The sequence below is a fragment of the Clostridium saudiense genome, from assembly GCF_000577815.1.
GTDB lineage: Bacteria > Bacillota > Clostridia > Clostridiales > Clostridiaceae > Clostridium > Clostridium saudiense.
The window spans coordinates 1-57671 of the sequence record NZ_CBYM010000002.1 but is presented as its reverse complement, the minus strand read 5'-3'; the positions used below and the strand labels follow the sequence as shown (position 1 = coordinate 57671).

Here is a 57671-nt window from a genome sequence, read left to right as displayed (position 1 = left end):
GAAACTAAGGCTGTATTAAAAGATTGGTTAGATAATAAAGATGAAAGCGCTGGAACTAGAGAAAGAGCAAATGCTTTAGTTACTGCACTTGAAAATTGTGATTCTGAAATAGCTAAGACTATTTTAAATGATAAAGAATTCTTCGTTAAGAGATCTCAATGGATCTTTGGTGGAGATGGTTGGGCATATGACATCGGATACGGTGGACTTGACCATGTTCTTGCATCAGGAGATAACGTAAATGTATTAGTATTTGATACTGAAGTTTATTCAAATACAGGTGGTCAATCTTCTAAAGCTACACCAACAGCTGCAATTGCTAAATTTGCAGCTTCAGGTAAGAGAACTAAGAAGAAAGATTTAGGAATGATGGCTATGAGCTATGGTTATGTATATGTTGCTCAAGTATGTATGGGGGCAGATAAGAATCAAGTTCTTAAAGCTATAGCAGAAGCAGAAGCTTATGATGGACCATCATTAATTATAGCTTATGCTCCATGTATAAATCATGGTATTAAAGCAGGAATGACAAATTCACAAGCTGAAGCTAAGAAAGCTGTAGATTGTGGATACTGGGCATTATACAGATATAACCCAGCATTAAAAGGAACTAAGAATCCATTTACTTTAGATTCAAAAGAACCTAAGGGAGACTTCAAAGAATTCTTAATGGGTGAAGTAAGATATGCTTCATTAGCTAAAGCATTCCCAGAAGCTGCAGAAGCTCTATTCGAAAAGACTCAAGCAGATGCTATGGAAAGATTAGAAAACTACAAAAGACTTGCTAATCAAGAATAAAATTTAAATTTAAAAGGCGATACATTTATGTATTGCCTTTTTGTAATTTTAAAACAAAAATTCTAGTATTATGAATATATAAATAAATAATATGAATTATTAATAAAATTTTTATTAAAATGAAGATTTTTCTTTTATTTTACTAAAAATAAGAGTACAATTAGAAGGACTACTTAAGTTAAGCAAAATTTAAAATACAGTTTTTTACTGGTTTATTTTAATTAGAAATTGTTTAACTTATTATTAAGGAGGAATGTAAAATGGAAAAAGAATTAAATAAATGCGGTGAAGGCTGCGGATGCGGACACGACCACGATCATGATAGCCACGGATGTGGAGAAAACTGCGGGTGTGGAGAACACGAACATGAACACTTCGTTGTTGATTTAGAAGACGATAACGGAAATGTTTTATCTTGCCCAATAGTTGATGCATTTGAATTTGAAGAAAATGAATATGTATTAGCTCAAAACCCAGAAGATGAATCAGTTTACTTATTCAGATCAACTGAAGAAGGAGAACTTATAGTTCCAGAAGAAGCTGAATTTGATAAAGTAACAGAATATTACACTAATGTTTTAGCTGAAGACTAATATTTCGTAAAGATTATGCAATTTTAATTGCATAATCTTTTTTTATTATATAAATTAAATGATAATTAAATTCATTGTTTTCAATTTACAATTTAATGAGGAGATGATATATTTTTATTATGGAAAAAATTACTTGGAGTTATAAATGAATTAGTAAAGAGTCGAAAATGGTTGATTGAAAAGTTTTCCTGGGTTATTTATTGAATAAGTATAGGTTATGAAATTAATTGATTAAATTAAAAATTAGAATTTTGATTATAATGGAATAACAATGTGCTTAGTAACTTAAACTAAGTAAAAGTGGTTTTATGTTATATAATAAAATTTCACTTACAGAGAAAAGGTGAATAAAATGAAGTATGCAGATTTACATATTCATTCAAGTTATTCTGATGGTTCGAAAAGACCAGAGGAGATAATTGATTCGGCAATAAAAAATAATATAAAATGTATTTCAATAACGGATCATGATTCTATAGCATCGCAATATGTGACAAAAAATAATTATGATGATTTATTAATAATTCCAGGAATTGAACTTAGTACAGAGTATAATAATATGGAGCTTCATATACTTGGATACTTTATAGATGTTGAAAATAATGATTTAAAATCACTTGTTAATGAATTAAATATACAAAGGATTAAAAGAGTTGAAAGTATATTATATAATTTAAGAAAATATAATATAAATTTAGAGTTAAAAGATTTAGAAGTAGACAATGATTCAACTGTGGGCAGAAGTCATATAGCAAATGCCATGGTTAAGAAGGGGTATTTTGACAATTATAAAAGTGCATTTAGAAGTTTTTTAGTACAAGGAAAGCCTGGATATGTAAAAGGATTTAGATTAAATTATAGAGATTGCATAGATGTGATTAATAATTCTGGTGGAGTGCCTATTTTAGCACATCCTGGACAAATATATAGAAAACTTGAAGTTGAAAATATATTAAAAGAATTGAAATGTTTTGGGTTAAAAGGTGTTGAGGTATATCATCCTAGTCATACACAAGGAGATGTTAATAAATTTTATAACTTATCTAAAAAATATAAACTATGTGTAACTGGAGGAAGCGATTATCATGGAAGACCTGTAGGTAATGAGTGTATATCTATTGGCAGTTGTGGATTAAATGAAGAGTGTTTAGAGAAATTTATTAAATTTAATAATAAGAGATAGTGGGGGCAAACAAATGGAATTATCAAAAAAAGCACAAAGAATTGAACCATCAGTAACTTTAGAAATTACAGCGAAAGCTAAAGAGATGAAAGAAAATGGAGTAGATGTTATTAGTTTTGGAGCTGGGGAGCCAGATTTTAATACACCTAAAAATATAATTGACGCAGCTATCAAAGCAATGAATGATGGAAATACTAAGTATACTAGTGTAAATGGGATATTACCATTAAGAGAAGCAATTTGTAAAAAATTCAAAGAGGATAATGGATTATTTTATAAACCATCACAAATAGTTGTTTCAACAGGAGCAAAACAAAGCCTAGCTAATACTTTTTTAGCTATATTAAATCCTGGTGATGAAGTAATTGTACCAACTCCTTATTGGGTTAGTTATCCAGAGCTTATTAAATTAGCAGATGGAAAGCCTGTATTTGTAAAAAGTGATGAAAAATCAGATTATAAATTTACTAAGGAAAACTTAGAAAATGTAGTTAGTGATAAAACAAAGGCTATTGTATTAAACACACCTAATAATCCTACTGGAACTATATATAGTGCAGATGAATTAAAAGTGATTGCAAATTTTGCTAAAGAACATGACCTTATAATTGTATCTGATGAAATGTATGAAAAACTTATTTATGATGGAGAAAAGCATATAAGTATTGCAAGTATTTCACAAGATGCATATGAAAGAACTATTGTTATTAATGGTTTATCTAAATCATATGCAATGACAGGATGGAGAATAGGATATTGTGGTGCAAGTGAAAAGATAGCAAAATTAATGACAAGTATTCAAAGTCATGTAACTTCAAATGTTTGTTCAATAACTCAGTATGCAGCAGTTGAGGCTTTGAATGGCCCGCAAGATAAAGTAAATGAGATGATTGGCGAATTTGAAAAAAGAAGAAATTATATGGTAGATACAATTGAAGGTATCAATAATTTAAGTATAATTAAACCTAAAGGTGCCTTTTATATTATGATTAATATAGAAAAGTGTTTAGGAAAAGAAATTAATGGACAAATATTAAATGATTCTATGGATTTTTCAGCTATGCTATTAGAATGTGAAAAGGTAGCAGTTATTCCAGGTAAGGCCTTTGGATTAGATCACTATGTAAGGGTGTCTTATGCAACTTCTTTAGATGCAATCAAAGAAGGTCTTATGAGAATTAAAAAATTTGTAGATAAGCTGAATTCTTAGCTTTAGGTGGAGTTTTAACTTCAAAGGAAGATTAAAATTCATTATCTAAGAGTGGGTTAGTTGTTAGCACTGCTTTAAAAAATGGCATGAGTGTAACAATTTATAATTGTCAAAAAAGTTGAATTAGATAATTGGGGCTGTAGCAGGTTTAAATGCTCAGCCCTTCATATATGATGGAGGATAAACGTGGAAAAGTTAGCGATATTTGATATAGATTATACAATAACAAGAAAAGAAACACTAATGGAGTTTTTTAAATATCTTGTTTCTAAGGATATTAAAAACATAAAATTTTTACCAAGGGCTTTATATTCAGGGCTTATGTATAGTATAAAAGTATATGATGAAAGAAGAGTTAAGGAATGTTTCTTAAAGTTTATAGATAATATAGATGAAAAGGACTTAGCAAAACTTACAAAATCATTTTATGATGAAAGATTAAGTAGTATACTTTATAAAGATGCTGTTGATATGATAAAGAAATTAAAAAATGAAGGGTACATGGTAATTCTTATATCAGCATCGCCAGAATTTTATATTAAAGAATTTTATGCTATTAAGGAAGTAGATTTAATAATAGGTACTAAATTTGCTTTTGAAGGTGGAAAATTTGTAAGAAAAATGGATGGAAACAACTGCAAAGGAGAAGAAAAGGTTAAGAGACTAAATGAAGTTTTAAAAGAAAAAAATATTAAAGCAGACTTTAAAAACTCATATATGTTTTCAGATTCTCTTTCAGATAAGCCATTATTAGATTTAGTTGGAAATCCATATTTAATAAACTATAAGAAGCATCATGAAATTGAAATATTAAAATGGAAGTAATATAAATCTTCAAAGGAAGTGTAATTTTTATGGAAGCTATAAATAAGTTTTATTTAAATAATGAAAAAATAGAAGACGTAAATGAATTTAATGAAGATAGTGAAAAAGGTAGTATAATATATGAAGTTCTTAGAGTGATTAATGGAAAAGCTGTGTTTTTAAAAGATCATATTGAAAGAATGAAAAGATCTTTTGCACTTATAAATATGGAATTTCCATTTAACACTGAAGATGTAGAAAAAAAGGTTAATGAGGTTATTAAAAAGAATGATAATGTATTAGGAAATATTAAAATCACTTATAATACTGCTTCAAAGAATTTAAAAATATATTATATAAAGCATTCTTATCCAAGTAATGAATTATATACTGAAGGTGTAAAAACTATTCTTTATTATGGAGAAAGAGAAAATCCAAATGCAAAAATAGTAAATGACAATTTTAGAGCAAAAGTAACAGAGGAAATAAAAAAATCAAATGCTTTTGAAGCAATATTAGTTGATAGGAATGGATTAATAACAGAAGGTAGTAAATCTAATATATTTGCTATTAAAGATGGAAAACTTATTACTGCAAAAGCAGAAGCTGTTTTAAAGGGAATAACAAGAGATAAAATAATAGATATTGCTAAAGAAATAGGAATAGAATTTGAAGAAGTTGATATAAAGTCAGAAGATATTGATAAGTTAGATGCAATGTTTATTTCGGGCACTTCTCCTAAGATATTACCAATAGCATTTGTTAATAATATAAAACTTGATGTGAATAATATCACCTTGAGAAAGCTTATGAAAGCATATAATGAGCTTTTAGAAGGAAAGAGATAAGGCATTTTTATTAAAAGAGGGATGGGGCTATGGAATTAAATTTAAAAAAAGAAGTTAATACGTATTTGTTTGTTTTATTTAAGCTTATGGGTGGATTTTTTCTAGCATCATTAGGAATAGTATTTATGATAAATGCTAACTTAGGTCTATCACCATGGGATGTATTACATAAAGGGATAACCAATGTAATTCCTATTACAATGGGACAAGCAAATATTGTAGTGGGAGTAGTTGTTGTTATTGCTAGTGTATTTTTAGGGGTAAAAATAGGTATAGGAACTATATTAAATACAATTTTTATTGGAGTATTTATAGATTTAATAACGATGAGTAAATTAATACCAGTTGTACATAATTTATTTATAGGAATAATAATGCTTATAATTGGAATGCTTTTATTAGGTCTTGGAACTTGTATTTATTTAAGTTGTGAATCAGGATGTGGACCAAGAGATGGATTGATGACAGCATTAACTAAAATTACTAAAAAACCAGTTAAGGTAGTAAGGGGAAGTATTGAAATAGGAGCTTTAATTTTAGGATGGATCTTAGGAGGAAGTGTTGGATTAGGAACTATAATTACAGCATTAGGATTAGGGTATTTTGTACAAATGTGGTGTAAGGTACTTAAAATAAATATAGCAGATTTAAAACATAAAAGTATAATAGAGACTTTAAACTTTAAATAGGAGCTTCGATTATTGAAACTCCTATTTTAGCATTTATAAATATTGAAAAAATATTATATGATAAATGAAAAAATACTTCATATCACGGAGAATAGTTTTACTTTTTATAAAATATAATAAAGCTTTTCAAAAAAATAATAGTTTCAGGATATATATTAAGTGTAATCAAATTTTAGGGGGAGAGTTTATGGAGATAAGTGAACTTATTAATTTAATTGCAAATGTTGGGTTTCCAGTAGCTATTAGTGCATATTTACTAATAAGGCTAGAAAAGCAAATACTTACATTAACATTTTCAATAAATAAACTTAATACTATAATTTCAACTAAATTAGGTGTTGTAATTGATAATGAGTAAAAAATAAGGTGTATCTTTTAAGATACACCTTATTTCTTATTTAAACTATATAAAATTATGTTAATTAAGATGTTATAGCATTAGTTATTGGTGGTACAACTTGTTTCTTTCTTGAAAGAACTCCTGGAAGGAATGCACCCTTATCTTTTAATGTAACATTGAAAGCTTTTTCTACTATTTCAGGTTTATTACCAGTAACTAGTATTTCAGAACCTTCGTTTAATATGTCTGTTAATAATAACATAACCATATCTAATCCAGCTTCTTTAGCTTTTTGATCCATGTAGTTTAACATTTCTTCTTTTAAAGGCATGAATCCTTCAATATCCATTGTATTAACTTGAGCTATACCTACTTTAGTATCTTCGATAGTAAATGGCTTGAAGTCAGAGTTGAAGATTTGTTCAACTGTTTTACCTTTTAATGAAGTACCAGCTTTAAACATTTCTTTTGCAAATTCTTCAATGTTTATATCAGCAATTTCAGCAAGCTTCTTACAGATATATTGATCTTGTGGAGTACAAGTTGGACTTCTGAATAATAATGTATCAGAAATTATTGCACCACATAAAAGTCCTGCAGCTTTTCTTGAAGGTCTTATTCCACTTTCAAAGAAGCATTTAGCAACTATAGTTGATGTACTTCCAACTGGTTCATTTCTAAAGTAAATTGGATTGTTTGTTTGAATATCAGCAACTCTGTGGTGGTCGATGATTTCTAAAACTTCTGCATCTTCTAATCCATCAACAGATTGACCTCTTTCGTTGTGGTCAACTTGAATAACCTTTTTCTTGTGGTTAGAAATTAAGTGGTATCTAGAAACAGTACCAACAACTCTTCCGTTTTGATCTAAAACAGGATAGCTTCTAAATCTAGTTTCAGTCATAATTCCTTTTATATCATCAACTAAATCATCAGTTGTGAAAGAAACTATGTTTTCTTTAACCATAACATATCCAACAGGGATACTTTGAACTATAAGTCTTGAAGCAGTAAATGAATCATGTTGAGTTACTATTATAGTTACTCCATGTTCTTTAGCTAAGCTTACTATTTTTTCAGATGGAGCATATCCACCAGTTACAATCATTAATGAAATATTAAGTTTTATTAATGCTGCTTGAGCTTCTTCTCTATCACCAACTATAGCAATGTCACCTTCGTCTATATGACCAGACATTGTATCAGGTTGCATAGCTGTAACAACTATTTTACCAGGGAAGTGAGTTACTTTTTCATTAACGTAAGAAACTTTAGCAGATAAAGTATCGATAATATTATCTAATGTTGTATTACTTTTAGCTAAGATTCTGTTATCCCAGATATCCATATAACAAGATGTAAGATTAGATACTGCTAGTACTCCTAAAAGATGATCATTTTCATCTGCTACAGGTAAAGTTTTAATATTTTTATCTCTCATTATACTCCAAGCTGTTTTTAATGAGATTTCAGGAGATACAGGACTTATGTTATCAAATTGTAAGTCTTCCACCTTTAATTTAACAGTTTTTAAAAGTCTTGGAGCTTCAGCATTGAAGTAATCTAATATATATTGAGTTTCTTGATTAGGATTACCTAGTCTGCAAGCAACAGTTTCAACGTCACCAATTTTGTTTTTGAATTCAGCATATGCGTAAGCTGCACATATTGAGTCTGAGTCTGGATTCTTATGACCAGTTACATAAATTATATCTTTCATGCAATACGCCTCCTAAGTATATTTAAGTATAAAAGATTTTATCTGATGGCTAGCCGTTGTAACACTCCTACCTTTTCAGGTGGAATATAATAACGTACATACCCCTAGATAACGAACTCTAACCTTAAGATGAAGTTAAAATTCCATCTTAAGCTAAGAATTCAGTTTATTACATATTTTCGCATACTACTATTCTATATTTCCAAGGGGAATTTGTAAATAAAAATGTTATGTATAGAAAGTATAAATTTTACTTAATTATTCATAGTATTACATAAACATTAATATATATATACAAGAGTTCTTAAAGAGGAGGAAAAAGGGTGATACAGGAAAAAGAATTTACTAGGGGATTAAGTACTAGAGAAGCAGAAAAAAGAATTAAAACTTACGGGTTAAATGAACTTAAACATAATAAGAAAAAGTCACCGATTTTAATTTTTTTATCTCAATTTAATGATTTCTTAGTATGGGTATTAATAGGTGCAACTATTATATCAGGATTTATAGGGGACAAGGCCGATGCAGTAACAATACTTATTATTGTAATTGTAAATGCAATATTAGGATTTGTTCAGGAGTTTAGGACAGAAAAGTCATTAGAAGCGCTTCAAGAGTTGGCGGCGCCAACCTGTAAGGTAATTAGAGATGGGAATATTAAAGTTATTAATTCAAAAGAGTTAACAATAGGTGATTTAGTTGTATTGGAAGCCGGTGATAGGATTCCAGCAGATGGAACATTTATTGATGCAGCCAATATGGTAGTTGATGAATCATTATTAACTGGCGAATCAGTTGGTATTTCAAAGGATACAGTTAAAGGGAAAAATGCAGGATTTATGGGGACGATAGTTCTAAAAGGTAGAGGGTTAATAATAGTAGATGCTATTGGAATGAAGACAGAAATGGGGAAAATAGCTAACCTTTTAGATAATATAGAAGAAGAAAAATCACCTCTAAGAGAAAGATTAGATTCTTTAGGTAAAATTCTAGTTGTAATGTGTATTGCAGTATGCGTAATAGTTACTGTTTTAGGAATAATAAGGGGAAATGATATAACAGAAATGTTCCTTTTAGGAGTTTCATTAGCAGTTGCAGCTATACCAGAAGGATTAGCGGCAATAGTTACTGTTGCCTTAGCATTAGGTGTTAGCAGGATGTTAAAGAGAAATGCATTAGTTAGAAAATTACCAGCAGTTGAAACGTTAGGATGTACATCTGTAATTTGTTCAGATAAAACAGGAACATTGACTCAAAATAAAATGACTGTTAAGGAAATATTAGCTAATGGTAAAATATATGAATTAGATAAAGAAAAACTTAATGATTGTGAAAAATTAAAAGAGGCATTTATTTATTGTAATGATGCAAATTATAATTACGAAATAAAAGATATTGAAAAGGCTGTTATGGGAGATCCTACAGAAACAGCTTTGGTAAAGGCATTTTATAAAGACCCTAAAGAGTTAGAAAAATTTGTAACAAAAAGTAAGAGAGTTTATGAGATTTCTTTTGATTCTACAAGAAAGATGATGACCGTTATAATGAATGAGCACGGAAAAGAAACTTGTTACATGAAGGGAGCTCCAGAAAGGGTATTAGAAAGATGTAATTTTGTATTAGAAAACGGTAAAATAAAGCCATTAACAGCTCAAAAGAAAAAGCAAATATATAACTATATAGAAGCTATGTCTAATAGAGCATTAAGATGTATAGCAGCTGCATATAAGGAAGAACATATAGTTAAAAGTGAATCTGTAGAAAGTAATTTAGTGTTTTTAGGTGTTGCAGGTAGCATGGATCCACCAAGAGTAGAAGTTAAAGATGCAGTTTTAAAATGTAAGATGGCAGGAATTCAACCTATAATGATTACAGGGGATCATAAAAATACAGCTTTAGCTATAGCGAAAAGTATTAATATTTGTAATTCTGATGATCAAGCAATAACTGGAGATGAATTAGAAAAAATGTCTGATGAGGAATTGGTTAAGAGAGTAAATAAAATAAGGGTATTTGCTAGAGTATCTCCTAATCATAAGTTAAGAATTGTTAGAGCATTTAAAAAGAATAATAATATTGTTGCTATGACTGGTGATGGTGTAAATGATGCTCCAGCCATAAAGGAAGCTGATATTGGTGTTGCTATGGGTATATCAGGTACTGATGTAACTAAGGAAGCTGCAGCAATGGTATTAATAGATGATAACTTTGCTACTATTGTTGCAGCAGTTGAAGAAGGAAGAGTAATTTATGATAATATAAGAAAGTTTATAAGATATTTATTATCATGTAATTTAGGTGAAGTTTTAACAATGTTCTTGGCATCATTATTTTATTTACCAAATCCACTTACTCCAATTCAAATTTTATTTGTTAATTTAGCTACAGATGGATTACCAGCTATTGCGTTAGGAGTTGACCCTCCTGATAAAGATATAATGAGACAAAGACCTAGAGATAAAAATGAAGGTATTTTTGCTAGAGGACTTTGGGAAAAAATAATAGTAAGAGGATGTCTAATTGGTATTTGTACTTTATTATCATTTATGTCAGGAAGATATTACGGGATGGATTTAGCAACTTGTAGAACTATTACATTATGTACATTAGTTATGTCACAACTTTTACATGTATTTGAATGTAGATCAGAAAGGCATTCAATATTTGAAATAAATATATTTAGTAATATATATTTATTAGGAGCTGTATTAGTTTCTATATCAATGATATGTTGTATATTATATATTCCTTTATTGAGTAGTATTTTTAATACTGTAGCATTAAATTTAGGACAATGGTTATTGGTATTATTCTTCTCAGGAGTAATTTTCTTAATTAATAGTGTATATTTATTAATTAAGTCTAAAAAATAATAATAGCAAAAAATTTCCTGATTATATGTTTTTATAATCAGGAAATTTTTGTTCAAAAGTAGAAGCTTAAAATTAAAAGAAAAAAATATTAAAATTAAAATGTTTACAAGAAAAAAACAGTTGTGCATCATAGGAATACATGGTAAAATTTTCTTATGGTAATTCTTGCTTTAAAATGGAAATAAAGGGTGAGTACATAAATAAAAAAGTAGGGGGTGCAAAAATGAATTTTATAAGTACAAGAGGAGAGGAGGGAGCAATTTCATCCTCGGAAGCAATTATAAAGGGTATTGCGAATGATGGTGGATTATATGTTCCAAATGAATTTCCAGAGGTATATGACAGGCTAAAAAAGAAAATGGGGCTTTCTTATATTGAGCTAGCATATGAAGTTATAAAAGAATTTTTTGGAGACATAGGAGAAGAAAATTTAAAAGGGGCTATAGACAGAGCTTATAATGGTAAATTCTCAGTAAGAGAAGAAAATGATTTTTTAGAGTTGTATCATGGACCAACATCTGCCTTTAAGGATGCAGCACTTCTTTTTTTACCACAAATAATGAAGGAAGCAAAGAAATTAAATAATATTAAAGAAGAAATAGTAATATTAACTGCAACTTCAGGTGATACAGGAAAAGCAGCATTACAGGGATTTAGTAATGTTGATGGTTTTAAAGTTGTGGTTTACTATCCAGAAAATGGCGTAAGTGCAATTCAAGAAAAACAAATGGTAACTCAAGAAGGTAATAACGTTAAGGTAATCGGAATTAGGGGCAATTTTGATAACGCGCAAAGTGGAGTTAAGAAAATATTTGGGGATGTTGAATTTAGAGAAGAATTAAAAAATAGGGGCTTTTTATTATCTTCAGCTAATTCAATTAATATTGGAAGGCTAGTACCACAAATAGTGTATTACTTTTATGGTTACTTTGATTTAGTCAATAAGCAAAAAATAAAAGAGGGCGATGAAATAAATATAGTAGTTCCAACAGGAAACTTCGGAAACATATTAGCAGCTTATTATGGTAAAAAAATGGGGCTACCTATAGGTAAGTTAATATGTTCATCTAATGAAAATAATGTATTAACAGATTTCTTAAATACAGGGCTATATGATAGAAGAAGAGAGTTAATATTAACAGAATCTCCATCAATGGATATTTTAGTATCTTCAAATTTGGAAAGATTAATATTTGAAGCAAATAATAGAGATGCTAAAAAAACTAAAAAGCTTATGGATGAATTGAATGAAAAAGGAGTTTATTCAATTTCAAGTGAAAGTAAAGCATTTTTAAGTGATTTTTATGGAAATTATGCAAATACAGATGAAGTGTATGAAGCAATTAAGAATGTTTATAATAATAAAAAATACCTTATGGATACACATACTGCAGTTGGATATGTAGTTTTTAATAAGTATAGAAAAGAAACTGGGGATAATAGACAAGCATTGATAGCATCTACTGCAAGTCCTTATAAATTCCCAAGAAGTATTTGTAATGCCTTAGAATTAGATGTTAGTAACAAAGATGATTTTGAAATATTAAAGTTATTAAATGAGTATACTAATATTGAAATTCCTAAGAATCTAGTAGGATTAAATAATAAAAAAATTCTTCATAATAATGTATGTGATAAGGAAAAAATGAAAGATATTTTACTTGAATTTTTAAAGGAGAGTAAAAATGATTAGGGTAATAGTACCAGCGACATCAGCCAATTTGGGGCCAGGTTTTGATTCGCTGGGAATCTCCTTAAGCATATATAATGAATATGAATTTTCACTAAAAGATGAAAATGGATTGTTTTTTGAAGGTGTTGAAGAAGAATTCCAAAATGAAGATAACATAATTTATATGGCTATTAAAAAAGTTTTTGATAAATATAACTTTAAATTTAAAGGATTAGGGATTAAAATAATAAGACAGGATATCCCAATATCTAGGGGGTTAGGTTCTAGTTCAAGTTGTATAGTAGCAGGATTAATAGGGGCTTTTGCATTAATGGGAAAAGAGATAAATAAAGACGAAATATTAAGTTTAGCAGTTGATATTGAGGGTCATCCAGATAATGTGTGTCCAGCTATCTTTGGAGGACTAGTTTCTACAGTAATGACAGAGAGTAATAAGCCATTATATAATTGTATAGAAATTAAAGAAGGTATTAAGTTTATTGCATTAGTTCCAAGGGTTAAACTTTTAACAGAGAAAGCAAGGGCAATATTGCCTAAAGAAATTCCATTTAAAGATTGTGTTTATAATATAGGAAGGGCTGCCTTATTAATATCTGCATTTTCAAATGGGAAATATTCTTTATTAAGAGAAGCAACTAAGGACAGGATTCATGAACAATATAGAAGCAGACTTATCGAGAATTTTGATGAGATTTATAATAAGGTCATAGAGTTAGGAGCTTTTGCATGCTTTTTAAGTGGTGCAGGTCCAACTTTAATGTCAATAGTAGATAAAAATGATTTAAGTTTTGTAAATGAAATTTCAAAGTTTATTAAAGAAAATAATTTTAATTGGGATATCAAAGAATTAATGATTGATAAAAATGGGGCAAAAATTTTGAAGGGTGAATAAGCATGAACGGAGACTATTTAGTTATTGATAAAAAGGTTTTGCCAGAAGTATATGAAAAAGTGATTACAACAAAAAAAATCTTACAAGAAGGTAAGGTAAAAGAAGTAACTGAAGCTACTAAGTTAGCTGGAATAAGCAGAAGTGTTTATTATAAGTATAAGGATTATGTGTTTGAGTTTTCTCAAATGTCTAATGGGAGAAAGGCAACTTTTAATATGATAATTGGGCATCAAAAGGGAGTTCTTTCAAATATACTTAACTTTATTTCAGAGCATGATGGAAATATACTAACAATTGATCAAGGTATTCCAATTAATAATTTAGCTAATTTAAGTTTAACTATTGATATATCATCAATGAAAATTGAATTAAGTGAAATGCTAGAAGATTTAAAAAGTCTAGAATATGTAGATAGAGTAGAATTTATAGCTATGGAATAAAATATAATATAATAGCCTCTTAGGTCATTCTGAATATTAGATTGACCTAAGAGGTTTATTTTGATAGAATGTAAAATTAATATGAAACAACTTTTTCTAATGTGAAAGTTGTAACTTCAATTTATAAACTGTTAAACTTAACTTATGATGTAAATACTAAAAGAAAGGAGTGATTGTCAATGAATGTATATTTTGATAATAGTGCTACTACTATGCCTTATGATGAAGTTATAGATGAAGTAAGCAAAGGTATGAAAGAGTACTTTGGCAATCCATCATCATTACATAAAATTGGAATGAAATGTGAAAAGCGATTAAATGAAGCTAGAGAGTATTTTGCATCTACCATTAAATGCAATAAAGATGAAATTTACTTTACCTCTGGTGGAAGTGAAGGTAATAACCTTATATTAAAAGGTTTATTAAAACCAGGTCATCATCTAATAACGACTGCTTTTGAGCATCATTCAATAATTAGTACGTGTAAATATCTAGAAGAGAAAGGTGTTAAAATTACATATTTAGATGTTGATAGTGAAGGAAGAATTTCATTAGAAGATTTAGAAGAAGCTATTAATAAAGATACAGTTTTAGTATCAATTATGCATGTTAATAATGAGATAGGTGTTGTTCAAGATCTTGAAGCAATAGGAAATTTAATTAAAGAAAGAAGTTCAAGAGCTAAATTTCATGTAGATGCAGTTCAAGCTTATGGAAAATTACCTATTGATGTTAATAAAGCTAAAATTGATTTTTTAACAACAGCAGCGCATAAAATTCATGGACCAAAGGGTGCAGGATTTGTTTATATAAAAAAAGGCATTGTATTAAATTCTTTAATTTCTGGTGGTGGACAGGAAAAAGGTTATAGAGCAGGAACAGAAAACTTACCAGCAATAATAGGATTTGAAAAGGCTTCTAAAATTACTTTTGAGAATATGGATGAAAGATACGATAAAACTTTAGAGTTAAAAAAATATTTTATTGAAAGATTAGAAGAAATTAAGGATATTAGAATAAATAGCAAGATTGATGGCTATAGCCCTTATATTTTAAATGTTTCATTTTTAGGAGTTAGAGCTGAAGTGTTATTGCATTTATTAGAAGAGGAAAATATTTTTGTAGCAACCGGATCAGCATGCACGTCTAAAACTAGTGCGGCTCATGGAAGTTACGTAATAAAGGCTCTAGGGTTAACTAACAAAGAAGTGGAATCAGCTATTAGGTTTTCTTTCTCATATGAAAATACAAAAGAAGAAGTAGATTATACAATTAATGTTTTGAAAAAGTCATTAATGTTTTTAAGGAGAGTAAAAAGATGAATAATAAGTTAATTTTAGTGAAGTATGCTTCAGAAATATTTTTAAAAGGATTAAATAGAGGGAAATTTGAAAGAAAGTTAAAGGAAAATATAGAAAAAAAGCTTTCAGGATTACAATTTGAATTTGTAACAGATCAAGGTAGAGGCTTTATAAAAGCTGATGATATAGAAGCAGCAGTAGAAAGAGTAAGAAAAGTATTTGGTGTTGCAGAAGTTTGTATAGTTACTCAAGTAGAAAGAGATTTAACTGCCATTAAAGAAGAAGCATTAAAAAAAGTTAAGGAAGCTAATCCTAAAACATTTAAAATTGAAACTAATAGAGCAAATAAAAAGTTCCAATTAAACTCTATTGAAACATCAAGAGATGTTGGTGGCTATGTACTTCATCACTTTGGTGAAGGTTTAGATGTAGATGTTAAAAACCCTGAATGTTTAGTAAATATAGAAATAAGAGAAAAGGCATATGTATTTACAAGCAAAGATAAAATAAAAGGTGTTGGGGGATTACCATATGGAATGAATGGTAGCACTATGTTAATGCTATCAGGTGGGATTGATTCTCCAGTAGCTGGATATTTAATGGCTAGAAGAGGAGTAGAGTTAAATTGTGTATATTATCACAGTCATCCATATACTTCAGAGAGAGCCAAGGATAAGGTTAAGGAATTAGCTAAAATACTTTCAAATTATACAGAAAGAGTTAATTTATACATAGTTCCATTTACAGAAATCCAATTAGATATAATGGAAAAATGCAGACAAGATGAATTAACTATATTAATGAGAAGATTCATGATGAGATGTGCATGTACTTTAGCTGAAAAGTATGGAGTACAATCAATTTCAAGTGGAGAAAGTATTGGGCAAGTAGCAAGTCAAACTATGGAAGGTTTAATAGTTAGTACTGATTGCGCTGATAGACCTGTATTTAGACCATTAATTGCCATGGATAAAGGAGATATAATGGATATTGCCAAGGAAATAGGTACATATGATACTTCAATATTACCATATGAAGATTGTTGTACAATATTTGTTCCAAAACATCCTAAAACTAAGCCACAGTTAGAAGCTATGAGAAAAGCTGAATCTGTTCTTGATGTAGAAGAAATGGTTAATAAGGCAATTGAAGGAACTGAATTAGTGGTATTTTAGTTTGGCATATGTGCATATAAACCTTTAATTATAATGAAAAATATAGTCATTTATAAAATCGTGAGAAGAATACATTAATAAAATTAAAAGAACTACTGTAGGGTAGTTCTTTTAATTTTTAGTAGATATTAAAAGATTTATATATAAAAGAAAGAAAAAACTATTTAAAAGTATTATATATTTTATATAATAATAAGAGAGAATAATTTTATTTAATGTCGAAGTAGAGTTTATAAGATAATTATGTTAGGAGAAAAGTATATGGCTGTATTTATAATATTTTTAGTAATAGTACTAATTGTTATAGTTATGTATGGAAATGAAATTTTAAGAGGAAGTTTTAAAGTACAGGTAGTAAAGTTTTTACCTTTAGGAATTTTTAAAGAAGATAAAAATAAAGATAAAGATAGTAAGATAGATAATAGAGAAGAAAGTATTAAAGAAAGACATATTAATAAAGAGAAAGATAATTTACATAATAGTATATTAATAGAAAATGAGAATGATTTAAAAGAAAGTCAAATAGAAGCACAAGAAAATGAAATAAAAGTAAAAGAAATTGAGCATGATGAAATAAATGTAGAAATTAACGAAAAAGGTGAAGAGAAAACTTGCGTAGAAAGTGAAGAAAGCAACATACTTGATTTAATAGATGAAAATAATGATAATTTATTAAATCAAGAAGAGATTGTATATTGGACACCTAATGGAAAAACATATCATTCTAAGAGTACATGTAGAACTTTAGCTAGAAGTAAAATAATTAATAGTGGAACAGTAAACGAAAGTGGAAAAGATTTCAAATGTGAAAATTGTAAATAAATAGTTATAAATTAGTAACTTCCTTGAAATTATTGTGCTGTAAAGTTAAAATTAACTTAATATGCCAATAATAGGAGGGTAATAATGCTTTCAAAATTTAGTGTTAAAAAACCATTTACAGTTTTCGTTTCAGTAATATTAGTTGTATTACTAGGCGTAATATCATTTACAAAAATGACTACCGATTTATTGCCGAGTATGGACTTACCATATGTTGTTGTTATGACAACATATCCAGGGGCAAGCCCTGAAAAGGTAGAACTTGCAGTTACTAAGCCACTAGAACAATCACTTGCAACAACAAGTGGAGTTAAGAATATAAATAGTATTTCTAGTGAAAATTCAAGTATTATAATTTTAGAGTTTGAACAAAGTGTTAATATGGATAGTATCTTAATTGAAATGAATAGTTACATTGACTTAGCTCAAGCTCAGTTTGATGATGATGTTCAATCACCTATGGTAATGAAGATGAATCCAGATATGTTACCTATAATGGTTGCAAGCATAGATGTTAATGGATTAGATACAAAGGAAGTAACTAAGATTGTAAATGAAACAGTTATTCCGGCCTTTGAAAAAATTGATGGGGTAGCGTCAGTAAATTCAACAGGGTTAGTGGAAGAAAAAATAAAGATCCAATTAAATCAAGAAAAAATTGATTCAATTAATAATAAGGTGCTTGCTAGTGTTGATGAAAAGTTAGCAGAAGGAAAAGCACAATTAGATGATGCAAAGAATCAATTAGAATCAGGAAAGAATCAGTTAGAAACTCAGGGAAAAGAGCAAACAGCACAGCTTGCAGAAGCAAGTGCAGCTTTAGAAAGTGGTAAAACACAATTAATTGAAGCAATTAATAGCTTATTATTAGCTCAAAATGATTTAGAAAATCAAAAGGCTGATATAGAACAGAAAAAGAACTTGTTGGACAAGTTCTTAGAATCACAACAAGGAGTAGGAATTGAAATATCTGAAAAGGAGCAAGAATTACTAAATGAATTAACTAGTGGGTTAGAGGCAATTAATTCAGGAATTTCAGAGATTACTACTAAAAAGGGTGAATTAGAAACACAACTTACAGGATTAGCTGATAAGGAAAAAGAACTAGAATTAGGTAAGTTAACTTTAAATCAAGAATTAAGTAAAGCTTCTGCACAACTTACAAATAGTGAAGCAGAACTAAACAAAAGCATAAAAGAATTCGAAGCTTCAAGGGATGAAGTATATAAGAATGCAGGTATAGGAGAAGCACTTTCGGCATCAACTATATCAAATATTCTAAAGGCAGAAAATTTTTCAATGCCAGCAGGATACATTCAAGAAGATGAAGAAAAATATTTGGTTAAAGTAGGAGATGAATTAACTTCATTAGAGGAGTTAGAAAATCTTTTATTATTTAATATTGATGTTGAAGGAGTAGGAGATATATATTTAAAGGATATTGCTGAAGTTTCATATACAGATAACTCGGATGAAATGTATGCTAAGATAAATGGCAATGATGGAATAATATTATCTTTTCAAAAGCAAAGCACCTACTCTACATCAGAAGTATCCAATAAAATTAATGATACAATAGAGGAATTACAAAAAAATAATCAGGATATGCATATTACAGCACTAGAAGACCAAGGAATATATATTAATATCGTTATTCATTCTGTATTAAGCAATTTAATTTTAGGTGGTATATTAGCAATAATTATATTATTACTGTTTTTAAGAAATATAAAACCAACAATAATTATTGCTTTTAGTATTCCAATAAGTTTATTATTTGCATTAGTAATGATGTATTTTAGCGGTGTAACAATGAATGTTATATCATTAGCTGGTTTAGCATTAGGTGTTGGTATGTTAGTTGATAACAGTATTGTTGTTATAGAAAACATATATAGATTAAGAAATGAAGGTATGCCAGCAATTCAAGCAGCTGTTAAGGGATCAACTCAAGTTGCAGGAGCAATTTTAGCATCAACATTAACTACCATTTGTGTATTTTTACCTATAGTATTTACTGAAGGTATATCTAGGCAGTTATTTACTGATATGGGATTAACTATAGCATATTCGTTAATAGCCAGCTTAATTGTAGCATTAACATTAGTACCTACTATGTCATCTACGATGCTTAAAACAACAGTGGAAAAAGAGCACAAATTTTTTAATAAATTTATAAAAATATATAGTAAAGCACTTAAATTTGCATTAAGATATAAGCCAATATTTCTAATTTTGGTTGTTGTATTACTTGTTAGTAGTACAGTAATTTCAATATCACGAGGAAGTTCTCTTATGCCTGAAATGGATAGTACTCAAATTTCTGTTAGTATGACTATGGATAATGATACAAAAACTACTGATTTAAGAGAGATGAGTAATACAATTATTGATAGGATTTCTGAAATTGATGATGTTGATACTATAGGGGCAATGCAAAATTCAAGTTCTATGAGCTTAATGGGTGGAGGAGATAGTAAATCAATTTCACTTTATGTAATTTTAAAAGATGATAAAAAACTATCAAGCAAAGAGGTTGGGAAATTAATTGAAGATAAAACAAAAGATTTAAATTGTGAAATTAATGTAACTACTTCAACTATGGATATGTCTGCTTTGGGGGGATCTGGAATAAGTCTTTCTGTTGAAGGTGATGATTTAGATAAGATTAAAGAAATAGCTAATGATATAGCAGATATAATTAGTAAAGTAGATGGTACAATTGAAGTATCTAATGGACAAGAAGATACCTCTTTAGAAACAAGGATAACTGTTGATAAAAATAAAGCTATGGAATATGGATTAACGGTAGCACAAGTTTATCAGGCTGTAGCGCAAGAGATATCATTAGAAACAACTTCAACTTCATTAAGTATAAATTCTAGTGATTATCCAGTAATAATAGCAAAAGATAGTAATAATACTTTGAAAAGAGATAATATTAAGGATCTTGAAATTAAAGGAACTAAGAATGGCAATGAAGAAAAAATTGCATTAAGTGAAATTGCAACAATTAGTGAAGAAAATGGATTATCTTCAATTAATCATATTAATCAAACTAGAGCTATTACTGTAAGTGCAGCTATTGATGCAGAACATAATGTAGGAAATGTGAGTAAAGCTGTAGAAAAAGAAATAGATAAATATGAATTGCCTGAAGGGTATACTATTGAAATTGGTGGAGAAAGTGATTCAATGAAACAAGCTTTTGGGGATTTAATACTTATGATTGCAATGGCCATAGTATTTATATATTTAATTATGGTAGCACAATTTCAGTCTTTACTATCACCATTTATAGTACTATTTACTATTCCACTTGCATTTACAGGAGGATTTTTAGCATTAATTATTACAGGATTTGAATTAAATATGATTTCAATATTAGGTTTTTTAATGCTTGCAGGAATAGTTGTTAATAATGGTATTGTTTTTGTAGATTATGTAAATCAGTTGAGATTAGGTGGGATGAAAAAGAAGGAGGCATTAATTGAAGCTGGAAAAGCAAGAATTAGACCAATATTAATGACTGCATTAACAACTATTTTAGGATTATCTACCTTAGCTATGGGAATTGGAATGGGAGCAGATATGATTCAGCCAATGGCTATAGTTACAATTGGTGGGTTAACTTATGCTACTGTTTTAACTTTATTTATAGTTCCAATTATGTATGATATTTTACACAGAAGAGAGTTGAAACCAATAATAATTGAGGAATCAATTTAGTTTTATCAGTGTAAAGGCTAAAAAGAAATATTATAAGAAATAAAAAAAAGAGTCGTATATTCGACTCTTTTTGATTATCTAGTTCTCATTTTAGTAGCTTGTTGTCTTGCTTTTTTTATTTGACTATGGTCAAATGGATGAAGGTCTTTTCTAGTAGTTAAGTTAGCGATGTTTGAAGCTATAACAACTTCAGAATTTGCTTTACCTTTTTCACCCTTAATACCCATAACAATTATTTTGTGACCTTGGTTTATGTCAATAAATTCTGGCTTTTTAAACCATCTATTTCTTTTATATTCACATTTAGCTATTTGCTTACCAGCATCAGATTTAACAACTAGCCAAACATGTAATCTATTAAAAATACCAAGAAAGCTCTTAGTTTCAGTTTTAACTGATAAAACTGTACCAGATACACTTGTCATTCTATCTCCATATTTATTCATATATGCATCAGAGTAGTATTTTGTCATTTTATCTTTGAAACCCATTGCAAAAACTCCTTTTATTATAAATTATACTATGTTAACAATAATTATATTGTCATTATAGCATAAAAATTATAGATATAAAACAAAAAATAGAATTAATAATTCAAAGAAAGATAATATAAAATAAAATTTAAAACACATGAATATGATATTAAAATAAGAGGTAAACTCTTGTATAATATAAGGTAAGCATATGTAATAATTATGCAAAAATATAAAAATATTACTTTAGACAAGGGGAGGTGTCTTATGAATAAAATTACAATAGAAGAGATTAATAAAGAAGAAATTATCTCAAAAGTAAAAGATGTTAGAGAAAAGCAGGGAAGATTAGTAGCTATAAATGGATACGTAGATAAAGATAAAAATAATATTGTAGTGTATACGCTTGAATATGATAATTTTAGGAAACATTATCACATTAAAGGTGAGACTATATTACCAACTGTGACTAATATATATAAAGGTGCACAGTGGTTTGAAGAAGAGATTCAAGAAATGATGCCATTAAAATTTGAAGGATTAATATTTAGTGGAAGATTGTTCTTGCCTGAAGAATTTAAAGAAGATGAGGGGCAAATATTAATAATGCCATTAAATGAATTAAAAAAATTAAAAGATAAATAAGAGGGGGAAGAAGGGATGAGTTATATTTTGCCATTAGGTCCTTATCATCCAGCTTTAGAAGAGCCAGTTCATGTTAAGCTTCTTACTGAAGGAGAACTTATAAAGGATTCTGAGGTATTCATAGGTTATAACCATAGAGGAATAGAAAAATTAACGGAAACAAGAAATTTTATTCAAACAATTACGCTAGTTGAAAGAGTATGTGGAATTTGCTCTCATTCACATGCAATGACTTATTGTTTAGCTATAGAAGATATTGCAGGTATGGAAGTGCCTAAGAGAGGTCAATATATTCGTGTTATTATGAGTGAACTTGAAAGGTTACATTCACATTATTTATGGTTGGGATTAGCTGCACATATAATTGCATTTGATTCATTATTTATGATGTGTTTTGCGTCAAGAGAAAAAATTATGGATATGCTAGAGGTTATAAGTGGTAATAGAGTCAACTATGCTATGAATATTATTGGTGGATCTCGTAGAGACATAGATGGAGATCAAAAACAAACATTAATAAAGATTATAGCTGAATTAAGAAAAGAATATAAGAATATCTATAATGTATATGCGAAAGATTCAAGTATAGCTGCTAGAACTAAAGGCGTTGGAGTTTTATCAAAAGATGATGCTTTAAATTATGGGGCATGTGGCCCACATGGAAGAGCATCTGGAGTTAATTTTGATGTAAGAAAAACTATGCCATATAACTCTTATGAAGATTTTGAATTTAATGTAGCATTAGCAAATGGTGGAGATGTATTTTCGAGGGCTGTAGTAAGGTTAATTGAAATTGAAGAAAGTTTAAAAATTATTGAACAAGCTTTAAATAAAATGCCTGAAGGCCCTATTAATTTAGGAAACAAAATACCTAAGGTGCCAGCAGGTGAATATATGAGTGTTACTGAAGCCCCAAGGGGTGAGGTAACTTATTATGTAGTAACAAACGGTGGGCAAACAAATGGAAGAGTTAATATTCATGTACCAACATTTAAAAATTCAATGACAGTACCGGTTATGTTAAAAAATAATACGATTGCAGATGCAGGGTTAATAGTTGCAAGTATAGATCCATGTTTCTCATGTTTAGATAGATAGGAGAAAAAATATGCATGAATTAGCTGTAACTAAGGGGTTACTTAAGATATGCCTGGAAGAAGGAGAAAAACATAAAATTGAAAAGATTAATAAAATAAATATTAAGGTTGGAGAGCTAACAGACTTAGTTCCAGATTGTATATCATACTACTTTAATATTGTAGCAAGAGGAACAATAGCTGAAAATACAGAAATTAATGTTGAAAAAATACCAGTAGAAATTGAATGTAATGAATGTGGGTATAAAGGCATTATAGGTAAGAATGACTATAAATGTCCTAAGTGCAAGGGTTTGCAATATGAAATTACAAAGGGAAGAGAGTTTTATTTGGATACAATGGAGGTTGATTAATATGGAAATAAAAGTTGTAAGACAAATTTTAGAATGGAATGAAGATTGTCACAAGGAAGTTCAAAAAACACTTAATGATAACAATGTAAAAATGATTAATATTATGGGGTCTCCAGGAGCAGGAAAAACAACATTTATATTAAACTTGATTAATGAACTTAAAAAGAAAGATGTAAGAGTTGCCGTTATTGAAGGGGATATTGAAGGAACTATAGATGCAAAAAGAATTCAAGATGAAGGAATCCCTGTTGTTCAATTAAACACCCAAGGGGCTTGTCATATTGAAGCTATGTCAATAAAGAATATTATTAATAAATTTGATTTAAATGAATTAGATTTAATAATAGTTGAAAATATAGGGAATTTGGTATGTCCAGCAGAATTTGAGATTGGGGAGGTATTAAAGGTTGCATTATTAAGTATTCCAGAAGGTGATGATAAAGTTGTAAAGTATCCATTAATGTTTTCAAAAGCAGATGCCTTAGTACTTACAAAATATGATATGATAAAATATTTTAACTTTAATGAAGATGAAGTTAGGAATCAGACATTATTAAGAAATCCTAATTCACAGATATTTAAAATAAACTCATTAGAGAAAGGTGAAGCAAAAGCTTTCGTAGAGTGGTTAGTTAGAAAAATATAATATAGAAGGTGATAATTTATGAAAAGATGGACAGCATTTTTAGGAACCTTTATTTTATCATATTTGTTTTGGATTTTATTTTTAATGCAGGATTTTAATATTTTAAAATTAGGAGCACAAGAGATTATTGTAGGAGCTATTGTTGCCGCAATAGTTAGTCTATTTTCAAGTCAATATTTTGCAAGAGAAGATGGAATGTGGTTGTTTAAAAAGTTTAGAATAATAAATTTAATAGCATTTATTCCGGTATACTTATGGGAATTGATTAAAGCAAATTTTAGTGTTGCAATTAAATCATTATCCCCTAAGATAGATATAAACCCGGGTATTGTAAAAATAACTACAGATTTAAATTCAGATTATGGTTTAGCTATGTTGTCTAATTGCATAACATTAACCCCTGGAACTATAACAATGGATATTTATGAAGATGAAGATAATAAAAATGCAATGTATATTCATTGGATAGATGCGACTACAGAAGATACTAAAGAAGCATCAGAAATAATAAAAGGCAAATTCGAATATTTTGTAAGGAGGCTTTTTAAATAATGAATATTAATTCTATATTTTATATAGTAGCAATATTATTAGCTATCCTAGCATTAGTTTTAGTATATAGAGTTTTTAAAGGACCTAATGTAATAGATAGAGTTTTAGCGGCTGATTCTATAGATATAATTTTAGGTATTGTAATGATTTTATTTGGTGCAATTGAAGAAAGAGCTATGTATTTAGATCTTGGACTTATTATAACTCTTTTAGGTTTTATTGGAACAGTTTTAATTTCTAAGTATATAGAGGGGGAATTATAATGTCTATACTAGAAGTAATAATTTGTATATTACTAGTAATAGGAATCTTCTTTACACTAGCCGGCGTTGTTGGAGTAATTAGGATGCCTGATACTTTTTGTAGACTTCAAAGTGCAACTAATATAGCAACTATGGGAGCAATGCCAATAGCTTTAGCATGTAGTATATATGGTTTTAGTGAATCAAATACATCATTAGGAATTAAGTCATTGATAATAGTTGTATTTTTATTAATAAGCAATCCAGTAGGAGCCCATGCCATGGCAAGAGCTGCATATAAAAATAAAGCAGAGTTAAGTGATAAAACGAAGTTTGATCATTATAGGAGGGATATAAATGGGTAGTTTTGAAATACTTAATTTTTTAGTTATATGTGGATTAGTTATTGCTGCTCTTTGTGTATTTTTTTTAGACGATATACTTCAATGTATTATTGCAATGGCTGTTCTTGGTACATTTTTAGCACTAGAATTTTTAATACTTAAAGCACCAGATGTAGCACTTGCAGAAGCAGCAGTTGGAGCAATATTGACGCCAGTAATCTTTATAATAACTTTAAATAAGGTTAAGACTAAGGAGGGAGAAAAATGCAAAAAAGAATAGCATATATAATTTTAATTTTATTACTTGCAATTTTTTCTTTTGTTGGATTTAAGATGGGGGCAAAGTCAGAAGTGTTTGGAGATGCATCACAAATAATTATTAATGAAACTATGAGTAAAACTGGAGCTATAAATTCAGTAACAGCAACAGTATTTGATTTTAGAGGATATGATACATTAGGAGAAGCAATAGTATTGTTCACTGCAATTTGTGGTGTTGCAGCAGTGTTAAGAGAAGAGAAGAAAGCAAAGGAGGAGAACTAATATGAAAAAGAGGAGAGACTCAATATTAATTTCTTGTACAAATTTAGTTTTACCTATTTTGCTTACTTTAGGGCTTTATATCATAATACATGGACATTTATCACCAGGTGGAGGATTTCAAGGTGGAGTACTAATTGCTGGAGCTGTTGCATTGATTTATATTGGATATGGATTTAAAAAGGTTAAGAATGGAATAGCTTCTAATACATTTAAAATTGCAGAAGATTTAGGAGCACTTGGCTTTATAATATTAGCATTTATAGGATTAATAGGTTCAGGAGTGTTTTTTGGAAATATACTTGAGAAGGGAACTCCAGGAGAATTATTTTCGTCAGGAAGTATATTTTTAATGAATTTTGCAGTAGGATTTAAAGTTTTTGCAGGAATTTCTTTTTTGATAATCATTATGTTGAGCAATTTAAATAAGAAGGGGGAGGAGTAGATGACAATTAATTATATTGGAGCTTTTCTATTAATAGTTATTGGTTTAGCCATAATTGTATTGAAGAAAAATCTAATAAAGATAGTAATTGGGATGGGTATTTTAGATTCAGGAATAAACCTATTATTAATTTCGATTGGATACAGAGTTAATGGAACAGCACCTATATTTAGTGATAATAGTACTTATTTTGTAGATCCTATTCCTCAAGCACTAACTCTTACATCCATAGTAATAGGAGCTTGTGTTACTGCACTTGCTTTATCAATAGTTATTAAAATTAATAAGCATTATAACAGTATAGAAAGTGATGATATAAGGAGGATTAGAGGGTGAGTACTAAATTTATTAATAGTCTTCCAATAATTGCGATAATGACGCCGTTTATATTAGCTTTTGTACTTGGGCTTTTTAAAGAAAAATATATAAAAGTGAAAAAGGCATTAGCAGTTATAGCAACTACAGTATCGTTTATATGTGTATTATTATTAATTAAGCCAGTGTTAGTTGAGGGTGGAGTAATAGTAACTTGGATGGGAAATTGGCTTCCTATAGAAGGAAAAGCTTATGGGATTTGTCTTGAAATAGATTCATTAGGTGTATTTTTATCATTAATTATTACAGGGGCATCGTTATTATCAGCAATTTATTCATTAAAATACATGAGCCATGATAATGGGTTAGAAAAATATTATGTATTATTTTTATTATTAACTTCAAGTATGATTGGTTTTGTATTTACTGGTGATTTATTCAATATGTATGTAATGCTAGAAATAATGACTTTTGCAGCTATTGCTTTAACTGCATTTAGAAATTATAAGGACAAGTCAGTTGAAGCTGCATTTAAATATATAGTAACAGGATCATTAGGATCATCTTTAATTTTACTAGGAACTTGTTTGATATACAGTGAAACTAAAACATTAAACTTGGCTGAAATAGCTGTAAGTTTAAATATATCACAAGGTATGAGTTCTACTATGATAGTTGCATTTGCGCTTATGATGGTTGGATATGCAGTTAAGGCATTTATGGTTCCATGTCATACTTGGCCAACAGATGCTCATATGGCAGCACCTTCATCAATATCAATGATACTATCTGGTGTAATGAGTAAAACAGGAGTATATGCAATTATAAGATTAGTATTTATGATTTTTGGACTAGTATCTAACAAGCCAGTAGGATATTTAATTTTAATATGGGGATTAGTAACAATGGTAATAGGAGTTTCTATGGCATTATTACAACATGATTTCAAAAGACTTTTAGCATTTCATTCAGTTTCGCAAATTGGATATATAATTACAGCATTAGGAATTGCAATTATAGAAAGTGAAGAGATAAGCATAATGGCTTTAACCGGTGGAACTTATCATATGATAAATCATGCCATATTTAAAGGGTTATTATTTTTAGTTGCAGGTGCAGTTTTGTATACAACTGGAACTACGGATTTAGATTCAGTTTCAGGTTTAGGAAAGAAAATGCCATTTACTATGGCGATGTTTTTATTTGGAGCAGCAGCAATTAGTGGTATCCCACCTTTTAATGGATTTGCATCTAAATGGATGATTTATGAATCAGGTTTTAATGGGAATTTGGGTATTGCTTCAATAATAGCTGTTGTAGTATCAGCACTTACTTTAGCATCGTTTATAAAAGTAGGACATTCTGTGTTTTTTGGTCCTATTAAAAAGGAGGATGATAATGTAGAGGATGTTCCATTATCTATGAAGATACCAATGGGTATTTTAGCAGCGTTAACAGTTGTTTTAGGAATAATGCCAAGATTAGTAGTAGATAATTTATTAATACCAGTTGTAAGAGCAATTTATAATTTGCCTATATATATTGGAAGTGCATTAGGAAATGTATATGGTGTATTGGATATAAACTTTGATGTTAGTAAAATTGAATTTTCAACTAATGGGGTTTATAGTCCAACAAATTTTTTGATTTTATTCATAATATTGCTTTTAGGTGTTTTATTGTTTGTAATATTTAAAGGAGAAAAGACTGGTGAGGAAATACATGAAAATCTTGATAAGGAATTTGATATGAGTATATTTACAAGATATCAAAATAAGGCTTCAAATGGTGTGAATTATTCAAATGTAGATATAGAGCCAAGTTGTAAATATGATATTTTTGTTGGTGGAGAAGAGGGTGAGAAGGTTAAGGTTGGAGCTAATGACTTGTTCTGGGGAATGAAATATCAATTAAAGGGATATTTAAACAGTATTCAGAGGGCACATAGCGGAAGTGTTAATGATTATGCTTTATGGATTGTAAGCACATTAGTCATAGTATTAATAATTTTATTTATATTTGTATAGGAGGTGGGAATATGGAGTATATTTTAAAATTAATTAATTTATTAATATTCCCAGGCTTTATTTTTACAATGATTATGGGATTATTTTTATCAGGTGTGGATAGAAAAATAGTTGCAAGAATGCAAAGAAGAAGGGGGCCTAAGATTTCTCAACCTTTTTATGACTTTGTAAAATTAATAGGAAAGGATACTATAGTACCTAGAAATGCTAATACTAAATTATTTATAATGGCACCAATAATAGCATTAGTTAGTATTTGTATAGTACCAGTTTTATTTCCTATATATAATGTAACATTTTTTGGAGGAGTGGCAGATATTGTTGTAATTATCTATTTATTAACGATTCCTTCAGTAGCGATAATAATTGGTGGAATTGCATCAGGGTCACCATTTGCATCTATAGGTGTTTCAAGAGAAGTTGTTTCTATGATTGCATATGAATTACCGCTTATAACATCAATATTAGCTGTTTGTAAAAAAGCAGGAATGGTTTTAGGAATGGAAACTACGTATTCTTTATCTGCAATATCAATGGCCCAAAAAATTAATGGAAGTTTTATGTTTTCTATAGCATTATTGCCGGCTGCTATTGCCTTTTTGATGATTTTACCAGCTAAAATTGGAGTTGCACCATTTGATGTGGCAGAGGCAGAAACTGAACTTTGTGAAGGACCATTAGCAGAATATAGTGGATTGCAGCTTGGTTTATTTAAGTTAACACATAATATAAAATTATATGTTATGACTGCTTTATTTGTAGTTTTGTTTTTAGGTAATGCGGGAGTTGAAAATGAAAATTTAGTAATTAATATAATAGTTAATACATGGATATTAATTGTATTAGTAGTTGTGATTACAGTATTATTTTTATCTGTAGTAAGAGGTCTTATGGGTAGATATAAATCTAATCAAATGTTTAAATTTTATTGGACAGTACCAACTATATTAGCACTATTAAGCTATGTATTAGTAAGCTTTAATTTGTAAGGGGGTATTTGATAATGGCATTAGTAGAAAAAAGTAGGGAAAAATCTCCTTGGATATATCATTTAAATACTGGCTCTTGTAATGGGTGTGATATTGAATTACTAGCATTACTTGGACCAAGATATGATATAGAAAGATTTGGCGTTAAAGTTGCAGGTTCTCCTAGGCATGCAGATATAGTGGTTGTAACAGGACCAATTACAGTACAGTCTAGAGATAGAATGATTAAGGTTTTATCACAAGTTCCAGAACCGAAAGTTGTTGTATCTATAGGTTCATGCCCAGCCTCAGGAAATGTGTTTAAGGGTAGTTATGCTATTGATGGACCATTAGATAAATGGACTAGCGTAGATGTAACAGTTGCAGGATGTTCTCCAAAACCAGAAGCAATAGCAAAAGGAATATTAAAAGCTGTAGAAATATTAAATAAGAAGAGGGAGGTAGAGACGCATGTTTAAACTTCCTTATTTATTAGAAGGTATAAGTAATATTTTTAAGCCTGTATTAACAAATGAAGAAGATTTTGATAATACAAAGGGAGCAGAAAATTATAGAGGAAAGCTTTATTTTGATTCTAATGCATGTATAGGATGTGGAATTTGTATTAGGGTTTGTGCTGGAGAAGCTATTACTAAGGAAATGAAGCCTGTAGAGGGTGGACAGGAAATAAAAATGACATTTGATTTAGCATCATGTACATTTTGTGGGTTATGTACAGATTTTTGTCCTAAGCATGCAATAAAAACAACTGAAGAGGTAATGATGGTAGAGAATGATAAGGAGAAATTAAAGGTTGAAGGAAGCTTTATTAAGAAGTTACCACCAAAGAAGCCAATTATAAAACCAAAGCAAGAGGATAAATCAAAAGATGTAATAGATAAAAAGGAAAAAATGTAAAATAAAAAGGCGCTTATTTGCGCCTTTTTGTATAAGTGAGATTTAAAATTTTAATTCGGGTAGTTGAAATTACACTTTAGTGTACTCAATCACTGAAAGGAGTCGAGTTTCCTAAGTGAGAGTCCAAATTTTAATTTGGTTTACTCGAACTTACTCAGCGACTGAAAGGAGTCGAGTTTCCTATTAAGAATAATAGCTTTCTATTTTTGATTTTCTATTTAATAGTTTATATCCTGAAATACTAGGATTAACCTTAGTAAAGCGAGCTGACTGCCAAAGGCCAAAACACTTATCAAATTTATAAAGTTCGTTATCTATTTCAACAATTGCTGAGTTATTTATATCAAAGCCTTTAAAGGAAACTTTTTTCCCTTTTTCTTTTAAATATTTAAGTGCTTTCCCGAGTAGTTCATCAGGATCAGGAATATTTCTTTCCTCTAAAAAAATTTGAAATGAATCTTTAGTATTACTACAATTACTTCCCATACAATAACCTCCTAAAATTTCCCGCGTGTATAAATATTATATGCATTATGTAAAATATTTACAATAAAAAAATAACTATTTATCAAAAAATCATTGGAATCAATTCCAAAATGACAATTTGATTGTAAATAACAGTAAATAATTGAAGATTTATTTAAATAATATTGAAGAATTTATATATAGAGATAAGTTTCGAAATTAAGTAGTAAATATTAGAGGTTAGTCTTGAGGATAATGTTAACAGAGAGTATTAAATTGGAATAATATATACAATGTAAGTATTAAAAGAGATGACTTTATGAAAAAATCTAACAGTAAAAAAGAAGCTAAAATTAATAAGAAAAATAATTGCTATAAAAAAAATAATGAGAACAGTAATAATAATAGTAGTAGTACTACTGAAGAAGAAAAAGCAGAGTTACTTAATCAAATTGGAATTTTAGATTTATCTTTATTTGGAGTATATTTAATAATATATGCATCAATTTTAAATATAAAATATCTAGAGTGGCAAAAAGTTCAAATATTAGATCAATTAAATGAGAGTAATTATTCGGATTTAATTGGGGATTTATCAGAAGTGCCTAAAAATGCGAATATTATATATTTATTTGTAACATCTATTTTTACAGGAGTAATATTTAATAATTATAGAACTGCTTCATCGCAAACTGGAGATGAGAGAAATGAAAAAGAAATTGAAAATGCTTATAAAAGTGTAATAGCTATTTTGTTAATTTTGTTAGGTACTACAATTAATTTCGAGGTATTGCATTCTTAAAGGTCTTAATATAAGTGTATATATTAGGACTGTTTTTTTGATAAAAAGTAATAAAAGATATTTACTATATCGGTCTTTATGGTATAAAATATATATAATTGGATTTATTGGTAAAAAAATAACTATTAATACATATATATAAATTTTAAACATATATAACTATATTAATAATGTTTAGATAGGCATTTATAGTATATTAAGGGGGAAATGGTTATGAAAATAATTGTTGGGGCTGGAAAAACAAAATATAATGGATGGGTCTCTACTCAAGAAAATGAATTAAATTTGTTAAATTTAGAACAATGGGAAAGGTTGAAGGAAAATGAAGAAATTGAAGCAATATTAGCAGAACATGTTTGGGAACATTTATCTTTAGAAGATGGAATAAAAGCAGCAGAAAATTGCTACAAATTTTTAAAACCAGGTGGCTATGTTAGATGTGCTGTTCCAGATAAGAATTTTAAAAATGCTTTATATCAAAGCATGATTAAAGTAGGAGGACCAGGGCATGAAGCTCATCCAGCAGCAGAGCATAAAATGGTATATGATTATAAGACTTTAGTAAAAGTTTTTGAAGAAGCAGGATTTGAGGTAACTCTTTTAGAATATTGTGATGAACAAGGGGATTTTCATTATAAGGAGTGGGATGAATCTAAAGGAAAGATATGTAGAAGTTATAGATTTGATAACAGAAATTCTAGAGGAAAATTAGGAATGGTATCAATTATTATTGATGCTGTAAAGCCATTTAATAAATAAGAAGCTTGAAAATAATAAGTATTATTACTATAATTAGTTTAAATGAATAATTCAAAAGAGGTGTAAGCATGAGTTCATTTAAGTCAATTAGTAGTAAAGAGGCTAATAAATTAATTGAAAATTGTAGTGAATTAGTAATTATAGATGTAAGAAGATTTAGTGAATATAAGTCAGGAAGGATTCCTAATGCAATAAATATACCAGTTGAAGAATTAGAATGGGAAATTGAAGATTTGAAAGAAAATATAGATAAACCTATTTTAGTTTATTGCAAGGCAGGGCATAAGAGTGCTTTAGCATGTCAAATTTTAGAAGAAGAAGGATTTAATAACCTTTATAATTTAGGACAAGGTATTTTAGGGTATGATGGTAAAATAGTTTAAAAATAATGTATTTAAAATAGTAAATAATTAATATTTACTGTTTTAAATACATTTTTTGATTTTGCATATTAAAATAATATGTTAAATATTATATAATATATTAAGATAACGTTTAAATTAATAGGATATAAGGAGTGATGAGAATGTTATATACACTAGAAAATGAAAATATTAAAATTGTTGCAAGCACTCATGGGGCAGAGCTTAATAGTATTACATCTAAAAAGGATGGTACAGAATATTTATGGAATGGGAATAAAAATTATTGGGGATATCATGCGCCAGTTTTATTTCCTATAGTTGGAAAGGTGAAAGATGGTATATATAGAGTTGATGGTAAAGAATATAACTTACCACAACATGGGTTGGCTAGAGTTCGTGAATTTGAATTAGTAGAAAAAACAGATAATAAATTAGTATTTGAATTATCTTATTCAGAGGATACATTAAAAATATATCCTTATAAATTTTCTTTGAAGATTACTTATTCATTAGGTCAAGATGGTGTTACAACGGCTTATACAGTTGAAAATAAAGATGATAAGACTATTTATTTTTCAATAGGAGCTCATCCGGCATTTATGTGTCCAATAAAAGGTGGGGAAATAATAAATGATTATTATTTTGAATTTAATGAAAAGGAAACAACTGATATAATGATTATCAACAAGGATGGATACATTAAAAAAGAAAGAAAAGAATATTTAAATAATGATAATATTATTAATTTAAGTTTTGATGTATTTAAAGACGATGCATTAGTTTTTGATAATTTAAAATCTAATAAAATTAGCTTAAAATCAGTTAATCATGACAAGTGCGTAACTATGGATTTCACAGGTTTTCCTTATATGGGATTATGGACAAAAGTAACAGGAGCTCCGTTTGTATGCATTGAACCATGGTATGGACATGCCGATTTTGAAGATTTTACTGGTGAACTTAAGGATAAAGAAGGAATAGAAAAGTTAAAAGTAGGACAAGTATTTAATAGTGCTTATACAGTTACAATAAAATAATTATTTAAAAAAGCCTAAATAATTAAGGATTACTCTTATTATTTAGGCTTTTTTTGATGAGTAAAAATAATTTTACTTAAATTTAATAAAGTATAAAATAAATTTAAATTTACAGAACATAGAAAGCGTTTAGGAATATCTTAATAGTATAAAGGAGGTGGAGATATTATGAAAATAGATTGGTCTAGATTTAAGAATTATGGACTATGGGTATCTTTGTTTTCTTTAATTGGTATTTTATTAAATGCATTTGGTGTTAATTTTGTACCTGAAGAATATACACAAATAACAAATGCTATCCTTGCAGTTTTAATTGCTGCTGGAATTATAAGTAATCCAACTACTGAAGCTAAAGGATATTTGGATGATAAAAAAGATGAAGAAGAAAAACAATAGGTAGAATAGAAAATGAACCACAATAATATAGTTTAAAACTTATATTATTGTGGTCTTTTATTATTCAATAGTATCATCTCTATATTCAACAATTGCTTCGTAGAGAGCTTTAGCACATTCAGATTGGCCTAATTTAGATGAAAGGTATTTTTCATCCGAAGAATTACTTAAAAAGCCTAATTCAATTAATGAAGAAGTATTTGTATTTAATTCTAAAACAGCAAGTTCTTCTCCAGAGACATAAGAACGAACACCTCTATTAGTTGTGTAATTTAAATCTATTAATGCTTGTTGAAGGTATTTTGATAGGTTTAAGCTATTTTCATCGTTAGGATTGTACCAAGTTTCAACTCCAGATATTTCTTTAGAATCAGAACTATAGTTACAATGGATTGAAATAAATATATCAGCATTACATATTTTTGATATATTTATACGCTCTTTCAAACTATCATTTGCGGTTTCTAACCAATCTATTTCATCATTTGACCTTGTATAAATTACTTTAAATCTATCATCATTTTCTAGTAGTTCACCTAATTTTAATGAAACAGCTAAGGTAATATCTTTTTCAGCAGTGCCATTAGGACTAATAGCTCCGTAATCCCAATCTCCATGACCTGGATCAATACAAACCACATATGGAGGTGATTCTTCGATTTTAGGTATTGCTAAGTTAAAAGTAGCAATAGTTTTATTTTTATTTGACATAATAATTATTAAGGGGACTATAGATATAAATAGTAGTATAGTAGTAAATGCTACTATTATTCTTCTTTGACGTTTTTTTTTCTTTTTGTAAAGCATTTTTCTTCTGTAGTTTAAGTTAAATGAATCCTTATTTATTTAAACCACCTCTACAAAATATTATTTAAATGAAATTAGCTTTTTACATAGCGAATAAGGATACTATGTATAGTTTAAACTAAGTTGAATTTAGAATTTTAGTCAAATTTGATTTATTAATTAAGTATAAAATATTTAGATGAGATTTAGATTGTCACTTATAAGTATAAACAAATTACCAAAAAATGTAAATAAATATAAGCAAAAATAAATTTGAAAAAATTTTTTAAAGCAAGGAACAATTTATAGGACATGATAGTCTAATTAATATGTTAACAAAAGAAAATTAATAAAAGTGAGGTTATCAAAAATGAAAAAAATATTAGTAAGTGCTTTAATTGCAATTATGGTAGGTGCAACATTAACAGGTTGTGGAAAAGCAAACAACGGTAATAATCAAAGTGTTGAGCAGGGGACAGGGCAAACATCTTCTGTATCAGCAAAGGAAGTTGTAGAAAAATTAAGTGAAGAAGAATTATTTATGATGCCAACAATGGTTGATGATGAGATGGCTAAAGATATATATCATTTAAATTTAGAAGACATAGTCGATTATGGAATATTAGTTCCAGGTGTGACAGCACAACAAGATGATATAATAGTAGTAAAAGCAAAAGAGGGAAAAGTTGATAGTGTAAAGGCTTCATTAGAAGAATATATTCAAGATCTACTAGCTGGCCATTTATATCCTGAATATTTAGAAGCTGCAGAGAATGCAACAATTGAAGTTAATGGAGATTTAGTATCATTATTTATTTTAAATAGTGAGATTAAGGATAATATAGAAGCTAAATATAATGATTTGATTAAATAATAAGTAAATAAAAGGAGTATTTTATATTTATATATCTTTAGTGATGATATATAGTATAATATACTCCTTTATTTTGTTAATAATAAAAAATGTTAAGTTAACTTGAGTTTTACCATTCTCCAGGATAAGCAATAATGTATAATGATACAGTTTGCACTCCCCAGTTTATACAATCATTTTCTGAGTTTAAAAATAAATCTATTTTGTTACCTTTAATTGCACCACCTGTATCAGCAGCAATAGCCATACCATATCCAGGTATATAAACTTTTGAACCTAAAGGAATTATAGATGGATCTACTGCAATGGTACTAATACCATTGGGATCACGGACAGGGGTAGTGCCTGTATAGGTAATTGTATCACCTGTATACGCAGTACTTACCATTGTATATACTGCTTTATAGTTGGTAGTTTCATCATTAGTAGTATTTGCAACACATTCACTATCTTCTAAAGATTCAGAAGTAGATTCGTCTTCTTTTGAGCTAGATTCTTCAATTTCTTTAGCCTTTTCTTCTTCTAAGTTTTTATTAGAGATATTTATATCATTAATAATATTTTCATTAGTAACACTACGAGTATTATCATTAATATTATCAGTAGTAATATCATTATTATATTCATATATATTAGTATTTGAGCTTATATCATTTTTATCTAAATAACTTACATTAACAACTTTTTGTGCACTTTTATTTAAAACACTTGCTTGTGCAGAAAATTCATTTATACCAAATAGTGATATAGCAAGTGAAGTTGTTAAAACTATAATTTTCTTAAACAGAAAAATACACCTCCAAGATTATTAATTTAATTCCTTCGCCCTGCAACAAGGTTATACTATATATAAAAAATGATGTCAAACCAACATGGTTTATAATGGGAATGAATAAAATGGAAGAAGTAAAAAGGAATAATATAGAAAAGTGGTTGTAATACTTTAAATTCAAGAGATTAAAACATATCGCTAAAGAAAAGTCAAGAAAAAATAAATGGGAAAAATATGATTAAATTCCTTAAATATTATAATTAATTTAGGTATAATTTTTTGAAAAAATGTGGACAAATTCAAAAGTATTGTTCTATAAAATTTGAGAGAGAATATATAGGAGTGTTAGAATATTATGTAAAAATATGTGATATAATTAATAGAATATGTATATTAATAAGATAGATATATATATAAATTAGTATTAGGGGGAATATAATGGCCGCTATAACATATAAGTGCCCAAATTGTGGTGCAGAAATTAACTTTGATCCTACTTTGCAAAAAGGAAAATGTGATTTTTGTATGAGTGAGTTTACAGTGGGCGATATAGAACGTTTAAATAATGAAAATAAAGATCATATAACGGAAGAAATTTTAGATGAAGAATATAATGATGAATGGAGTAATTTAGAGGAAAACACAGCAAGTTATTCATGTCCAAGATGTGGCGCTGAAATAGTATGTGATAAAACAACAACAGCAACATTTTGTTGTTATTGCCATGGGCCAGTTGTGTTAAATGATAAGTTTAAAGGCGAGTTTAAGCCATCTAAAGTTATGCCATTTAAAGTTAATAAGGAAACTGCAATTGAGAATTTCTTGAAATGGAGTAAGAAAAAATGGTTTTTGCCTAAGGAGTTTTCATCCTATAAACAATTAGAGAAAATTACAGGTATCTATATTCCATTTTGGTTAGTTACTTCTAATGTTACTGGGGAAATGAGTGCTAGATGTAAAAGAATAAATACTTGGGTAAGTGGTGATTATAGATATACTAAAACAGACGTATATCATGTATATAGAGAAGCAAATTTGAATTTTAATAATGTTCCTCATAATGCATCAAGTAAAATGGATGATAATGTTATGGAAAGTATTGAGCCTTATGATGATAGAGAGCTTAAAGATTTTTCAATAGCATATTTACCAGGATTTTTTTCAGAAAAATATGATAGAGGTAAGGAGCAAGTTTTACCTTTAATTGAAGGTAAAATAAGAATGGGAACAAATGATATATTGAGAAATTCTATAAGTGGATATTCAACTGTTGATATTGTTGGAACAAATGAAAGGTTTAATAAAACATCTTGTCAATATGCATTGATGCCTGTTTGGATGATGACATATAGTTCAGGAGATAAAAATTATATATTTGCAATGAATGGTCAAACAGGAAAGGTGTTTGGCTCATTACCAGTGTCAAAAGGTAAAATAGCAATATTGTTTGCGATAGTATTTATTTTGGTATTTTTAGTTGTATTAATAGGAGGGATGTTTATATGATTAATATAAAAAAGAAAATGGTACCTTTTATTAGTTCACTTGTCTTGCTATTATCCTTTGTAACTATAGTAAGTGCAGATATAAATTTTGTAGTTGATGATGCTAATCTTTTATCAAGTGAGGAAGAACAACAATTAAGAGAAGATTTAGCAAGTTTTAAAGAACAGTATAATATGGATGCTGTTATAGTAACATCTAATGATTTAGGTGGTAAAAGCCAAATGGATTATGCTGATGATTATTTTGATTATAATGGATATGGTGTTGGAGAAGATAAAAGTGGCTTATTATTGTTAATAGATATGGACGATAGAAAGGTATGGATATCAACTTCGGGAGAGGCTATAAAATATTTCACAGATAGTAGAATACAGAATATAGTTGATGATATAACAACGCAATTAAAAAATGCAGATTATTTTGAAGGATGTAATGAATTTATAAATGATATAAATTATTATGCAGAAGAAGGTATACCAGCAGGGCAATATACTTATAATGAGGCTGAACGTACTCAAAAAGTTATTTTTATTGGATTAGGAGCTGGATTAATAGTAGCTAGTGTAGTATCTTTATTAGTTGTTAATTCTTATAAAAATTCAAAATCTATTTCTACAGCAAATTATGTTGATCGTAACTCAATAGTTTTTACTAGAAAAAAGGATAGATTTATTAGTACGTACACTTCAAAAACAAAAATAGAGAGAAATAATAGTAGTAGTGGAGGAAGTTCAACTCATACTTCAAGTAGTGGAAATACTCATGGTGGAGGCGGAGGAAGCTTTTAAAAATAAATAAACTTTATGACTGTATAAAAAATAACATGGATAATTTTATTTAAACATGTTATTTTTGTACAGTTTTATTTTTTCATACAGTATTAATTAAAAAGTTTATGATAAATTGATAAATAAATACAAATAAACTATACTAAGGTTATAAAATGAGAATAGCATAAAGGAGTGATTATTTGTTTGGTTATGTAACTCCACTGAAACCAGAGCTTAAAATTAGAGAATATGAAATGTTTAGAGGATATTATTGTGGTGTCTGTATGCATATTAAAGATACTTTTGGAAATCTACCAAGGTTAACTTTAAATTATGATATGGCATTCTTAGGATTATTATTAGATGCATTACATAATGAGACTCCTAAAATTGACTTTAAAAGATGTATGGCTCATCCATTAAAGAAAAAGCCAATGATTATAGATAATAAGGCATTAGAATATACAGCTGCAATGAATGTTTCATTAGTATATTATAAGTTGATTGATGATGTGAATGATGATAAAAGTATAAAAAGTAAGTTAGAAAGTACAGCATTATCACCATATAAAAGAAAATTTAACAGAAATGTTACGAAAGTTAATGATATAATAGAAGAAAATTTAAATTTATTATCTAACTTAGAGGAAAATAAAAATTTTGAATCTATAGATGAAATTTCTCATCCATTTAGTTTAATAGTTGCTAAAATTTTAGAGTTATATCCAGAAAATTTTGAAGGCGATTGTGAAAATATTAGGTATGCACTTTATGATCTAGGATATGCATTAGGAAAGTGGATATATTTAATAGATGCATTAGATGATTTAAAGGAAGATATGGAGAAAAATAAATTTAATCCAATAAACTTTTTATATAATAAGGAAAATAAAAGTTATGATGAGCTAATGCTGGAAATAAAGCCGCGAATGGAATTTACTATATTGAATTGTGGATATAATTGTAAGGAATCATTAGATAAATTACCATTAAAAAGAAACAAAGCAATACTTGAAAATATAATTAGTCTTGGAATGATGGATAAGTATGAAAAGATAGTTAATAATTGTAGCTGTAAAGAAAAAGGAAATTTAAAATTTAATTCATAAAGATTAAGAAAGTTATTCTGAAAATATACGGTTATAAAAAATATACATAAAGGATAAAAAGGAGTGTTTTAAAAATGAATCCATATGAGGTATTAGGAGTAAAGCCAGGGGCTTCTCAAGAAGAAATTAAATCAGCTTATAGGAAGTTAGTAAAACAATATCATCCAGATCAATATGTAGATAATCCACTTAAGGATTTAGCACAGGAAAAGCTTGCTGAAGTAAATAAGGCATATGATATGTTAAAGAATAATAATGGTGGAGATTCAAGCTATAATGCTTCATCTAATGGATATAACACAAATTATAATTCAGGATATAGTTCTTATAGTAGCAATGCTCCAATTTATGCAGAGATTAGAAGTTTAATTCAAATGAGGAGTATTTCAGTAGCAGAATCAAAGCTTAATGCTATTAGAGATAGAGATGCTGAATGGTATTATTTATATGGAAATGTTATGCTTGCAAAAGGATGGTTTGAGTCAGCATATAATAATATTCAAAAGGCATGTAATATGGATCCAAATAATTTTGAATATAGGCAAGCATTAAATCAATTAAATTCAAGAAGTCGTGGATATAGTCAAACATATAGAACTTCAAGTGGAAATATGGATACTTGTGATTGTTGTATGAATTTATGGTGTTTAGATTCATTATGTGAATGCTTTGGTGGAGATTTAATAGGATGTTGTTAGGATAGTTAGAAGTTAATAGTTTTGAGTTAATAGTTAATGAATAAATTCAACTTGGGTTGAATTTAAGAATGTATTTTAAGAAACAATGTAATAGTTTCTATAACTATTAACTACTAACTATTAACTGTATGAAAGGGGCGGTTTTATGAAGGCAAAGAATATAGCTCTTGGGGGGATTTTAGTTGCATTAACTACTATAGTTTTATATTTAGCGGCTTTTTTACCAATAAGTACATTAGCAATATTAACTATTGCTTCAGCAATAATACCTATTTGTATTATAAGAAGTGATGTACAAACATCAATTTTTGTCTATATAGCATCTAGTTTAATAGCTTTTTTCTTGGTTCCAATTAACATATCATTGTTATATTTTATTTTCTTTGGTGTATTTGGAATAATAAAGTTTTTTATAGAGAGATTAAGAAAAGAAAAATTAGAAATACTATTAAAATTAGTATTCTTCAATATAGCCTTTATTATTGGATTTTTAATAATGCAAAATATATTAGGTATAAATGTAATAACAGGATTAGAAACTATAGTTTCTAGGTTATTTGATACTTCAACAAAAGCTATTGCATCTATTATATTATGGATAATAGCACAACCAGTTTTCTTAATTTATGATTATGCTATGACAATGATTATTACATTTTATATGGAGAGAATACACAAAAAGTACTAGAAGCATTTAAGGATAGAGAAGATTAGTAAAAAAAGAACTGCCATTTGGCAGTTCTTTTTTTGCTAAATATCTAAAAGATTCTTTTTATATGAAGAGTACATATTTCTTAATAAGCTCATTTTATCTTCTAATTCTAAATATAAATCAGAAGCAAGCTCTAAATTGTTCTCCACAATTGCGTCTTTAAGTCTTGTGAAAAGAGATTTTGTAAAATTAGTATCCTTCATGATATATAATCTTAATTCGTGAATTTTAGTCCAGTTAGTTAAGTCTAAATCTAGTGCTTTATTTGCATCATGAAGGCATTTACAAGCTCTGATTTCAGCAGTAAATTTATTTACTATTCTATGAGATATTTCCATTTTCCATCTCTTAATAGTTGCCATTCTAAAACTGTTAATAAGTTGATCTGTTAGCACATCATTTCTCTTTAAAACTTCTACTTTTTCAGGATATCTATCTAATGCAGTAATGTTTTCATAGATTGTTGCTGGTGCTTTGCTGAAGTATTTATTTCTTTCTTCTTCAGTAAAGTCTTCAAATACATCTTCTTCAGCTCTATATTTTCTATCTTTTTCTAAGTAATCGGCTTCTTCACCATATTCTTTTGAAAGTTCAGCTAAAAGCTCATCATCAGTCTTTTTATTGTTAACCGCATAAAGAATACCATCAAGCATTGCCATATAACATACAGCTATAGTTATATAAGCATTTGAATGTGGATTTGGTGAACGAAGTTCAAATCTTGTAGCTAAAGGATTAGCTAAATCTCTAATAAGACCAACTAATATAGATCTATTTCTCGAAGGATTACTTGGAGATAATCCAAGAGAAGTAACTATACAAACTGGTGCTTCAAATCCAGGTTTTAATCTTTTTAATGAGTTATTAGTTGAAGATATAAATGGATTCATAACTTCATAGTTTTTAAGTAATCCCATAAGAGATCCATATCCAAGAACACTTAAGAAGTGATCTTTAGTTGTATGGAATAAGTTAATTCTCTTACCATTTTTAAGTTTTAAGCTAATTCCTAAATGTACATGCATACCTGAACCAGCAACACCATCAAGGGGTTTAGCCATAAATGTAACATCTAATCCATATCTTCTATAAGTTTCTTGAACTAATATTTTAATGAATAATTCATTATCAGCTGCTTGAACTGCATCAGAATATTTCCAATCAACTTCAATTTGTTCCATTACATGATCAAAATTACCAGAAGAATCTAATTTAGCTCTAACTCCACCAACTTCTTTATGTCCCATTTCTGGTTCAAATCCGTAAGCTTCCATTAATAGTAAAGTTTCTTCTAAAGCAGTACGAACTTTACCTTTAGTTCTTGTCCAGTATTGTTCATGAAGTACTTGAGAAGTAGATAATTCTTCTAATTCTGCATCACTGTTTGGAGTTTTAACCCAAAATTCTAATTCAGTAGCAGAAGTAATAACTATTTCATCTATATCATCTTTTTTTATGTCATAAATATCTAATACTTCAGGATTTGTATCAAATATATTCCATAAAGTATCTTTAAATGTTTTAACTGCATTGTGTAAAATATTTCTAGAATCCACAGGTTTATTATCGTGATATAAGAAACATGGAATTCTTAATGTACCAACTGGTTTATTTGTTGCAGAATCTATAAAATCATAATTGTAATCAACAAACCATTTGCTATGTAAGTCAGCAATCATATCTACTTTTGCATTATTTAATGTGGCGATTCCAGGTAAAACAACTGATGAACCATCAGTTTGAACTGCAACTCCATGAAGGAATGAGTCAAGATCATCTAAAAATAAGTTTACTGGTATTTTTTCATCAGTATCATTTCCTGAAAGGTCAATTCCAACAAATGAAACAAATTTGATTTCGGGATGGTTAGTTAATATTTCTTTTACTTGTTCTTTTGTATGATTTTCTTTTGGTATGGTATAAAGTAAGTTATCAATCATAAGCTTAATTTCACAACAGTTAAAACGCTATGAAATATACTCACATCCTTTCTTATATTAGTCGAATGATAGATGGTAAAAGTTTAAAAACATTCGGAAATTCCTTATAGTGATTTTATTATAAATTTGTTAATTATGTCAATACATTTATTGCTATATTATAATAAAATATCAATTTTTTTGTAAATTATTCTTATTTACAAATTATAGCATAAATTTTATATACTTATATAAAGAACTGTTTAAATTTGTATAAAAAGGTTAAAATAAAAATAATTAATATATTAAAATTAGTACTTAAGAAGGAAGTGATTGATTATGGAAAAAGTTTTATGTCCTAAGTGTGGGGAAATTATATTTGAAGAACCAGAGTGTGAAGCTAATGGAATTATTACATGTGATAAATGCAATAATAAAATAAGATGGATATGCGATGGTAAGAGAACGATAACTAAATTAGATACATAATTAAAAATCCTTTATATAGATGCTAAATATATCTATATAAAGGATTTTTTTATAATAAGAATAATTGTAAAAATTTTGAAAATAGAATATATATATGATAAAATAATATATATAAATAAATAATAATGATAAATTATTAAAAATATATTTTATTAATTGATAAAAAGAAAAGTAGAAGGTGAGAAATCGTTAATAAGTAAAATTTATATTAGGGGGAATAAAGATGGGGGTATATTTTAAAAGACTAAAGGATGAAATATTTATTGGAGGAAGTGTTATTTTAGCATTAGTAATAAGTATACTTGTATCGAAAATATTTTTTATAAAGTATGGGGACATACTATTATATGTAGGTAGTATAATAATAGTGCTAGGATTTTTAGATTCCGCATTAAGAAATGATAAAATAGATAGAGATAAAATTGTTATTGGAAGTGGATTATTGGTTATGCTTTTAAGTTGTTTAATATAGTTTTAATGTATAAAATTAAAAGCTAAATCATATCAAATCTATAAATTATATGATTTTACTTAAGACTTTATAATCTTATTAAAAGAAAAACTGCTAAAGAGTTGAAGCTTATTGTATTTGCTTCAATTTCTTAATGCAGTTTTTCATAATAAGTATTAAATTAGTAAATTTAATTAATATATAATTTAGTTAATTCTAGAAGATGTGTAATTATCGTACCATTTATTAAATATAACTCTTATAGAAGCTGCAATTGGAACTGCAATTAGCATTCCGATTAATCCACCTATATTACCACCTATTAAAATAGCCATCATAGTAAATACCGCATGAAGTCCTACGCTTTGCCCAACTATTTTTGGAGCTAAAAAATTATTATCAATTTGTTGAACTACAAGCATTGCTATTATTGCATATAATACTTTTATAGGGCTTCCACTTAATAATCCCATTACGGCTGCTAATATTGTTCCAACAATAGGACCTACATAAGGAATCATATTGCATATACCAGCAATAATACCTATAACAACTGCATAATCTATTCTAGCAATTGATAGCGCAATTGCAGATAGTGCACCCACACAGAAGCCTTCTAATAATTGCCCACGGATAAATTTTGAAAATACATCATTGATTATTGAAAAAATTTCAGAGCATTTTTTACCGGCAACAGTATCTTTAAATATTAAAGAATAAAGTTTTTTCCAAAGACCAATAAAGTATTCAGAATCTTTTAGGATATATATGCTTATGATAATTGATATAAAGAATGTAGCAATACTACTTCCTATAGACATTATATTAGATGTCATTAATCCAAGGTTATTAATTATATATTTTTGAACAGTATCAACAATTTGAATTATATAAGGTTCTAGTTTATCAATAAATGAAATATTTAAATTCTCTAAAGTTGATTTTATTGATGATGTTGTAAATGAATTGGAATTTAAATATGAAGATATATCATTTATTATGTTAGTAAGCGTTGTGCTTTTAGATAATTGACCGCCTATCATAAAGTAGATTCCCCAAATAATAGCTAATACTATAGCAATTATAAGAAGATAGGAAGATATAATTGCAATCATTCTTCTGTTTCCTTGCTTTTTTACTTTATAAATAGTATTAGTTCTTAAAAAATTCTCGATGCTCCTTGTTAAGGGAAAGAGTAAATAGGCAATTATTATTGCAATAAGCAGAGGTTTTATCAAGCTAAGGCAATTTCCGATAATAGAAAAAATAGTTGTAAATATTGTCCCTATATTGGACATTATAGTTAAAGCTAAAAATATAGCTATAGCTGTTAAAGTGACATATATTGAATACTTCAATAGCTTTTTATCAAAGTGTATTTTCATGACTTACCACCCTTCAAAAATTTTATTATTTTATATAAGATATAGTATAACATAAGTAAATTAAATTTAAGGATTAATTATTATTTATTTGTAAATTTATCAAATAAAGTGAAAAACTAAGTAATTTATAGTAGAAAATAATAAAATCTAAAAAGTAATACCAATAAAAATATTTTTTAGCAGGAAATCTAGAAGATAGGTTGAAAATACTAATTATCAGAATTTTTTCAAAATATTAAATAAAGGGAGGTGGTAAGAAAGGAATATTTTTTTAAAACATTATATATAATAGAATCAGTATTAGAAATAATAGTTATTTTGATACACAAAAATAAAATTATCAAAACAGATAATAATTAAGTGATTTTTAGGAGGAATTTGGTATGGAAAATGTTTATTCACAAATTGATGTTAATGCATATGTCGCTAAATATATGGATGAAATGGGATGTAATTTGAGTCAGGCTTGTGAGGAACTTGGAATTGATCCTTCAGATGTATTTGTATCAAATCATTATGATGAAGATGAGTTACAATAAAGTAGAATAAAAAATACGTGTTGAATAAATAAAGAGTTGACTGTATCTAAAAAGATACAGTCTCTATGATAACGTATAACATAACTTTACTACTAATAAACAAGCTGATATACTATATCTTATATAAATTTACTAGTAGTATATGGAGGATAAAATTTGAGTAAAAGAACAAAAGAAACAATATTGATAGGATCTGGACTTGTAATACTATCAATATTACTACACTACTTACATGTTGTAATTTTTAAAGATGTGCATCATACGATGATTTTTTTATTTGCGGATATTGCATTTATACCTTTAGAAGTATTTTTAACTACAATTGTAATTGAGAGGATATTAGAAAGAAGAGAGAAAGAGCATTTATTAGAAAAGCTTAATATGCTTATTGGATTATTTTATACAGAGCTTGGAACTAAGTTGTTATCAGATATAGTTAAAGGTGATGCACATGGAGTAATGGCTAATCATAGAACTATAAACTCTGATACATGGAATGATCAATCTTTTTCTAAATTGCACGAAGATATTTTAAATTATGATTATGAACTAAATATTGATAAAATAAATTTAGGAGATATAAAAAATAAATTAGATGATAATAAGGATTTACTTATTAATTTAATTTCAAATGGGAATTTATTAGAGCACGAAACATTTACTGAAATGTTAATGACTATAATGCATTTAAAGGAAGAATTAGATACAAGATATTGTGATGAAATTGAAAGATATGAAATAATGCATATAGAAAAAGATTTAATGGCAGTATATAAGTATTTAACAATCGAATGGGCTGAGTATATGAAATATTTAAGTAAAAATTATCCAAGTCTTTATTGTAAGGCGCTTATTAATAATCCATTTGATACTAGAGATAAAAAAGAAAAAGATAAGTGTTTTTTAGAAAATATAAAATAATAATATAAATAATACATAAAAATTATAATAACTTTTAAGATATAAAACTGATGGTAAATTATAGATTAAACATTGAATTTTATCTATAATTTGCCATTTTTTATTGTAAAAAGTGAATAGTGCATTTTGAAACCATATAATTACATAATTAAATAAAAATACAATGTAAAGTGGAATATGATATAATTGATGAGAGGTGATGATATGAGAGGGTATTTAAATAAAAGTAATATAATAAAATTTAGTGTAAATACTATTATGGGAATATTTACAGCTATATCAATAATATCAATTTCAACCATTATGGCATTAAATATGAAATTTATATATAAAATTATTATAGAAAAGTATAATTTAGTTTCTGTAACTGGTATATCATCGAATGATTTATTTTTAAATTATAGTAAGATTATTAACTATCTACAAAATCCTTTTGATTCAAAATTGGTTTTACCAAATTTTGTTATGAGTGAATATGGAAAAATTCATTTTAAAGAAGTTAAAGATATTTTTATAGTTCTTATAATTATATCAATAATTTTTTTGCTGTTTATTACTGGTTATATCGTTTTTAGTAAAATAGAAAATAAAAAAGAGTTTAAAATAAATATTATTAATAATCTTAATTTAGGTGCAAATATTTTGATTTGCTTTTTTGGATTTATAATAGCAGCTATTTTAATAGACTTTTCTAAGGCTTTTACATTATTCCATAAGATTATATTTAATAATGATTATTGGATATTTGATCCTAGTACCGATCCTATTATAAATGCATTACCAGAAGAGTTGTTTATAATATATGCTTTAATTATTTTGGTTATAATACTAAGTATATCGGTTATTATTAAAATTAATAAAAGAAAAATAGTTAGGGGAAGTGCTTTCTCTTATTCAGAAAAAATGATAATAAAATAGAAATAATATATATTCTAAGAAAGGAAAAGTATGAAGAAGAAAATTGGAGTTTCAGCAATTTTGTTTACTATGCTGATACTTCTTATAGCATGCATGGATAATACTAAGAGAAATGAAGAGGAACATTTACAAGATGATATAAATAAAAAAGAAGAAATTAAGACGCAGAGAGATGAGATTAAAGAATTAATTGATAGTATGAGTATAAACGAGAAAATTGGCCAATTAATGATTGTTGGCTTTAATGGTACTAGTGTTGATGAAAATATAAATGATTTAATTAAAACTTCGTATATAGGAGGAGTAATATTATTTGGAAATAATGTTGAAAGCTTAAATGGAGTTACAGAACTTATAAATAATATAAAATTATCTAATATGAATAATAAGATACCTTTATTTATATCTGTTGATGAGGAGGGGGGAGTAGTTTCTAGAACTCCAAATGAGTTTTTAAAACTACCATCAAGTCTTTCTATTGGAGCATATAATAATAAAGAAATGTGTTATGAAGTTGGAGAAATAATAGCTAATGAATTAAAATTAATGGGTTATAATATGGATTATGCACCGGTATTAGATATTTTAAGTAATCCTAATAATACAGTAATAGGAAGTAGAGCATTTGGTAGAGATGCAGATATTGTTTCTAATTTAGGAATAAGTGTTATGAAAGGAATCAATGAAAATAATGTTATTCCGGTTGTTAAGCATTTTCCAGGACATGGAGATACTAGTGTAGATTCACATTATGGATTACCACTAGTTGAAAAAAGTTTAAATGAACTAAAAGAGCTAGAGTTTATTCCATTCCAAAATGCTATAAATAGTGGAGCAGATGCAATTATGGTATCTCATATTTTATTAAAAAATATAGATTCAGAAAATCCTGCTACCATGTCTAAGAAAATTGTTTCAGATATTCTTAGGGATGAAATGAACTTTAAGGGTGTGGTTATATCAGATGATATGACTATGGCAGCAATTATGGATAATTATGATATTGGTGAAGCTTCTGTAAAAGCTATTAATGCAGGCGTAGATATAATATTAGTTTGTCATGGATATGATAATGAAATTAAGGTATTGACCTCTATTAGTGAGGCTGTTAATTCAGGTGAGATTACAGAAGAAAGATTAGATGAAAGTGTATATAGAATTTTATCACTAAAAAATAAATATGATTTAAGTGACACAACTAAAATGAATTCAATAGGGATTGAAGAAATAAATAATAAAATTAATAATTTATTTTAAAAATAAAGTCGGTTAATATGAAGTATTTAGTATAAATATATACTGTAGCATGTTTATTTAACAGCATATATGTTATTTCATACACCGACTTTAATTATTATATTCTAGTAAAATTCTTTAAAGAAATATCAAAAGCTTTAACAGAATGGGTTAATTCACCGGAGGAAATGAAATCAACACCAGATAGTGCATAACTTCTAACTGTTTCTAATGTTATATTACCGGAGCATTCAGTAATAGCTCTTCCAGCAATTAATTCAACCATTTCTTTAGCTTGGGATGGGGTCATATTATCAAGCATAATAATATCTGCACCAGCATCAAGAGCTTCAAGAACTTCTTCTTTTGATTCAGTTTCTACTTCTATTTTTCTTACAAATGAGCAGTTGCTTTTAGCTAAGGCAATTGCATTTTTTATGCTACCTGCATATCCAATATGATTATCTTTTATTAAAATACCATCAGATAGTGAAAAACGATGATTATTTCCACCACCAATCTTAACAGCATATTTTTCTAATATTCTAAGGTTAGGGGTAGTTTTTCGTGTATCTAAAAGCTTTGTGTTAAGACCTTTAAGTTTTGATACATATTTATTAGTTAAGGTTGCAATTCCACTCATCTTTTGAAGTAAATTTAAAGCAACTCTTTCACCCATTAAAATATTAAGAGCATTTCCTTGAATTTCACCTATTATATCACCCTTAGTAATATTAGAACCTTCATTAATAAAGGCGGTAAACTCGACTTCACCTAGCAGATTAAATACTCTTTCAAAAATAGGTAATCCACAAATAATTCCATCTTCTTTAGCAATGAGAGAAGCTTTTGCTTTAGATCCACTAGTTATAACAGAAGAAGCAGTAATATCTCCATAAGGAATATCTTCTTCTAGTGCATTTTTTATTATTTTATCAACAATTGAATAATTTAGCATATTTATTGTCCACCTTTCTTTTTAAATAGCTTATCAATTCGTCATAAGAATCTAGTGCATAAGATTCAGATTCAAAAATAATATCTTTATAATGAATTTCATTTATTTTAGAATTAATATTTTCAGATGCTTGCTTTGCAAATACTAAAGCTTCCAGTAATGAGTTACTAGCAAGTCTATTACTTCCATGAACTCCAGTACAACTAGCTTCACCAACGGCATAAAGATTATTCATTGATGTTCTAGAGAATAAGTCAACTTTGATTCCACCCATACAATAATGATGGGCAGGAGCTATAGGTATTAAATCTTTATCCATTTTATAGCCTCTTTTTAGGCATTCATTATAAAGAAAAGGAAATCTATACATTAAAAATTCTTTAGATTTCTTTGTCATATCAAGATAGACATAAGGATTAGTAGGAGTTTTAGATATTTCATTTAATATTGAAGTAGATACAATATCTCTAGGAAGTAACGGATTAATAAATACTTCTTTATTTTGGTTAACTATTATTCCGCCTTCACCACGCAAAGATTCTGATAAGAGTAATTTTTTACCCTTTACATCAGGTTCATATAATACAGTAGGATGTAATTGCAAGTACTCCATATCTTTAATTTCAATATTATGTTTTAAACTAATATTTAAGCCATCACCAGTTAAATATTCAACATTAGTAGTTGAATTAAAAATACCCCCAATACCACCAGTAGCCAAAATAGTGAATTTACTATTTACTTTATAAGTTCTATGTGAATCTCTCAAAATACCGCCATAGCATGTATTATCTTTACATATTAAATCTATTAATGCAGTATTTTCAAGCATAGTAATATTTCTTTTTTTAGATACAATATTTAATAATGTTTCGGTTACAGACTTTCCAGTTTCATCTTTAACGTGGACAATTCTAAATTCACTATGGCCACCTTCGCGTGTATAATTTAATTTTTCTTTAGTTTTATCGAATGGTACTCCAAGCTTAATTAAAGTATTAATGTTTTCAATTGAATTTTTTATTAATAATTTAACAGCTTTAGTATCATTATGATAATTTCCTGCTTTTACTGTATCATTAAAATAATTTTCTTCATCAAAAAGACCAAGGGAAGTTGAAATACCACCTTGAGCAAGATAACTATTACAGTCTCTAAAGGAATTCTTAGTAATCATTAAAATCCTAATATCATCTCTTAAATTAAGTGCAGTATAAAGGCCTGCAATACCAGTGCCAACTATTAAAACATCATAATTCATAATTGCTATACAGATAGAAGATGCATATTTTCTAGGGCTTTATGAGCTTTTACTCTAAGTTCCTCGTCAATATGAACTTCAAATTCCTCATTTTTTAAACAATTATATAAATCATTAAGAGATATTTTTTTCATATTAGGACATATCATTCCTGTTTTAGTAGTAATAAATGTTTTAGTAGGACTTTTTAATTTCATTTCATATAATACACCTTCTTCGGTTACAACAATAAATCCATTGGAACTTGAAGAGGCACTATAATTAATTAGTTCAGATGTACTTCCTATAAAATCAGCTAAATCTCTAACATCTTTGTTACATTCGGGATGAACTAAAATGAGATAATCTGGATATTCCTTTTTTAGTTCGATAATTTCCTCTTTTTCTATTCTTTCATGAGTAGGGCAGAAGCCTTGATATAAAGTAAAGTTTTTATTAGGAAGCTGTTCTTGTAAGTAGCTTCCTAAGTTTCTATCAGGTAAAAAAATTATTTCTTCTGTATCAAGATTATTTAATATATCAATGGCAGATGATGATGTAACACATACATCTGATAAGGCCTTTATATCTAAATTAGAATTAATATAGCTCACAACTTTAGCATTAGGATGCTTGTCCATTAAATTTTCTAAACGATCAACTAAAGCCATGTCAGCCATAGGGCAGGTTGTTTCATTTGAAGGAATAAGAACTTTTTTATGGGGTGAAAGTATTTTAGCACTTTCAGCCATAAATTTTACTCCACAAAATATTATTAAATCTTTATCACTTTCCATGGCTTTTTTACTTAAAAAATAGGAATCACCAACTATGTCGGCAATTTCTTGAATTTCATCACATTGATAAAGATGAGCAACTATTAATGCGTTCTTTTCTTTTTTTAATTTTAATATTTCTTCTTTTAAGCTCATTTTCACACTTCCTCTTAAATTATTTACATGTGTATATACATTAGATTATCATAAAAATATACAGCTTTCAATAGATGAAAAATTAATTAAAAAAGTAAAATTATAATAAATTTGGACATCTTTTAAAAATTATTCGTATCATAATATAAGTAGTATTTTGGAGGTAAGAATTATATATGAAAAAAAGAGTTACTTTAAGTTTATGTATGATAGTTAAGGATGAAGAGAGAACCTTAGAGAGATGTTTAAATTCAGTAAAGTCTTTTATAAACGAAATTATAATAGTAGATACAGGATCTAAGGATAAAACTAAAGAAATTGCAAAAAGCTTTAATGCAAAGATATATGATTTTAAATGGATAAATGATTTTGCAGCTGCAAGAAATTTTTCTTTTAGAAAAGCTACTAGTGATTATATACTATGGTTAGATGGGGATGATTTTATAAATAGTGAAGATATTACTAAGATAGAAAATCTATTAGAACATTTAGATACTAGTTATGATTATATAAGCGGTGAATATATATTAGCAAGAAATAATGAGGGTAAAGTATCTTCTGTTTTAAGAAGAAATAGAATTGTTAAAAGAGAAAAAAATTTTAAGTGGATAGGAAAGGTTCATGAGTATTTAGCGGTATATGGAAGAGGATTAGAAGGTGATTTTGCAATAGAGCATGGAAAAGTTAAAGCATATACCGATAGAAATTTTCAAATATTTAAGGAAATGGAGAAGAAGAATGAAAAATTTTCTCCAAGGGATATGTACTATTATGCTAATGAATTGATGGATAATGGGCATTATAAAGAAGCAATAGATGAATATAGAAAATTTATTGAAACTAATCAAGGATGGATAGAGGATGTAAAAGGAGCTTATTTTAGGATTATAAATTGTTATAAAGTATTAAATGAAAAAGAAAAGGTACCAGATATCGTTTTTGAAGCATTTAAGATAGACGCTCCTACTGCTGAAATTGTTTGTAGTTTAGCTGAATATTTTTTTGAGAAAAATAATATCAATCAAGCTATATTTTGGTATAGAACAGCGTTAGATTGTATACCTGATAAGGGAAATCCATCTTTATCAAATAGTGCTTATTATACTTGGATTCCAAGCTTGCAGCTTTGTGTTTGTTATTATAATTTAGGAAAAATTGATTGTTCATATTTTTTTAATGAGCTAACAGCAACTTTTATGGGCGATTCTGACAAGGTAGTATATAATAGGAAAATATTTGAAGATGCATATAAAAGATTAAATTCAAAAGCGCCTACATTAGAATATCCTTTAAAGGCATGTGATTATATCAAGTATATATAAAAGATTAAGGGAACAAACCATTAGGATAATTTGTCTAATTAAAGAACAAGTCTTCGAGTTTAATTTTATTATAATCTAAACTCGAAGACATTATGAAGGAAGAGGGACTAGAATGGTTTTTAGTAGTATTTTATTTATATTTAGATTTTTACCAATTTCTATGGGTATTTACTTTTTAACACCAAAAAAGTTTAGAAATTTTAGTTTGTTAATATTAAGTTTAGTTTTCTACTCGTGGGGGGAGCCTAAGTATTTTGTACTTATGTTAGCATCTATATTTGTAGATTATTTTATAAGTCTTGGTATCGATAAAAATAATAAAAGTAAAAGGATTAGGATTATACTTTTGTGTATATCGATAACATTTAATATAGGAATTTTATTTTTCTTTAAATATATTAATTTTTTTATAGAAAATATAAATAGTATTTTTAATATGTCACTTAGTTATGTAAAAATAACATTACCTTTAGGAATAAGTTTTTATACTTTTCAAACTATGTCATATACGATAGATGTATTTCTAAAAAAAGTTAAACCAGAGAAAAATATAATTGATTTTGGGGCATTTGTTTGTTTATTTCCGCAACTTATAGCAGGGCCAATAGTAAAATATACTGATATAAATAGGGAATTGAAGTCTAGAAAAGTTAATTTAGATGCAATTCAAGAGGGAATAAGGTTATTTATTTTAGGGTTAAGTAGCAAGGTTATTATTGCAAATAATATAGGAAGCCTTTGGACAGAAGTTGAAGTAATGGGATTTAGTAATATAAGTACAATTCTTGCTTGGATGGGTATAATAGCATTTGCATTACAGATATATTTTGATTTTAGTGGATATTCACTTATGGCAATAGGTCTTGGGAAAATATTGGGGTTTAATTTCCCTATAAATTTTAATTATCCATATGAATCAAAAAGCATTAGTGAATTTTGGAGAAGGTGGCATATTACATTAGGACAATGGTTTAAAGAATATGTTTATATTCCATTAGGTGGTAATAGGGTAAGGAAAGTAAGACTATATTTTAATTTATTTATTGTTTGGTTTTTAACAGGATTTTGGCATGGGGCAAGTTATAATTTTATATTATGGGGATTATACTTTTTTTTATTAATAAGTATTGAGAAGGCAGGTCTCTTAAAATTTTTAAATAATAATAAGTTTATTTCACATATATATGCTATATTCTTTATTTTAATTGGATGGGTATTGTTTGCTGTAGTTGATTTAGCTCAAATAAAATTATTATTTAAACAGATGTTTAGTTTTAATATAGGTAACGAATGGATTTATTATCTTAGAAACTATGCTATAGTTTTTATTATTGCAATTATATTTTCTACTAGTTTTCCTAAGAAATTATATAAGAAATTTATTAAAAATGATGTAATTGATACTGTAATTATACTTATGATCTTTTTAGTATCAATAGCTTATTTAGTTGATTCATCATATAATCCATTTCTATATTTCAGATTTTAGGGGGAGTTTGATGAAAAGAAAATATTTATTATACGGATTTACAATAATTATTTTAACATTAACAGTAATTAGTTTTTTTGATAAAGATAAAATATTTTCAGAGTTTGAAAATAGAAATTTAAAATCTAAGGCTAAGTTTTCAGTTGAAAAATTCATTAATGGAAAATTTCAAGAAGAATATGAGAAATATATAAATGATCAAATACCATTAAGAGATGAATGGATAAGTATAAAGTCGATGAGTGAATATTTACTTGGAAAGATTGAAAATAACGGAATTATATATGGGAGAAATAAAAGACTTTTTGAAAAATTTGATTCTTTTAATGAAGAAAGACTTAAAAATAATGTCGAAGCTATAAGTAAATTTAGTGAAAAATATATTGATAAGGTATCTTTAATGATTGTTCCAAATTCATATGAGATATACAGAGAAGATTTACCTAAAGGATCACAACAAGTTAATCAGACTGAAATAATAAATAAAATTTATTCAAAGTTAATTTATTCAAATAATATTAATGTATTAGATGAGTTTATAAATAAAAAAAATGAGTATATTTACTATAATACAGATCATCATTGGACAACGTATGGTGCATATTTAGCTTATTGTGATTTTATGGAATCAATAGGTTTTTATCCTATAGATTTAAGTAACTATAATAGTGTTATTTTAGATGAGTTTTATGGTTCATATTTTTCTAAGGCTAAGCCATTTAATATACAAGGAGATATACTTACATATTATGAGTTTTATAATTTAGAAATGGATATTGTTGGAGATAGAAAGTATGATTCTATCTATGATATATCTAAAGCAGAATTGAGAGATAAATATTCTTTGTTTTTAAGAGGAAATAATTCATTAACTATAATAAAAAATAGTAAGTTGCAAAATAATAAAAATATCTTAGTTATAAAAGACTCTTTTGCAAATTCATTAGTTCCATTTCTAACACAAAATTTTGAAGAAGTACACGTTATTGATTTAAGAAGTTTTAATGGTAAAATAAGTGATTATATCAATGAAAATAATTTTGATAATATTATAATTTTATATAATTTTATAAATTTAGCTACAGATAATAATATATTAAAAATTAAATATTGATTTGTTTTATATGCACTAATCCATATAAGTAAGAATTAGTGCATATTTTTATAGATATGCAAGTATACTAATTGTCTTTGTGTCAATGATTTTACCTGATTTAATCATTGACTTTACTTCATCTAAATTAAAAGATTTAACTTCAGTAAATTCATCTTCATCGCAACATTTATTTCCTAATGATAAGTTTGTTGCCTTAAATAAATGAATAATTTCATCACAAAATCCAGGAGCTGTTGCAATACTGCCTAGATAAGTCATTTCTTCTGCTATATAGCCTGTTTCTTCTTCAAGTTCCCTATGTGCGCAATCTAAAATAGATTCATTTTCACTAAGTTTTCCAGCTGGAATTTCTAAAATGGTTTTATTCAATGGTTTACGGAATTGTTCTATTAATAAAATTGTATTATCGTCTATAAATGGAATTATAGCACAAGCTCCTGGGTGATTGATAATATCTCTAGTAGTTATTTTTCCGTTTGGAAGTTCTACTTCAATATTTGATATTTTCAAATAATTACCAGAATAAATTAATTTTTTAGAAATAGTTTTTTCATAAAATTTCATAGTTGCCTCCGAATAGTTTTATTGATTATTATATCATACCTTATAAAAAATATATGTTTTTGTAAAAGATTAAGTAACAATAGATTGGTATATACATAATATAAAGTATAGGAAAATTTAGTAAGATTATTAATACTAAGGAGGAAAAAGATGACAATGTATAGGAATATGAGAAATAATATGTCAAGAAAAAATATATTAATGAGTAGGAGAAGCAGTTATCATTCTTATGATGAACTAGAGGATGAACAATTAGAAGATGAACAGTTGGATAAATATAACGGAAGTAATGATATGTCTTACGAAATGAATTCTAGTATGTATGATAAGTTTGAATGTTCAGAAGATAAAGACAAAAATGAGTGTTCTTGCGTATGTATTCGTGGATGTAGAGGTCCAAGGGGTCCTAGAGGATTTAAAGGAGCAACAGGAGCAACAGGAGCAACAGGACCACAAGGAATAAGA

The 57671-nt window shown here is 27.7% G+C and carries 62 protein-coding genes and 2 pseudogenes (1 of these 64 running past the window's edge); 53 read left to right on the top strand and 11 right to left on the bottom strand.

Going from position 1 to position 57671, the window contains the following annotated elements; all coding sequences use genetic code 11:
- The 8 genes from nifJ to TY07_RS17515 all read left to right on the top strand — a co-directional run.
- Nucleotides 1-798: the end of a pyruvate:ferredoxin (flavodoxin) oxidoreductase gene (gene nifJ, locus TY07_RS01565; RefSeq protein WP_042394317.1), read on the top strand. Its footprint begins 2721 nt before the window's first position; the window shows 798 of its 3519 coding nt (coding positions 2722-3519); its start codon lies off the left edge, out of view; the stop codon is at nt 796-798.
- 260 nt (nt 799-1058) lie between these two features.
- On the top strand, nt 1059-1391 hold the full coding sequence (locus TY07_RS01560; protein ID WP_042394312.1) for a DUF1292 domain-containing protein: 333 nt from the start codon (nt 1059-1061) through the stop codon (nt 1389-1391).
- Nucleotides 1392-1743: 352 nt separating this feature from the next.
- A complete protein-coding gene (locus TY07_RS01555; protein WP_042394309.1) occupies nt 1744-2574 on the top strand; it encodes a PHP domain-containing protein in 831 nt (276 codons plus the stop codon).
- A 13-nt stretch (nt 2575-2587) separates the two neighbouring features.
- The gene (locus tag TY07_RS01550) at nt 2588-3784 is read left to right on the top strand and encodes a pyridoxal phosphate-dependent aminotransferase (protein WP_042394308.1); all 1197 of its coding nucleotides are present in this window, start codon (nt 2588-2590) and stop codon (nt 3782-3784) included.
- A gap of 186 nt (nt 3785-3970) precedes the next feature.
- Nucleotides 3971-4609, top strand: coding sequence for an HAD-IB family hydrolase (locus TY07_RS01545; protein ID WP_042394305.1), 639 nt, complete (start codon nt 3971-3973; stop codon nt 4607-4609).
- Between the two features lie 29 nt (nt 4610-4638).
- Nucleotides 4639-5436 (top strand): aminotransferase class IV, encoded by a 798-nt coding sequence (locus TY07_RS01540; protein WP_042394303.1) that lies wholly within the window; start codon nt 4639-4641, stop codon nt 5434-5436.
- Between the two features lie 29 nt (nt 5437-5465).
- Nucleotides 5466-6125, top strand: coding sequence for a YczE/YyaS/YitT family protein (locus TY07_RS01535; RefSeq protein ID WP_042394300.1), 660 nt, complete (start codon nt 5466-5468; stop codon nt 6123-6125).
- Nucleotides 6126-6312: 187 nt separating this feature from the next.
- The gene (locus tag TY07_RS17515; RefSeq protein ID WP_074431742.1) at nt 6313-6483 is read left to right on the top strand and encodes a YvrJ family protein; all 171 of its coding nucleotides are present in this window, start codon (nt 6313-6315) and stop codon (nt 6481-6483) included.
- A 64-nt stretch (nt 6484-6547) separates the two neighbouring features.
- On the opposite strand, the gene TY07_RS01530 is transcribed toward TY07_RS17515, so the two are convergent.
- Entirely contained in the window at nt 6548-8185 is a 1638-nt protein-coding gene (locus TY07_RS01530; RefSeq protein WP_042394297.1) for a putative manganese-dependent inorganic diphosphatase, read from the bottom strand.
- 323 nt (nt 8186-8508) lie between these two features.
- Here TY07_RS01530 and TY07_RS01525 point away from each other — a divergent pair, with 323 nt between their 5' ends.
- From TY07_RS01525 to TY07_RS01490, 8 genes are all read left to right on the top strand, one after another.
- Nucleotides 8509-11058, top strand: coding sequence for a calcium-translocating P-type ATPase, SERCA-type (locus TY07_RS01525; protein ID WP_042394293.1), 2550 nt, complete (start codon nt 8509-8511; stop codon nt 11056-11058).
- Nucleotides 11059-11281: 223 nt separating this feature from the next.
- Nucleotides 11282-12751, top strand: coding sequence for a threonine synthase (thrC, locus tag TY07_RS01520; protein WP_042394292.1), 1470 nt, complete (start codon nt 11282-11284; stop codon nt 12749-12751).
- On the top strand, nt 12744-13643 hold the full coding sequence (thrB, locus tag TY07_RS01515) for a homoserine kinase (RefSeq protein ID WP_042394289.1): 900 nt from the start codon (nt 12744-12746) through the stop codon (nt 13641-13643). The genes thrC and thrB overlap by 8 nt, the downstream gene beginning before the upstream one ends.
- Nucleotides 13644-13645: 2 nt before the next feature.
- Nucleotides 13646-14083: an ACT domain-containing protein gene (locus TY07_RS01510; RefSeq protein ID WP_042394286.1), complete on the top strand. Its 438-nt coding sequence runs from the start codon at nt 13646-13648 to the stop codon at nt 14081-14083.
- 179 nt (nt 14084-14262) lie between these two features.
- A complete protein-coding gene (locus TY07_RS01505) occupies nt 14263-15405 on the top strand; it encodes a cysteine desulfurase family protein (protein WP_042394282.1) in 1143 nt (380 codons plus the stop codon).
- A complete protein-coding gene (thiI, locus tag TY07_RS01500) occupies nt 15402-16559 on the top strand; it encodes a tRNA uracil 4-sulfurtransferase ThiI (RefSeq protein ID WP_042394278.1) in 1158 nt (385 codons plus the stop codon). The genes TY07_RS01505 and thiI overlap by 4 nt, the downstream gene beginning before the upstream one ends.
- Before the next feature lie 261 nt (nt 16560-16820).
- A complete protein-coding gene (locus TY07_RS17115) occupies nt 16821-17381 on the top strand; it encodes a coiled-coil domain-containing protein (RefSeq protein ID WP_052330573.1) in 561 nt (186 codons plus the stop codon).
- 84 nt (nt 17382-17465) lie between these two features.
- Nucleotides 17466-21110 carry an efflux RND transporter permease subunit gene (locus TY07_RS01490; RefSeq protein ID WP_042394276.1) on the top strand — a complete coding sequence of 1215 codons (3645 nt, stop codon included), beginning with the start codon at nt 17466-17468 and terminating at the stop codon, nt 21108-21110.
- Nucleotides 21111-21184: 74 nt separating this feature from the next.
- On the opposite strand, the gene TY07_RS01485 is transcribed toward TY07_RS01490, so the two are convergent.
- Entirely contained in the window at nt 21185-21601 is a 417-nt protein-coding gene (locus TY07_RS01485) for a hypothetical protein (protein WP_042394273.1), read from the bottom strand.
- Between the two features lie 249 nt (nt 21602-21850).
- On the opposite strand from TY07_RS01485, the gene TY07_RS01480 reads away from it, so the two are divergent.
- From TY07_RS01480 to TY07_RS01410, 15 genes are read left to right on the top strand one after another with little or no spacing between them, the layout of a single operon-like run.
- Complete coding sequence (locus TY07_RS01480) at nt 21851-22228, top strand: NADH-quinone oxidoreductase subunit C (RefSeq protein WP_042394272.1); 378 nt, start codon at nt 21851-21853, stop codon at nt 22226-22228.
- 15 nt (nt 22229-22243) lie between these two features.
- The gene (locus TY07_RS01475) at nt 22244-23326 is read left to right on the top strand and encodes a hydrogenase large subunit (RefSeq protein WP_042394270.1); all 1083 of its coding nucleotides are present in this window, start codon (nt 22244-22246) and stop codon (nt 23324-23326) included.
- Nucleotides 23327-23336: 10 nt separating this feature from the next.
- The gene (gene hypA, locus TY07_RS01470; protein WP_042394268.1) at nt 23337-23678 is read left to right on the top strand and encodes a hydrogenase maturation nickel metallochaperone HypA; all 342 of its coding nucleotides are present in this window, start codon (nt 23337-23339) and stop codon (nt 23676-23678) included.
- 1 nt (nt 23679) lies between these two features.
- A complete protein-coding gene (hypB, locus tag TY07_RS01465; protein WP_042394265.1) occupies nt 23680-24324 on the top strand; it encodes a hydrogenase nickel incorporation protein HypB in 645 nt (214 codons plus the stop codon).
- A gap of 18 nt (nt 24325-24342) precedes the next feature.
- On the top strand, nt 24343-24876 hold the full coding sequence (locus TY07_RS01460) for a Na+/H+ antiporter subunit E (protein WP_042394263.1): 534 nt from the start codon (nt 24343-24345) through the stop codon (nt 24874-24876).
- Nucleotides 24876-25139, top strand: a complete 264-nt coding sequence (locus TY07_RS01455) for an MrpF/PhaF family protein (RefSeq protein ID WP_042394262.1) — start codon at nt 24876-24878, stop codon at nt 25137-25139. Before TY07_RS01460 ends, TY07_RS01455 begins: the two co-directional genes overlap by 1 nt.
- Complete coding sequence (mnhG, locus tag TY07_RS01450; RefSeq protein WP_042394260.1) at nt 25139-25483, top strand: monovalent cation/H(+) antiporter subunit G; 345 nt, start codon at nt 25139-25141, stop codon at nt 25481-25483. Before TY07_RS01455 ends, mnhG begins: the two co-directional genes overlap by 1 nt.
- Complete coding sequence (locus TY07_RS01445) at nt 25476-25742, top strand: Na(+)/H(+) antiporter subunit B (RefSeq protein WP_042394258.1); 267 nt, start codon at nt 25476-25478, stop codon at nt 25740-25742. The genes mnhG and TY07_RS01445 overlap by 8 nt, the downstream gene beginning before the upstream one ends.
- A complete protein-coding gene (gene mbhE, locus TY07_RS01440; protein ID WP_042394256.1) occupies nt 25727-26005 on the top strand; it encodes a hydrogen gas-evolving membrane-bound hydrogenase subunit E in 279 nt (92 codons plus the stop codon). The genes TY07_RS01445 and mbhE overlap by 16 nt, the downstream gene beginning before the upstream one ends.
- Before the next feature lies 1 nt (nt 26006).
- Nucleotides 26007-26447 carry an MnhB domain-containing protein gene (locus tag TY07_RS01435; protein WP_042394254.1) on the top strand — a complete coding sequence of 147 codons (441 nt, stop codon included), beginning with the start codon at nt 26007-26009 and terminating at the stop codon, nt 26445-26447.
- Complete coding sequence (locus TY07_RS01430) at nt 26448-26783, top strand: sodium:proton antiporter (RefSeq protein WP_042394251.1); 336 nt, start codon at nt 26448-26450, stop codon at nt 26781-26783.
- A complete protein-coding gene (locus TY07_RS01425) occupies nt 26780-28789 on the top strand; it encodes a proton-conducting transporter transmembrane domain-containing protein (protein WP_052330572.1) in 2010 nt (669 codons plus the stop codon). Before TY07_RS01430 ends, TY07_RS01425 begins: the two co-directional genes overlap by 4 nt.
- Before the next feature lie 11 nt (nt 28790-28800).
- Entirely contained in the window at nt 28801-29778 is a 978-nt protein-coding gene (locus TY07_RS01420) for a respiratory chain complex I subunit 1 family protein (protein WP_042394249.1), read from the top strand.
- A 14-nt stretch (nt 29779-29792) separates the two neighbouring features.
- The gene (locus tag TY07_RS01415) at nt 29793-30236 is read left to right on the top strand and encodes an NADH-quinone oxidoreductase subunit B family protein (RefSeq protein WP_042394246.1); all 444 of its coding nucleotides are present in this window, start codon (nt 29793-29795) and stop codon (nt 30234-30236) included.
- The gene (locus TY07_RS01410) at nt 30229-30675 is read left to right on the top strand and encodes a 4Fe-4S binding protein (protein WP_042394244.1); all 447 of its coding nucleotides are present in this window, start codon (nt 30229-30231) and stop codon (nt 30673-30675) included. The genes TY07_RS01415 and TY07_RS01410 overlap by 8 nt, the downstream gene beginning before the upstream one ends.
- Nucleotides 30676-30858: 183 nt before the next feature.
- Here TY07_RS01410 and TY07_RS01405 read toward each other — a convergent pair whose 3' ends face one another.
- On the bottom strand, nt 30859-31161 hold the full coding sequence (locus TY07_RS01405; RefSeq protein WP_042394243.1) for a hypothetical protein: 303 nt from the start codon (nt 31159-31161) through the stop codon (nt 30859-30861).
- A gap of 298 nt (nt 31162-31459) precedes the next feature.
- Here TY07_RS01405 and TY07_RS01400 point away from each other — a divergent pair, with 298 nt between their 5' ends.
- From TY07_RS01400 to TY07_RS01380, 5 genes are all read left to right on the top strand, one after another.
- Nucleotides 31460-31942 (top strand): hypothetical protein, encoded by a 483-nt coding sequence (locus tag TY07_RS01400; protein ID WP_042394241.1) that lies wholly within the window; start codon nt 31460-31462, stop codon nt 31940-31942.
- Nucleotides 31943-32155: 213 nt separating this feature from the next.
- The gene (locus tag TY07_RS01395) at nt 32156-32701 is read left to right on the top strand and encodes a class I SAM-dependent methyltransferase (RefSeq protein WP_154820392.1); all 546 of its coding nucleotides are present in this window, start codon (nt 32156-32158) and stop codon (nt 32699-32701) included.
- A gap of 68 nt (nt 32702-32769) precedes the next feature.
- Nucleotides 32770-33084 carry a rhodanese-like domain-containing protein gene (locus TY07_RS01390; RefSeq protein WP_042394236.1) on the top strand — a complete coding sequence of 105 codons (315 nt, stop codon included), beginning with the start codon at nt 32770-32772 and terminating at the stop codon, nt 33082-33084.
- Nucleotides 33085-33227: 143 nt separating this feature from the next.
- A complete protein-coding gene (locus TY07_RS01385; protein ID WP_042394233.1) occupies nt 33228-34103 on the top strand; it encodes an aldose 1-epimerase family protein in 876 nt (291 codons plus the stop codon).
- A 168-nt stretch (nt 34104-34271) separates the two neighbouring features.
- Entirely contained in the window at nt 34272-34499 is a 228-nt protein-coding gene (locus TY07_RS01380) for a phage holin (protein ID WP_042394228.1), read from the top strand.
- Nucleotides 34500-34559: 60 nt separating this feature from the next.
- Here TY07_RS01380 and TY07_RS01375 read toward each other — a convergent pair whose 3' ends face one another.
- Nucleotides 34560-35210, bottom strand: a complete 651-nt coding sequence (locus tag TY07_RS01375) for an N-acetylmuramoyl-L-alanine amidase family protein (RefSeq protein ID WP_242833216.1) — start codon at nt 35208-35210, stop codon at nt 34560-34562.
- 445 nt (nt 35211-35655) lie between these two features.
- Here TY07_RS01375 and TY07_RS01370 point away from each other — a divergent pair, with 445 nt between their 5' ends.
- Nucleotides 35656-36159, top strand: a complete 504-nt coding sequence (locus TY07_RS01370) for a DUF4358 domain-containing protein (RefSeq protein WP_042394223.1) — start codon at nt 35656-35658, stop codon at nt 36157-36159.
- A 109-nt stretch (nt 36160-36268) separates the two neighbouring features.
- Here the strand turns inward: TY07_RS01370 and TY07_RS17110 are convergent.
- Nucleotides 36269-36544 (bottom strand): annotated as a pseudogene (locus TY07_RS17110) (3D domain-containing protein); the annotation flags it as partial.
- A gap of 22 nt (nt 36545-36566) precedes the next feature.
- On the opposite strand from TY07_RS17110, the gene TY07_RS17105 reads away from it, so the two are divergent.
- The 6 genes from TY07_RS17105 to TY07_RS01340 all read left to right on the top strand — a co-directional run bounded on the left by TY07_RS17105 (nt 36567) and on the right by TY07_RS01340 (nt 41702).
- Nucleotides 36567-36827, top strand: a complete 261-nt coding sequence (locus TY07_RS17105) for a hypothetical protein (protein ID WP_052330569.1) — start codon at nt 36567-36569, stop codon at nt 36825-36827.
- 542 nt (nt 36828-37369) lie between these two features.
- Nucleotides 37370-38437, top strand: coding sequence for a TFIIB-type zinc ribbon-containing protein (locus TY07_RS01360; RefSeq protein WP_052330568.1), 1068 nt, complete (start codon nt 37370-37372; stop codon nt 38435-38437).
- On the top strand, nt 38434-39225 hold the full coding sequence (locus TY07_RS01355) for a TPM domain-containing protein (protein ID WP_052330567.1): 792 nt from the start codon (nt 38434-38436) through the stop codon (nt 39223-39225). The genes TY07_RS01360 and TY07_RS01355 overlap by 4 nt, the downstream gene beginning before the upstream one ends.
- Before the next feature lie 182 nt (nt 39226-39407).
- A complete protein-coding gene (locus TY07_RS01350) occupies nt 39408-40316 on the top strand; it encodes a DUF5685 family protein (protein WP_042394219.1) in 909 nt (302 codons plus the stop codon).
- Between the two features lie 74 nt (nt 40317-40390).
- Nucleotides 40391-41014: a J domain-containing protein gene (locus TY07_RS01345; protein ID WP_042394216.1), complete on the top strand. Its 624-nt coding sequence runs from the start codon at nt 40391-40393 to the stop codon at nt 41012-41014.
- A 145-nt stretch (nt 41015-41159) separates the two neighbouring features.
- Nucleotides 41160-41702, top strand: a complete 543-nt coding sequence (locus TY07_RS01340) for a hypothetical protein (protein ID WP_042394213.1) — start codon at nt 41160-41162, stop codon at nt 41700-41702.
- A gap of 62 nt (nt 41703-41764) precedes the next feature.
- Here TY07_RS01340 and TY07_RS01335 read toward each other — a convergent pair whose 3' ends face one another.
- A complete protein-coding gene (locus TY07_RS01335; RefSeq protein ID WP_042394211.1) occupies nt 41765-43666 on the bottom strand; it encodes a type I glutamate--ammonia ligase in 1902 nt (633 codons plus the stop codon).
- A gap of 318 nt (nt 43667-43984) precedes the next feature.
- On the opposite strand from TY07_RS01335, the gene TY07_RS18245 reads away from it, so the two are divergent.
- Together TY07_RS18245 and TY07_RS01330 are read left to right on the top strand one after the other, a co-directional pair.
- Nucleotides 43985-44134, top strand: coding sequence for a hypothetical protein (locus tag TY07_RS18245; protein WP_172684755.1), 150 nt, complete (start codon nt 43985-43987; stop codon nt 44132-44134).
- Between the two features lie 223 nt (nt 44135-44357).
- Entirely contained in the window at nt 44358-44606 is a 249-nt protein-coding gene (locus TY07_RS01330; protein WP_042394207.1) for a hypothetical protein, read from the top strand.
- A 185-nt stretch (nt 44607-44791) separates the two neighbouring features.
- Here the strand turns inward: TY07_RS01330 and TY07_RS01325 are convergent, their stop codons facing one another.
- Nucleotides 44792-45970: an AI-2E family transporter gene (locus tag TY07_RS01325; RefSeq protein ID WP_042394203.1), complete on the bottom strand. Its 1179-nt coding sequence runs from the start codon at nt 45968-45970 to the stop codon at nt 44792-44794.
- Between the two features lie 383 nt (nt 45971-46353).
- On the opposite strand from TY07_RS01325, the gene TY07_RS18240 reads away from it, so the two are divergent.
- The 4 genes from TY07_RS18240 (at nt 46354) to nagZ (ending at nt 49605) form a co-directional block, all read left to right on the top strand.
- Nucleotides 46354-46509: a hypothetical protein gene (locus tag TY07_RS18240; RefSeq protein WP_172676131.1), complete on the top strand. Its 156-nt coding sequence runs from the start codon at nt 46354-46356 to the stop codon at nt 46507-46509.
- Between the two features lie 156 nt (nt 46510-46665).
- Nucleotides 46666-47430, top strand: a complete 765-nt coding sequence (locus TY07_RS01320; RefSeq protein ID WP_042394200.1) for a hypothetical protein — start codon at nt 46666-46668, stop codon at nt 47428-47430.
- A 204-nt stretch (nt 47431-47634) separates the two neighbouring features.
- Nucleotides 47635-48348: a TIGR01906 family membrane protein gene (locus tag TY07_RS01315; RefSeq protein WP_074431741.1), complete on the top strand. Its 714-nt coding sequence runs from the start codon at nt 47635-47637 to the stop codon at nt 48346-48348.
- Between the two features lie 30 nt (nt 48349-48378).
- Nucleotides 48379-49605, top strand: coding sequence for a beta-N-acetylhexosaminidase (gene nagZ, locus TY07_RS01310; RefSeq protein WP_042394196.1), 1227 nt, complete (start codon nt 48379-48381; stop codon nt 49603-49605).
- A 97-nt stretch (nt 49606-49702) separates the two neighbouring features.
- Here the strand turns inward: nagZ and nadC are convergent, their stop codons facing one another.
- Genes nadC through nadA form a run of 3 tightly spaced genes read right to left on the bottom strand, consistent with a single transcriptional unit; the run spans nt 49703 to nt 52714 of the window.
- Nucleotides 49703-50542, bottom strand: coding sequence for a carboxylating nicotinate-nucleotide diphosphorylase (nadC, locus tag TY07_RS01305; RefSeq protein WP_042394194.1), 840 nt, complete (start codon nt 50540-50542; stop codon nt 49703-49705).
- Nucleotides 50520-51803 (bottom strand): L-aspartate oxidase, encoded by a 1284-nt coding sequence (locus TY07_RS01300; RefSeq protein WP_042394192.1) that lies wholly within the window; start codon nt 51801-51803, stop codon nt 50520-50522. The genes nadC and TY07_RS01300 overlap by 23 nt, the downstream gene beginning before the upstream one ends.
- A gap of 5 nt (nt 51804-51808) precedes the next feature.
- Nucleotides 51809-52714 (bottom strand): quinolinate synthase NadA, encoded by a 906-nt coding sequence (gene nadA / locus TY07_RS01295; protein WP_042394190.1) that lies wholly within the window; start codon nt 52712-52714, stop codon nt 51809-51811.
- A gap of 176 nt (nt 52715-52890) precedes the next feature.
- Here nadA and TY07_RS01290 point away from each other — a divergent pair, with 176 nt between their 5' ends.
- The 3 genes from TY07_RS01290 to TY07_RS01280 all read left to right on the top strand — a co-directional run bounded on the left by TY07_RS01290 (nt 52891) and on the right by TY07_RS01280 (nt 56639).
- The gene (locus TY07_RS01290; RefSeq protein ID WP_042394187.1) at nt 52891-54036 is read left to right on the top strand and encodes a tetratricopeptide repeat-containing glycosyltransferase family 2 protein; all 1146 of its coding nucleotides are present in this window, start codon (nt 52891-52893) and stop codon (nt 54034-54036) included.
- 112 nt (nt 54037-54148) lie between these two features.
- On the top strand, nt 54149-55525 hold the full coding sequence (locus tag TY07_RS01285; RefSeq protein ID WP_042394185.1) for an MBOAT family O-acyltransferase: 1377 nt from the start codon (nt 54149-54151) through the stop codon (nt 55523-55525).
- A gap of 10 nt (nt 55526-55535) precedes the next feature.
- Nucleotides 55536-56639 (top strand): DHHW family protein, encoded by a 1104-nt coding sequence (locus tag TY07_RS01280; RefSeq protein ID WP_042394182.1) that lies wholly within the window; start codon nt 55536-55538, stop codon nt 56637-56639.
- A gap of 48 nt (nt 56640-56687) precedes the next feature.
- Here the strand turns inward: TY07_RS01280 and TY07_RS01275 are convergent, their stop codons facing one another.
- Nucleotides 56688-57206, bottom strand: a complete 519-nt coding sequence (locus TY07_RS01275) for an NUDIX domain-containing protein (RefSeq protein WP_042394179.1) — start codon at nt 57204-57206, stop codon at nt 56688-56690.
- Nucleotides 57207-57356: 150 nt separating this feature from the next.
- Here TY07_RS01275 and TY07_RS18235 point away from each other — a divergent pair.
- A pseudogene (locus TY07_RS18235) lies at nt 57357-57671 on the top strand (hypothetical protein); the annotation flags it as partial.

What these genes read in the sequence shown, in the direction of transcription:
- TY07_RS01560 (WP_042394312.1), top strand. Translation starts at nt 1,059, where the DNA reads ATGGAAAAAGAATTAAATAAATGCGGTGAAGGCTGCGGATGCGGACAC.
- TY07_RS01555 (WP_042394309.1), top strand. Translation starts at nt 1,744, where the DNA reads ATGAAGTATGCAGATTTACATATTCATTCAAGTTATTCTGATGGTTCG.
- TY07_RS01550 (WP_042394308.1), top strand. Translation starts at nt 2,588, where the DNA reads ATGGAATTATCAAAAAAAGCACAAAGAATTGAACCATCAGTAACTTTA.
- TY07_RS01540 (WP_042394303.1), top strand. Translation starts at nt 4,639, where the DNA reads ATGGAAGCTATAAATAAGTTTTATTTAAATAATGAAAAAATAGAAGAC.
- TY07_RS01535 (WP_042394300.1), top strand. Translation starts at nt 5,466, where the DNA reads ATGGAATTAAATTTAAAAAAAGAAGTTAATACGTATTTGTTTGTTTTA.
- TY07_RS17515 (WP_074431742.1), top strand. Translation starts at nt 6,313, where the DNA reads ATGGAGATAAGTGAACTTATTAATTTAATTGCAAATGTTGGGTTTCCA.
- TY07_RS01530 (WP_042394297.1), bottom strand. Translation starts at nt 8,185, where the DNA reads ATGAAAGATATAATTTATGTAACTGGTCATAAGAATCCAGACTCAGAC.
- thrC (WP_042394292.1), top strand. Translation starts at nt 11,282, where the DNA reads ATGAATTTTATAAGTACAAGAGGAGAGGAGGGAGCAATTTCATCCTCG.
- thrB (WP_042394289.1), top strand. Translation starts at nt 12,744, where the DNA reads ATGATTAGGGTAATAGTACCAGCGACATCAGCCAATTTGGGGCCAGGT.
- TY07_RS01510 (WP_042394286.1), top strand. Translation starts at nt 13,646, where the DNA reads ATGAACGGAGACTATTTAGTTATTGATAAAAAGGTTTTGCCAGAAGTA.
- TY07_RS01505 (WP_042394282.1), top strand. Translation starts at nt 14,263, where the DNA reads ATGAATGTATATTTTGATAATAGTGCTACTACTATGCCTTATGATGAA.
- thiI (WP_042394278.1), top strand. Translation starts at nt 15,402, where the DNA reads ATGAATAATAAGTTAATTTTAGTGAAGTATGCTTCAGAAATATTTTTA.
- TY07_RS17115 (WP_052330573.1), top strand. Translation starts at nt 16,821, where the DNA reads ATGGCTGTATTTATAATATTTTTAGTAATAGTACTAATTGTTATAGTT.
- TY07_RS01490 (WP_042394276.1), top strand. Translation starts at nt 17,466, where the DNA reads ATGCTTTCAAAATTTAGTGTTAAAAAACCATTTACAGTTTTCGTTTCA.
- TY07_RS01485 (WP_042394273.1), bottom strand. Translation starts at nt 21,601, where the DNA reads ATGGGTTTCAAAGATAAAATGACAAAATACTACTCTGATGCATATATG.
- TY07_RS01480 (WP_042394272.1), top strand. Translation starts at nt 21,851, where the DNA reads ATGAATAAAATTACAATAGAAGAGATTAATAAAGAAGAAATTATCTCA.
- TY07_RS01475 (WP_042394270.1), top strand. Translation starts at nt 22,244, where the DNA reads ATGAGTTATATTTTGCCATTAGGTCCTTATCATCCAGCTTTAGAAGAG.
- hypA (WP_042394268.1), top strand. Translation starts at nt 23,337, where the DNA reads ATGCATGAATTAGCTGTAACTAAGGGGTTACTTAAGATATGCCTGGAA.
- hypB (WP_042394265.1), top strand. Translation starts at nt 23,680, where the DNA reads ATGGAAATAAAAGTTGTAAGACAAATTTTAGAATGGAATGAAGATTGT.
- TY07_RS01460 (WP_042394263.1), top strand. Translation starts at nt 24,343, where the DNA reads ATGAAAAGATGGACAGCATTTTTAGGAACCTTTATTTTATCATATTTG.
- TY07_RS01455 (WP_042394262.1), top strand. Translation starts at nt 24,876, where the DNA reads ATGAATATTAATTCTATATTTTATATAGTAGCAATATTATTAGCTATC.
- mnhG (WP_042394260.1), top strand. Translation starts at nt 25,139, where the DNA reads ATGTCTATACTAGAAGTAATAATTTGTATATTACTAGTAATAGGAATC.
- TY07_RS01445 (WP_042394258.1), top strand. Translation starts at nt 25,476, where the DNA reads ATGGGTAGTTTTGAAATACTTAATTTTTTAGTTATATGTGGATTAGTT.
- mbhE (WP_042394256.1), top strand. Translation starts at nt 25,727, where the DNA reads ATGCAAAAAAGAATAGCATATATAATTTTAATTTTATTACTTGCAATT.
- TY07_RS01435 (WP_042394254.1), top strand. Translation starts at nt 26,007, where the DNA reads ATGAAAAAGAGGAGAGACTCAATATTAATTTCTTGTACAAATTTAGTT.
- TY07_RS01430 (WP_042394251.1), top strand. Translation starts at nt 26,448, where the DNA reads ATGACAATTAATTATATTGGAGCTTTTCTATTAATAGTTATTGGTTTA.
- TY07_RS01420 (WP_042394249.1), top strand. Translation starts at nt 28,801, where the DNA reads ATGGAGTATATTTTAAAATTAATTAATTTATTAATATTCCCAGGCTTT.
- TY07_RS01415 (WP_042394246.1), top strand. Translation starts at nt 29,793, where the DNA reads ATGGCATTAGTAGAAAAAAGTAGGGAAAAATCTCCTTGGATATATCAT.
- TY07_RS01410 (WP_042394244.1), top strand. Translation starts at nt 30,229, where the DNA reads ATGTTTAAACTTCCTTATTTATTAGAAGGTATAAGTAATATTTTTAAG.
- TY07_RS01405 (WP_042394243.1), bottom strand. Translation starts at nt 31,161, where the DNA reads ATGGGAAGTAATTGTAGTAATACTAAAGATTCATTTCAAATTTTTTTA.
- TY07_RS01400 (WP_042394241.1), top strand. Translation starts at nt 31,460, where the DNA reads ATGAAAAAATCTAACAGTAAAAAAGAAGCTAAAATTAATAAGAAAAAT.
- TY07_RS01395 (WP_154820392.1), top strand. Translation starts at nt 32,156, where the DNA reads ATGAAAATAATTGTTGGGGCTGGAAAAACAAAATATAATGGATGGGTC.
- TY07_RS01390 (WP_042394236.1), top strand. Translation starts at nt 32,770, where the DNA reads ATGAGTTCATTTAAGTCAATTAGTAGTAAAGAGGCTAATAAATTAATT.
- TY07_RS01385 (WP_042394233.1), top strand. Translation starts at nt 33,228, where the DNA reads ATGTTATATACACTAGAAAATGAAAATATTAAAATTGTTGCAAGCACT.
- TY07_RS01380 (WP_042394228.1), top strand. Translation starts at nt 34,272, where the DNA reads ATGAAAATAGATTGGTCTAGATTTAAGAATTATGGACTATGGGTATCT.
- TY07_RS01375 (WP_242833216.1), bottom strand. Translation starts at nt 35,210, where the DNA reads ATGTCAAATAAAAATAAAACTATTGCTACTTTTAACTTAGCAATACCT.
- TY07_RS01370 (WP_042394223.1), top strand. Translation starts at nt 35,656, where the DNA reads ATGAAAAAAATATTAGTAAGTGCTTTAATTGCAATTATGGTAGGTGCA.
- TY07_RS01360 (WP_052330568.1), top strand. Translation starts at nt 37,370, where the DNA reads ATGGCCGCTATAACATATAAGTGCCCAAATTGTGGTGCAGAAATTAAC.
- TY07_RS01355 (WP_052330567.1), top strand. Translation starts at nt 38,434, where the DNA reads ATGATTAATATAAAAAAGAAAATGGTACCTTTTATTAGTTCACTTGTC.
- TY07_RS01345 (WP_042394216.1), top strand. Translation starts at nt 40,391, where the DNA reads ATGAATCCATATGAGGTATTAGGAGTAAAGCCAGGGGCTTCTCAAGAA.
- TY07_RS01340 (WP_042394213.1), top strand. Translation starts at nt 41,160, where the DNA reads ATGAAGGCAAAGAATATAGCTCTTGGGGGGATTTTAGTTGCATTAACT.
- TY07_RS01335 (WP_042394211.1), bottom strand. Translation starts at nt 43,666, where the DNA reads ATGATTGATAACTTACTTTATACCATACCAAAAGAAAATCATACAAAA.
- TY07_RS18245 (WP_172684755.1), top strand. Translation starts at nt 43,985, where the DNA reads ATGGAAAAAGTTTTATGTCCTAAGTGTGGGGAAATTATATTTGAAGAA.
- TY07_RS01330 (WP_042394207.1), top strand. Translation starts at nt 44,358, where the DNA reads ATGGGGGTATATTTTAAAAGACTAAAGGATGAAATATTTATTGGAGGA.
- TY07_RS01325 (WP_042394203.1), bottom strand. Translation starts at nt 45,970, where the DNA reads ATGAAAATACACTTTGATAAAAAGCTATTGAAGTATTCAATATATGTC.
- TY07_RS18240 (WP_172676131.1), top strand. Translation starts at nt 46,354, where the DNA reads ATGGAAAATGTTTATTCACAAATTGATGTTAATGCATATGTCGCTAAA.
- TY07_RS01315 (WP_074431741.1), top strand. Translation starts at nt 47,635, where the DNA reads ATGAGAGGGTATTTAAATAAAAGTAATATAATAAAATTTAGTGTAAAT.
- nagZ (WP_042394196.1), top strand. Translation starts at nt 48,379, where the DNA reads ATGAAGAAGAAAATTGGAGTTTCAGCAATTTTGTTTACTATGCTGATA.
- nadC (WP_042394194.1), bottom strand. Translation starts at nt 50,542, where the DNA reads ATGCTAAATTATTCAATTGTTGATAAAATAATAAAAAATGCACTAGAA.
- TY07_RS01300 (WP_042394192.1), bottom strand. Translation starts at nt 51,803, where the DNA reads ATGAATTATGATGTTTTAATAGTTGGCACTGGTATTGCAGGCCTTTAT.
- nadA (WP_042394190.1), bottom strand. Translation starts at nt 52,714, where the DNA reads ATGAGCTTAAAAGAAGAAATATTAAAATTAAAAAAAGAAAAGAACGCA.
- TY07_RS01290 (WP_042394187.1), top strand. Translation starts at nt 52,891, where the DNA reads ATGAAAAAAAGAGTTACTTTAAGTTTATGTATGATAGTTAAGGATGAA.
- TY07_RS01285 (WP_042394185.1), top strand. Translation starts at nt 54,149, where the DNA reads ATGGTTTTTAGTAGTATTTTATTTATATTTAGATTTTTACCAATTTCT.
- TY07_RS01280 (WP_042394182.1), top strand. Translation starts at nt 55,536, where the DNA reads ATGAAAAGAAAATATTTATTATACGGATTTACAATAATTATTTTAACA.
- TY07_RS01275 (WP_042394179.1), bottom strand. Translation starts at nt 57,206, where the DNA reads ATGAAATTTTATGAAAAAACTATTTCTAAAAAATTAATTTATTCTGGT.